At 62.8% G+C, this 55,266-nt stretch carries 54 protein-coding genes and 2 pseudogenes (1 of these 56 only partly in view); 32 read left to right on the forward strand and 24 right to left on the reverse strand.

All coding sequences use genetic code 11. The annotated features are described in order from the left end of the window. Window positions 1-102 (forward strand): annotated as a pseudogene (locus tag ACWGXF_RS19640) (allantoinase); the annotation flags it as partial. Between the two features lie 392 nt (window positions 103-494). Next, window positions 495-959, forward strand: coding sequence for a bacterioferritin (gene bfr, locus ACWGXF_RS19645; RefSeq protein WP_003063542.1), 465 nt, complete (start codon window positions 495-497; stop codon window positions 957-959). A 74-nt stretch (window positions 960-1,033) separates the two neighbouring features. Here bfr and ACWGXF_RS19650 read toward each other — a convergent pair whose 3' ends face one another. The 3 genes from ACWGXF_RS19650 to ACWGXF_RS19660 all read right to left on the reverse strand — a co-directional run bounded on the left by ACWGXF_RS19650 (window position 1,034) and on the right by ACWGXF_RS19660 (window position 2,695). Continuing rightward, entirely contained in the window at window positions 1,034-1,210 is a 177-nt protein-coding gene (locus ACWGXF_RS19650) for a hypothetical protein (RefSeq protein WP_338025520.1), read from the reverse strand. A 134-nt stretch (window positions 1,211-1,344) separates the two neighbouring features. Further along, window positions 1,345-2,025 (reverse strand): 7-cyano-7-deazaguanine/7-aminomethyl-7-deazaguanine transporter, encoded by a 681-nt coding sequence (locus ACWGXF_RS19655; RefSeq protein ID WP_202788997.1) that lies wholly within the window; start codon window positions 2,023-2,025, stop codon window positions 1,345-1,347. A gap of 247 nt (window positions 2,026-2,272) precedes the next feature. After that, on the reverse strand, window positions 2,273-2,695 hold the full coding sequence (locus ACWGXF_RS19660; RefSeq protein ID WP_452102382.1) for a hypothetical protein: 423 nt from the start codon (window positions 2,693-2,695) through the stop codon (window positions 2,273-2,275). A 140-nt stretch (window positions 2,696-2,835) separates the two neighbouring features. Between ACWGXF_RS19660 and ACWGXF_RS19665 the strand changes: the two genes are divergently transcribed. After that, complete coding sequence (locus ACWGXF_RS19665; protein WP_052263675.1) at window positions 2,836-3,675, forward strand: helix-turn-helix domain-containing protein; 840 nt, start codon at window positions 2,836-2,838, stop codon at window positions 3,673-3,675. Between the two features lie 162 nt (window positions 3,676-3,837). On the opposite strand, the gene ACWGXF_RS19670 is transcribed toward ACWGXF_RS19665, so the two are convergent. After that, complete coding sequence (locus tag ACWGXF_RS19670; RefSeq protein ID WP_012839244.1) at window positions 3,838-4,260, reverse strand: FCD domain-containing protein; 423 nt, start codon at window positions 4,258-4,260, stop codon at window positions 3,838-3,840. A 45-nt stretch (window positions 4,261-4,305) separates the two neighbouring features. Further along, window positions 4,306-4,563, reverse strand: a pseudogene (locus ACWGXF_RS19675) (GntR family transcriptional regulator); the annotation flags it as partial. An 88-nt stretch (window positions 4,564-4,651) separates the two neighbouring features. On the opposite strand from ACWGXF_RS19675, the gene ACWGXF_RS19680 reads away from it, so the two are divergent. The 8 genes from ACWGXF_RS19680 (at window position 4,652) to ACWGXF_RS19715 (ending at window position 12,063) form a co-directional block, all read left to right on the forward strand. Next, window positions 4,652-5,707 (forward strand): porin, encoded by a 1,056-nt coding sequence (locus ACWGXF_RS19680; RefSeq protein ID WP_452102383.1) that lies wholly within the window; start codon window positions 4,652-4,654, stop codon window positions 5,705-5,707. A 46-nt stretch (window positions 5,708-5,753) separates the two neighbouring features. Next, window positions 5,754-6,749, forward strand: a complete 996-nt coding sequence (locus ACWGXF_RS19685; RefSeq protein ID WP_054074668.1) for a Bug family tripartite tricarboxylate transporter substrate binding protein — start codon at window positions 5,754-5,756, stop codon at window positions 6,747-6,749. An 8-nt stretch (window positions 6,750-6,757) separates the two neighbouring features. Continuing rightward, complete coding sequence (locus tag ACWGXF_RS19690) at window positions 6,758-7,747, forward strand: NAD-dependent epimerase/dehydratase family protein (RefSeq protein ID WP_452102384.1); 990 nt, start codon at window positions 6,758-6,760, stop codon at window positions 7,745-7,747. Further along, on the forward strand, window positions 7,737-8,669 hold the full coding sequence (locus ACWGXF_RS19695; protein WP_164091579.1) for an alpha/beta hydrolase: 933 nt from the start codon (window positions 7,737-7,739) through the stop codon (window positions 8,667-8,669). Before ACWGXF_RS19690 ends, ACWGXF_RS19695 begins: the two co-directional genes overlap by 11 nt. After that, on the forward strand, window positions 8,666-9,043 hold the full coding sequence (locus tag ACWGXF_RS19700) for a RidA family protein (RefSeq protein ID WP_039050646.1): 378 nt from the start codon (window positions 8,666-8,668) through the stop codon (window positions 9,041-9,043). Before ACWGXF_RS19695 ends, ACWGXF_RS19700 begins: the two co-directional genes overlap by 4 nt. Before the next feature lie 57 nt (window positions 9,044-9,100). After that, window positions 9,101-10,540, forward strand: coding sequence for an FAD-binding oxidoreductase (locus ACWGXF_RS19705; RefSeq protein WP_452102385.1), 1,440 nt, complete (start codon window positions 9,101-9,103; stop codon window positions 10,538-10,540). Between the two features lie 27 nt (window positions 10,541-10,567). Next, window positions 10,568-11,578: a Bug family tripartite tricarboxylate transporter substrate binding protein gene (locus ACWGXF_RS19710; RefSeq protein ID WP_452102386.1), complete on the forward strand. Its 1,011-nt coding sequence runs from the start codon at window positions 10,568-10,570 to the stop codon at window positions 11,576-11,578. 314 nt (window positions 11,579-11,892) lie between these two features. Continuing rightward, entirely contained in the window at window positions 11,893-12,063 is a 171-nt protein-coding gene (locus ACWGXF_RS19715; RefSeq protein WP_167332967.1) for a hypothetical protein, read from the forward strand. Between the two features lie 39 nt (window positions 12,064-12,102). Here the strand turns inward: ACWGXF_RS19715 and acnB are convergent, their stop codons facing one another. The 5 genes from acnB to ACWGXF_RS19740 all read right to left on the reverse strand — a co-directional run bounded on the left by acnB (window position 12,103) and on the right by ACWGXF_RS19740 (window position 18,219). Then, window positions 12,103-14,688, reverse strand: coding sequence for a bifunctional aconitate hydratase 2/2-methylisocitrate dehydratase (gene acnB, locus ACWGXF_RS19720; RefSeq protein WP_452102387.1), 2,586 nt, complete (start codon window positions 14,686-14,688; stop codon window positions 12,103-12,105). A gap of 97 nt (window positions 14,689-14,785) precedes the next feature. Beyond that, window positions 14,786-15,358 (reverse strand): hypothetical protein, encoded by a 573-nt coding sequence (locus ACWGXF_RS19725; RefSeq protein WP_003063562.1) that lies wholly within the window; start codon window positions 15,356-15,358, stop codon window positions 14,786-14,788. Between the two features lie 31 nt (window positions 15,359-15,389). Further along, complete coding sequence (locus tag ACWGXF_RS19730) at window positions 15,390-16,394, reverse strand: HpcH/HpaI aldolase/citrate lyase family protein (RefSeq protein WP_039050648.1); 1,005 nt, start codon at window positions 16,392-16,394, stop codon at window positions 15,390-15,392. Further along, the gene (tam, locus tag ACWGXF_RS19735; protein ID WP_256630995.1) at window positions 16,391-17,215 is read right to left on the reverse strand and encodes a trans-aconitate 2-methyltransferase; all 825 of its coding nucleotides are present in this window, start codon (window positions 17,213-17,215) and stop codon (window positions 16,391-16,393) included. The genes ACWGXF_RS19730 and tam overlap by 4 nt, the downstream gene beginning before the upstream one ends. Window positions 17,216-17,229: 14 nt before the next feature. After that, complete coding sequence (locus tag ACWGXF_RS19740; protein ID WP_003063568.1) at window positions 17,230-18,219, reverse strand: malate dehydrogenase; 990 nt, start codon at window positions 18,217-18,219, stop codon at window positions 17,230-17,232. Between the two features lie 230 nt (window positions 18,220-18,449). Between ACWGXF_RS19740 and ACWGXF_RS19745 the strand changes: the two genes are divergently transcribed. The 8 genes from ACWGXF_RS19745 (at window position 18,450) to ACWGXF_RS19780 (ending at window position 25,089) form a co-directional block, all read left to right on the forward strand. Further along, window positions 18,450-19,241, forward strand: a complete 792-nt coding sequence (locus ACWGXF_RS19745) for a GntR family transcriptional regulator (RefSeq protein ID WP_012839254.1) — start codon at window positions 18,450-18,452, stop codon at window positions 19,239-19,241. 146 nt (window positions 19,242-19,387) lie between these two features. Then, window positions 19,388-19,813 carry a succinate dehydrogenase, cytochrome b556 subunit gene (gene sdhC, locus ACWGXF_RS19750; protein WP_003063573.1) on the forward strand — a complete coding sequence of 142 codons (426 nt, stop codon included), beginning with the start codon at window positions 19,388-19,390 and terminating at the stop codon, window positions 19,811-19,813. Window positions 19,814-19,854: 41 nt separating this feature from the next. Further along, window positions 19,855-20,220, forward strand: coding sequence for a succinate dehydrogenase, hydrophobic membrane anchor protein (gene sdhD / locus ACWGXF_RS19755; protein ID WP_003063575.1), 366 nt, complete (start codon window positions 19,855-19,857; stop codon window positions 20,218-20,220). A 33-nt stretch (window positions 20,221-20,253) separates the two neighbouring features. Next, window positions 20,254-22,059 carry a succinate dehydrogenase flavoprotein subunit gene (gene sdhA / locus ACWGXF_RS19760; RefSeq protein ID WP_003063577.1) on the forward strand — a complete coding sequence of 602 codons (1,806 nt, stop codon included), beginning with the start codon at window positions 20,254-20,256 and terminating at the stop codon, window positions 22,057-22,059. 27 nt (window positions 22,060-22,086) lie between these two features. Next, complete coding sequence (locus ACWGXF_RS19765) at window positions 22,087-22,791, forward strand: succinate dehydrogenase iron-sulfur subunit (protein WP_003053210.1); 705 nt, start codon at window positions 22,087-22,089, stop codon at window positions 22,789-22,791. Beyond that, window positions 22,791-23,084, forward strand: coding sequence for an FAD assembly factor SdhE (locus ACWGXF_RS19770; RefSeq protein WP_452102388.1), 294 nt, complete (start codon window positions 22,791-22,793; stop codon window positions 23,082-23,084). The genes ACWGXF_RS19765 and ACWGXF_RS19770 overlap by 1 nt, the downstream gene beginning before the upstream one ends. A 30-nt stretch (window positions 23,085-23,114) precedes the next feature. Next, window positions 23,115-24,425 (forward strand): citrate synthase, encoded by a 1,311-nt coding sequence (locus ACWGXF_RS19775; RefSeq protein WP_003063579.1) that lies wholly within the window; start codon window positions 23,115-23,117, stop codon window positions 24,423-24,425. A gap of 259 nt (window positions 24,426-24,684) precedes the next feature. Continuing rightward, a complete protein-coding gene (locus tag ACWGXF_RS19780) occupies window positions 24,685-25,089 on the forward strand; it encodes a nuclear transport factor 2 family protein (protein WP_452102389.1) in 405 nt (134 codons plus the stop codon). Between the two features lie 23 nt (window positions 25,090-25,112). Here ACWGXF_RS19780 and ACWGXF_RS19785 read toward each other — a convergent pair whose 3' ends face one another. Beyond that, the gene (locus ACWGXF_RS19785; protein ID WP_452102390.1) at window positions 25,113-26,108 is read right to left on the reverse strand and encodes a quinone oxidoreductase family protein; all 996 of its coding nucleotides are present in this window, start codon (window positions 26,106-26,108) and stop codon (window positions 25,113-25,115) included. A gap of 124 nt (window positions 26,109-26,232) precedes the next feature. Here ACWGXF_RS19785 and ACWGXF_RS19790 point away from each other — a divergent pair, with 124 nt between their 5' ends. From ACWGXF_RS19790 to ACWGXF_RS19800, 3 genes are all read left to right on the forward strand, one after another. Continuing rightward, the gene (locus ACWGXF_RS19790; RefSeq protein WP_452102391.1) at window positions 26,233-27,528 is read left to right on the forward strand and encodes a DEAD/DEAH box helicase; all 1,296 of its coding nucleotides are present in this window, start codon (window positions 26,233-26,235) and stop codon (window positions 27,526-27,528) included. Between the two features lie 625 nt (window positions 27,529-28,153). Next, entirely contained in the window at window positions 28,154-28,414 is a 261-nt protein-coding gene (locus ACWGXF_RS19795) for a hypothetical protein (protein ID WP_452102392.1), read from the forward strand. A 107-nt stretch (window positions 28,415-28,521) separates the two neighbouring features. Then, window positions 28,522-33,306, forward strand: a complete 4,785-nt coding sequence (locus ACWGXF_RS19800) for a DUF3320 domain-containing protein (protein WP_452102393.1) — start codon at window positions 28,522-28,524, stop codon at window positions 33,304-33,306. Window positions 33,307-33,314: 8 nt separating this feature from the next. Here the strand turns inward: ACWGXF_RS19800 and ACWGXF_RS19805 are convergent, their stop codons facing one another. Continuing rightward, a complete protein-coding gene (locus ACWGXF_RS19805) occupies window positions 33,315-33,824 on the reverse strand; it encodes a hypothetical protein (RefSeq protein WP_003063591.1) in 510 nt (169 codons plus the stop codon). A gap of 153 nt (window positions 33,825-33,977) precedes the next feature. Between ACWGXF_RS19805 and ACWGXF_RS19810 the strand changes: the two genes are divergently transcribed. Continuing rightward, window positions 33,978-34,433 (forward strand): helix-turn-helix domain-containing protein, encoded by a 456-nt coding sequence (locus ACWGXF_RS19810; protein WP_452102394.1) that lies wholly within the window; start codon window positions 33,978-33,980, stop codon window positions 34,431-34,433. A gap of 46 nt (window positions 34,434-34,479) precedes the next feature. On the opposite strand, the gene ACWGXF_RS19815 is transcribed toward ACWGXF_RS19810, so the two are convergent. Continuing rightward, window positions 34,480-35,502, reverse strand: a complete 1,023-nt coding sequence (locus ACWGXF_RS19815) for a GlxA family transcriptional regulator (RefSeq protein ID WP_003063594.1) — start codon at window positions 35,500-35,502, stop codon at window positions 34,480-34,482. 149 nt (window positions 35,503-35,651) lie between these two features. On the opposite strand from ACWGXF_RS19815, the gene ACWGXF_RS19820 reads away from it, so the two are divergent. The 3 genes from ACWGXF_RS19820 (at window position 35,652) to fghA (ending at window position 39,121) form a co-directional block, all read left to right on the forward strand. After that, window positions 35,652-36,467 carry a hypothetical protein gene (locus tag ACWGXF_RS19820; RefSeq protein ID WP_452102395.1) on the forward strand — a complete coding sequence of 272 codons (816 nt, stop codon included), beginning with the start codon at window positions 35,652-35,654 and terminating at the stop codon, window positions 36,465-36,467. 428 nt (window positions 36,468-36,895) lie between these two features. Further along, complete coding sequence (locus ACWGXF_RS19825; RefSeq protein ID WP_034380711.1) at window positions 36,896-38,017, forward strand: S-(hydroxymethyl)glutathione dehydrogenase/class III alcohol dehydrogenase; 1,122 nt, start codon at window positions 36,896-36,898, stop codon at window positions 38,015-38,017. 252 nt (window positions 38,018-38,269) lie between these two features. Beyond that, complete coding sequence (gene fghA, locus ACWGXF_RS19830) at window positions 38,270-39,121, forward strand: S-formylglutathione hydrolase (protein WP_012839265.1); 852 nt, start codon at window positions 38,270-38,272, stop codon at window positions 39,119-39,121. 108 nt (window positions 39,122-39,229) lie between these two features. Here fghA and ACWGXF_RS19835 read toward each other — a convergent pair whose 3' ends face one another. Continuing rightward, complete coding sequence (locus ACWGXF_RS19835; RefSeq protein WP_003063602.1) at window positions 39,230-39,505, reverse strand: VF530 family protein; 276 nt, start codon at window positions 39,503-39,505, stop codon at window positions 39,230-39,232. A gap of 229 nt (window positions 39,506-39,734) precedes the next feature. Here ACWGXF_RS19835 and ACWGXF_RS19840 point away from each other — a divergent pair, with 229 nt between their 5' ends. After that, on the forward strand, window positions 39,735-40,091 hold the full coding sequence (locus tag ACWGXF_RS19840) for a cupin domain-containing protein (protein WP_039050658.1): 357 nt from the start codon (window positions 39,735-39,737) through the stop codon (window positions 40,089-40,091). A gap of 54 nt (window positions 40,092-40,145) precedes the next feature. Here ACWGXF_RS19840 and ACWGXF_RS19845 read toward each other — a convergent pair whose 3' ends face one another. Both ACWGXF_RS19845 and ACWGXF_RS19850 read right to left on the reverse strand, forming a co-directional pair. Further along, a complete protein-coding gene (locus tag ACWGXF_RS19845; RefSeq protein WP_003063606.1) occupies window positions 40,146-40,445 on the reverse strand; it encodes a putative quinol monooxygenase in 300 nt (99 codons plus the stop codon). Window positions 40,446-40,588: 143 nt separating this feature from the next. Then, window positions 40,589-42,508, reverse strand: coding sequence for an FAD-binding monooxygenase (locus tag ACWGXF_RS19850; protein WP_452102396.1), 1,920 nt, complete (start codon window positions 42,506-42,508; stop codon window positions 40,589-40,591). Between the two features lie 136 nt (window positions 42,509-42,644). Between ACWGXF_RS19850 and ACWGXF_RS19855 the strand changes: the two genes are divergently transcribed. Beyond that, complete coding sequence (locus ACWGXF_RS19855; protein WP_034407124.1) at window positions 42,645-43,163, forward strand: MarR family winged helix-turn-helix transcriptional regulator; 519 nt, start codon at window positions 42,645-42,647, stop codon at window positions 43,161-43,163. A gap of 97 nt (window positions 43,164-43,260) precedes the next feature. Here ACWGXF_RS19855 and phnX read toward each other — a convergent pair whose 3' ends face one another. The 5 genes from phnX to phnD form a co-directional block, all read right to left on the reverse strand. Beyond that, complete coding sequence (phnX, locus tag ACWGXF_RS19860; RefSeq protein WP_452102397.1) at window positions 43,261-44,124, reverse strand: phosphonoacetaldehyde hydrolase; 864 nt, start codon at window positions 44,122-44,124, stop codon at window positions 43,261-43,263. 61 nt (window positions 44,125-44,185) lie between these two features. Then, window positions 44,186-45,274, reverse strand: coding sequence for an iron-containing alcohol dehydrogenase PsrA (gene psrA, locus ACWGXF_RS19865; RefSeq protein WP_041744616.1), 1,089 nt, complete (start codon window positions 45,272-45,274; stop codon window positions 44,186-44,188). Between the two features lie 119 nt (window positions 45,275-45,393). Then, window positions 45,394-46,230, reverse strand: a complete 837-nt coding sequence (gene phnE, locus ACWGXF_RS19870; RefSeq protein WP_003063616.1) for a phosphonate ABC transporter, permease protein PhnE — start codon at window positions 46,228-46,230, stop codon at window positions 45,394-45,396. Continuing rightward, window positions 46,227-47,072: a phosphonate ABC transporter ATP-binding protein gene (gene phnC, locus ACWGXF_RS19875; protein WP_452102398.1), complete on the reverse strand. Its 846-nt coding sequence runs from the start codon at window positions 47,070-47,072 to the stop codon at window positions 46,227-46,229. Before phnC ends, phnE begins: the two co-directional genes overlap by 4 nt. Then, window positions 47,069-47,944 carry a phosphonate ABC transporter substrate-binding protein gene (gene phnD, locus ACWGXF_RS19880; protein ID WP_057092829.1) on the reverse strand — a complete coding sequence of 292 codons (876 nt, stop codon included), beginning with the start codon at window positions 47,942-47,944 and terminating at the stop codon, window positions 47,069-47,071. Before phnD ends, phnC begins: the two co-directional genes overlap by 4 nt. 169 nt (window positions 47,945-48,113) lie before the next feature. On the opposite strand from phnD, the gene ACWGXF_RS19885 reads away from it, so the two are divergent. Continuing rightward, the gene (locus ACWGXF_RS19885; protein ID WP_003063623.1) at window positions 48,114-49,046 is read left to right on the forward strand and encodes a LysR substrate-binding domain-containing protein; all 933 of its coding nucleotides are present in this window, start codon (window positions 48,114-48,116) and stop codon (window positions 49,044-49,046) included. 152 nt (window positions 49,047-49,198) lie between these two features. Further along, window positions 49,199-50,179, forward strand: a complete 981-nt coding sequence (locus ACWGXF_RS19890) for a Bug family tripartite tricarboxylate transporter substrate binding protein (protein ID WP_012839276.1) — start codon at window positions 49,199-49,201, stop codon at window positions 50,177-50,179. A 119-nt stretch (window positions 50,180-50,298) separates the two neighbouring features. Here ACWGXF_RS19890 and ACWGXF_RS19895 read toward each other — a convergent pair whose 3' ends face one another. Beyond that, the gene (locus tag ACWGXF_RS19895; protein ID WP_256631004.1) at window positions 50,299-51,456 is read right to left on the reverse strand and encodes a PA0069 family radical SAM protein; all 1,158 of its coding nucleotides are present in this window, start codon (window positions 51,454-51,456) and stop codon (window positions 50,299-50,301) included. Between the two features lie 354 nt (window positions 51,457-51,810). On the opposite strand from ACWGXF_RS19895, the gene rnk reads away from it, so the two are divergent. Beyond that, window positions 51,811-52,218 (forward strand): nucleoside diphosphate kinase regulator, encoded by a 408-nt coding sequence (gene rnk, locus ACWGXF_RS19900; RefSeq protein ID WP_003063629.1) that lies wholly within the window; start codon window positions 51,811-51,813, stop codon window positions 52,216-52,218. 62 nt (window positions 52,219-52,280) lie between these two features. Here rnk and ACWGXF_RS19905 read toward each other — a convergent pair whose 3' ends face one another. Further along, on the reverse strand, window positions 52,281-53,453 hold the full coding sequence (locus tag ACWGXF_RS19905) for an acyltransferase family protein (protein ID WP_039050678.1): 1,173 nt from the start codon (window positions 53,451-53,453) through the stop codon (window positions 52,281-52,283). A gap of 251 nt (window positions 53,454-53,704) precedes the next feature. Here ACWGXF_RS19905 and ACWGXF_RS19910 point away from each other — a divergent pair, with 251 nt between their 5' ends. Next, complete coding sequence (locus ACWGXF_RS19910; protein WP_003053080.1) at window positions 53,705-54,289, forward strand: GbsR/MarR family transcriptional regulator; 585 nt, start codon at window positions 53,705-53,707, stop codon at window positions 54,287-54,289. 10 nt (window positions 54,290-54,299) lie between these two features. Here ACWGXF_RS19910 and ACWGXF_RS19915 read toward each other — a convergent pair whose 3' ends face one another. After that, window positions 54,300-55,266 carry the 3' portion of an HTH-type transcriptional regulator GntR gene (locus ACWGXF_RS19915; protein WP_054074651.1) on the reverse strand. Its footprint extends 107 nt past the window's final position, so only the last 967 of its 1,074 coding nucleotides appear in the window; the start codon falls outside the window, past its right edge; it ends in the stop codon at window positions 54,300-54,302.

Here is a 55,266-nt window from a genome sequence, read left to right on the forward strand (position 1 = left end):
GACCACATCCAGAAGCACGACAACGTGTGGGTGTGCCGCCGTATTGATTTGGCTCGTCACTGGGCCGAGCGTTTCCCCTGCACTGAAGCAGTCTCGGCCTGACCGTACGATCCGAGAACCCCAGGCGATTGAGGAAGGCGAGCTGGGCACTCGATTTTTCGAGGCATCATCGCAGCCAGTTGCAACTAGTGCGGCCCTGCATCCCTGCCCTGTGGGCAGGGGTAGCCTCTGCGGAGGCTTGCCAAGTGCGCCAAGTGCTGTCCCTGCTTTACCGCTGATCGGTCCATGCTGACCAAAAGTGCTGGGTGTTGTCACCATCCCTTGCGAGGAATCGAACGAACCCGGTCAGCCTCGATGCACACCAAGCAATGCGAATGCATCTGCTTACAGCCCGCATCCAGAGCGCGTGCGCTCGGGAATTGATAGCTGCCTTTGATTCCCGAAGCCAGTCGCGGGATACTTCAGGCTTCGAAAACTCACCGAGAACAACAACTATGCAAGGCCATCCCGAAGTCGTCGACTACCTCAAGGACCTGCTTCGCGGCGAGCTCGCGGCGCGCGACCAGTATTTCGCCCACTCGCGCATCTATGAAGACCAGGGGTTCGCCAAGCTCTTCACGCGCCTGGACCACGAGATGCAGGAAGAAACCCAGCACGCCGACGCACTGCTGCGCCGCATTCTGATGCTGGGCGGCCGCCCCGACATGCGCCCCAAGGAATTCACGCCCGGTGAGACCGTTCCCGAGATGTTGCGCAAGGACCTGGACACCGAATACGAAGTCCGTGCCGGCCTGCAGCAAGGCGTGGCGCTGTGCGAGCAGCACCGCGACTATGTGAGCCGCGACATCCTGCTGGCCCAGTTGCACGATACCGAGGAAGACCACGCCTACTGGCTGGAAAAGCAGCTGGGACTGATCGACAAGATCGGACTGCAGAACTATCTGCAAAGCCAGACCTGAGCCCTGCAACGCAGCGCGGAAAAATACCGAGGCCGTCCTTGATAGACGGCCTTTTTCATGGACTCGAGGCGGGCTCAGAAACCATAGTCATCACCAGTGGCGGCAAAGCGGCCTTCTGCCGGATTGTCGATCTTGCAAGGCTCGCCCGATCCCATCTTCTGAAACGAGGCTCCACCGAAATTCACGCCCTTGTGGCATCCCATTGACTCGTTGACAAACGACAAGTCAGAGCCCCCGGGCGACTCGGCCATCACCGGATGTCATACGGGACTGCCGCTCTTCGTCTCCAACCAGGCACAAGCTGCGGCTGCCAGCAGGACCTGGCGAAGCAGATGCACATGTCGGACAGGCCCCTGCACCCGGGCCTGCCCTGCACGCCGCATCCTCAGCGGATTGCCGTTGCGGGCGTGACCTGTACCTTCATGCTGCGCACAATGGCCGCCAGCACCACGCCATAGGCGGGAACAAACAGCAGCAGACTCACACCCAGCTTGATGACATAGTCGACCATGGCGATTTCCACCCAGTTGGCCGCCATGAAGGCATCGGAGCTATGCCAGAAGGCGATCGAGAAAAAGGCTGCCGTGTCCAGCACCTGGCCGAACACCGACGCGGCCGCCGGAGCCAGCCACCAGGAATGGCTTTTCTGGCGGATGCGGTCGAAGACCTGAATATCCAGCAACTGGCCCAGCACATAGGCGGCAAAACTGGCCAGTGCAATGCGGAACACAAAGCCGTTGAAGCTTTGCAGCGCTTCCCAGCCATTGAAGCGGCCCTCGTGGAACAGCACGCCCACCACATAGGACACCACCAGCGCGGGGAGCATGGCACGCATGATGACGCGTCGCGCCGCAGTCTTGCCGATCAGGCGTACGGTCAGATCGGTGGCCAGAAAGATGAACGGAAAGCTGAAGGCGCCCCAGGTGCTGTGAAAGCCCAGCAGCGTGATGGGCAGTTGCACCAAGTAGTTGCTGGCGATGACCAGCGCGATATGGAGCGCGACGAGAACGGAGAGGTAAAACGGCACGCGCGACGCTTGCGTCTGCACGGCATGAGCGGATGTCATGACAGTCCTTTTTGGTCGATGGGGGCGAGGGAACCCATGGTTGCGAAGAGTGCGCCAGCGCGGCGCAACCGTGAATTTTACGCGGTACGGAATTATCTCTGCCTCCCCCGGCCCGCTTATCCGCCAGGACACATGGCGGATATAAGAAAAAGCATAGCTTGTAGCGCCTGCCAATCCATGTTTTCAGTAGTGAATCAGCCTGCTTTCAATGAGTGACAGACGCTAGCCGCTATCTTTTTTGCTTCATTCAAAGCGCGAGATGCGCCTCCTGACGGGACTCATGGCGCGTGGCACGCAGCCCTGCCCACTGCAGATCGGCCAGGACCAGCACCACGACGGCCTGCGCCGCAACCCAGGCCAGACCCCAGGCACTGAGCGCCAGGCCGGAGCCAAACACCAGGACCGCGCAGCCCAGCGCCCAGCCCAGATTGCCAAGAGCCACCAGACCGATCAGCGTGCGCGGCAGGGGCTCGCGACGCGCCATCCAGGCTGCGGCCGATGCATAGGCCAGCAAGAAAAGACCTGTTGCCGTCAGCAGGAAAGGCGGCAGCCCCGTCAGATCGGCCAGCGGCCGCTGCAAGGCCAGTTGCAGCGCGCCCGTGGCGGCGCAGGAGGCCGCATCGGCCCACATCACAAGACGCAGAAACCGGGGAGAAGCAAAGAGGGACATGGAAGACTCCTGTTCTGAGAGCAAGTTCTTGCGGCCGGCCCTGTGCCGGCTGCTGGGGCCCATGATTGCCATCCGCTCGCACAGCGTCGATAACCTCGCAGGTCATGGCCTGCTGTCCGGCCTGCCACTACGATGCGGGCATGAACTCCAGCACCGCCCCCTCTTCTTTTCATGCCGCTCATATGCCGCCCGGCGCACGCGCGCCATTCGGCGAGCACCTGCGCCACTGGCGCCAGCACCGCCGGCTGAGCCAGCAGGGGCTGGCGCTGGAGGCCGAGATATCGACGCGTCACCTGAGCTATGTGGAAACAGGCCGTGCACAGCCCAGCCGCGAGATGGTGTTGCGGCTGGCCGAGCGCCTGTCGGTGCCGCTGCGCGAGCGCAATGCATTGCTGGTGGCTGCGGGCTTTGCCCCCATGTACCAGGCCCGTCCCCTGGACCACCCCGATCTGGCGGCCGCACGCCAGGCCGTGGAGCTGGTACTCAAGGGCCACGAGCCCAGCCCGGCCCTGGCCGTGGATAGACACTGGAACCTGGTGGCGGCCAATGCCGTCGTGCCGCTGCTGCTGGACGGCGTGGCGCCCTGGCTGCTGGAGCCACCCGTGAATGTGCTGCGCCTGAGCCTGCACCCCGAGGGACTGGGCCCACGCCTGGCCAACTCCGCGCAGTGGCGTGCCCATTTGCTGCACCGCCTGCAGCAGCAGATCGCCGCCACGGCAGACAGCGAGCTACAGGCACTACATGACGAAATCGCAGCCTATCCGTTCGCCGAGGACAAGGACTCCCCTCTGCCCAGCCCCATCGCCGTGCCCTTCGAATTGCACACCCATCTGGGCACACTGAGCTTCATCAGCACCATCACCATCTTCGGCACGCCCGTGGACGTGACGCTGCAGGAGCTGGCCGTCGAATCCTTCTTCCCGGCAGATGCCGAGACACAGCGGGCGCTGCAACGGCTGCGCCAAGCTTCCGCATCCTGAAGCTTACAGAGCCCTGCCAGCGTAGATGGCCACCCCCTTGACCACTTCCACGAACTCCTCAATCTGTTCGAAGTTCTGCAGAGATAGGCATCAGCTTCGCTATGGCATGCACACCCTCCCTCACTGACCTGCCACGCACGGCGAACGATGCCGATCTCACAACTACCACCCCATAGCGGTATTGACCGCCTGCTCGGTACCAAGCAAGTGCTGCTCCATCAATGCGACTAGCGCGTCTGCATCGCGGCGCAATGCCGCATCGAGCAAGGCCTGGTGCTCGGCCTGGACATTGCGCGCAACCAACGGCCCATGTAGTCGTATCTTGCGATAGCGCTCCGAGTGATCGACCAGTTGGTTCCAGAACTGCAGCAGCCATTCGGAGCCGCAGGCGCCCACCAGCGCCTCATGAAAGCGCCGGTGCTGCGACTCCCACTCGGAAGACATCGCTGCGGAGCCGCCGAGATCAGGCAGCGGCACATGCGCCAGCATGTGGAGCGACGCTATCACCTCGGCCTCCCATCGGGCATCGCCACGTCGAATGGACTCGACCAGGCACAGGCGCTCGATGTCGCGGCGGGTCTTCATCAGGTCTGCGAACTCCTGCGATGAAATCCCCCGCACCCGGGCACCGCGGTTTGACTCCGCCAACACCAGCCCTTCAGTACCCAGACGCACGAGCGCCTCGCGGATAGGCGTCAGCCCCAGGCCAAACCGCTCATCTAGGTCTGCAGCCCTCAGGCGCTGCCCAGGTGCCAACTCCCCGCGAAGAATCTCCGTTCTCAGGCGCTGGTAGGCGCGCTCCGTCCTTGAGCCGGCGTCGCTTTTTTCATCTGCTACTGCATTTTCCTGCATAGATGTACGAGAGCTTGTCCTTATATTAGATTTCATTAAACACCTTAAATTTCATGAAATTAAAAATATTTCATGAAATATGAGTCTCCATTATCCAGCCCCATCCAAGACACAGCAGAACACGATGTTCCCACTGCTGTCGCACGTATTCATGGCGTCGCTCACCGCCGGCCTGGCCTTGATTCCCAGCGCGCCCAGTATGGCTCAAAGCAGCTCCACGATTTACGGAGTCGTCGATCTCGGCTTCGTCCGCGAGAGCGGTGGCCCGAATGGCGCCAGCGCCAACATGCTGACCAGCGGCGTCGCCTCGGGCTCCCGGCTGGGTTTCAGAGGCAATGAAGACCTGGGAGGCGGGCTGTCGGCGTTCTATGCGCTTGAAATGGGCCTGCTCGCCGATACAGGCGGCTTGGCCCAGGGCGGCCTGGCATTCGGCCGCCAAGCCACAGTCGGCATCCATGGCAACTTCGGCTCCATCGCGCTGGGTCGCCAGTACACGCCCGTGGCGTTGATCCAGACCGAGACCGACCCATTCGTCACGGGCCTGGCGGGCGACTCCGCCAACCTCATCAGCGCGGGCGGTGCGAGCGGCAACAACCGCATGGACAACACGCTGCGCTATTCCTACAAGGCATCCAGCGGCCTGATGGCCGACGCGGTCTATGGGTTTGGCGAAGTCGCTGGCGACTCCAGTGCCAAGCGGCAGTACGGAGGCGCCCTCGGCTATGTGGCAGGCCCTGCCTATGCCAAGCTGGGCTACCACAACGTCAACGATGCGACCGGCAAGGCCGGCCGGCTGACCTTTCTCGGCGCGACCTATGACTTCGGATTCGCCATGGCCCACTTCAACTATGTGGTGAACAAGGGCTCGGCCGTCTTCGGCATCGTGAACCAGGATTCACGCGACATGCTGCTCGGCATCAGCGTGCCCTATGGGCTGGGCAAATTCATGGCCTCGTACATCCGCAAGGACGACCGCACGATCGCCAATTTCGACGCCAGCCAATGGGCCGTCGGCTACATGTACTTTCTGTCGAAGCGCACCACGCTCTACACCTCGATCGCACGGATAGACAACAACGCATCCGCAACGTCAAAAACAGGCTTCTACCGCGTGGGCAACGCCACGGAGCAGGGTCTGGGCTCCCGCGCCTTCAACTTCGGAATCCGGCACGCCTTCTAGGCCAGCTTCGTACCCCGGCATTGCAACCACCATAGGAACACCCACCATGAACCACCATCGCCGGCGCGCCCTCATCGCGGCCGCATGCACCACGGCCCTCGGCCTTCTGTCTGGCACCGCGCCATCGCACGCGGCCGACCGCTACCCGCACAAGCCCATCACCCTGGTGGTTGCCTATCCCGCGGGCGGCGACACCGACGTACTGGCCCGCCTGATCGGAGAAAAGCTGGGCACCCGACTGGGCCAGCCGGTGATCGTCGAGAACCGCACCGGCGCGGCTGGCACCATCGGCACCGCCTACGTCTCGAAGGCAGTCCCCGACGGCTATACCCTGCTGCTGGCGCCGAACACCATCACGATCACGCCCCACGTGCTCAAGGGCGTGGCGGGCGCCCAGGTCGACCCGGTGCGCGACCTCACCGCCATCTCGCAGTTGGGCAGCCAGTCGCTGTTCGTCGTGGCCACGGCAGCTTCGGGCGTGTCCTCCGTGAAGGAGCTGCTTGCCAGCGTGAAGGCCGGCAAGATCACCTCGTATGCCAGCCCCGGCAACGGCTCGCCCATGCACATCCTGGGCGAGCTGTTCGACAAGGCCACCGGCGTGAAGATCACCCAGGTTCCCTACCGCGGCAGCGTGCCCGCCGTGGCAGACCTCGTGGGCGGCCAACTGCCCATGATGTACACCACCCTGGGGCCGGTGGCCCAGTACATCAAGGCGGGCAAGCTGGTGCCGCTTGCGGTCGCGGACGCGAAGCGCTCGCCCTTCCTGCCCCAGGTGCCCACGCTCGCCGAGCTGGGCTATGCGGGCGCCGAGGTCGGCGCCTGGCAGGCACTGATGGGCCCCAAGGGCATGCCGCCGGATCTGGTCAGGCTGCTCAACCAGCACTGCGATGCGATCCTCAAGATGCCCGATGTGAGAGCGCGCATGGAGACGATTGCCCTGGCGCCCGTTGGCGGCGATGCAGCCGTGCTGGGCCAGGTGGTGCAGAACGACTACCAGCGCTACCGGCAGATCGTCAAGGAGTTCGGCATCCAGGCCAACTGAGGAACACCATGACAACACTTGTTACAGGCGCCGGCGTGATCGGCTGCCACACGGCCCGTCTGCTGGCGCAGCGCGGAGAATCCGTGCTCCTGGCCGACGTGGCTCCGGCCATCGCGGCCATCGCCACCATCGTCGACGATCCCCGGGTCCGCATCGAAGTCGCCGACGTCACGGATTTCGCCCGGCTGACCCGGCTTGTCGAAAGCCACGGCGTACGCCGTATCGTCCACACAGCGGCCCTGCTATCCACCGCCATCCGCCAGGACCCGGTCAAGGGCGTGGAAGTCAATGTCATGGGCACGGCTCACCTGCTCGAAATCGCCCGGCTGCACCGGCTGGAGAGAGTCGTCATCGCCAGCTCCACGACCGTCGGCTACCCCGTGTTCGGCGACTTCCTGGGCCACAGCCTGCCGGAGGACTTCAGCCTGAAATCGATCCGCCATCGCCCAGGCTCCATCTACGCGGCCACCAAGGTGGCGGCGGAACATCTGGCGCTGCTGTACCGCGACCTGTATGGCGTCGACACCATATCGCTGCGCTATGCCGCGGTGATCAGCGCCTGGAGCGGCCCCGGCACATCGGTGCCGGCGCGCGTGCTCTCATCGCTGGCCGGGCCCGCCGCCCGGGGCGAGGTCTCCGTCATCGACGACCCCTACCTCGTCTGGCAGGGAGGGGAGGAATTCATCGACGCGCGCGACTGCGCGCATGCCAACGTCACGGCCCTGGATGCCGAAGATCCGGCGCAGGGCATCTACCACATCGGCCTGGGCCGGCTGCACGGCTTCGAGGACTTCGTGGCCGGCGTGCGCCGCTGCCACCCCGCCTTGCGGGTGGACATGCGGGTCGCGCCGCAAGGTGGCTTTGCCGGCTTTGCACATGTGCGCCGTGCCTCGTCGGACATCTCCGCTGCGGCGCGCGAGCTGGCATGGCAGCCCACCCATGCGCTCGCCGACTCCATCGAACACTTCGCCCCCTTCTGTATCGCCAATGAAAATTGAATCCATGCAGGCTCAGCACCTTGCGGGCAACGGACGTCCGACCGATGCACAGTGGCTGCTGGCAGACCCCGATCACCAGATGCCATTGCCCTTTCCCCAGGCCGAGGCCTACGCGCGCCAGGTCATGGCCCTGGCCCGAGAGCTGCCGACCGACGGACTCGACGTGCGCCTTGGCGTCCCCTACGGTCGGCATCCGCTGCACCGGTACGACGTTTTCGGTCCGAAAAATGCCCAGGACGCACCAGTTCTGGTCTTCTGGCATGGCGGTGGCTGGACCAACGGCTACCGCGGCTACGTCAGCTTCATGGCGCCGCTGGTGGCGAAGCTGGGCTGCATCCTGATTGCTCCCTCCTACCGGCTTGCGCCACGGGACAGGCTGCCTGCGGCCTACGAAGACGGGCTTGCCGCGCTGCGCCATGTGTTCGACAACGCACCGTCCTTCGGCGGCTGCGCCCATCGCCTGCACCTCGCGGGGCACTCCGCCGGCGGCCATCTGGCGGCCCTGATCGCCCTGCGGCAGCCCGATGCCCGCAAGGCAGGCATACCGGCCGAAGTCGTCCGCGCCTGCCTGCCCATCAGCGGCATCATGGACCTGCACCATCCGGCCCCTGAAACCGGCAGCCTGGAGCAGCGTGTCTACACCATGGTCCTGCGCAAGCCCGACGACGATGCGGCCATGAGCCCCGTCCACTGGAGCGCGACCAGCACCGTGCCCATGCACCTGAGCTACGGTGAACACGACAGCGAGCGTGTGCAGCGCACCAACCAGGAGCTTGCGCACAGGCTGTCGCAGGTCGGCGCTCCGTGCTCGCTCTCCATCGAAGCGGGACAGGACCACTTTTCCACCCATACCGCCTTGAGCGCACCCCAGGCCTCCTGGTACCAGCGCCTGGCAAGCATCCTGGAGGCATCCGCACCATGAAGCACATAGTCGATATCGGCCTACCTTCCATCGGCCAGCCCTTCTCCTGGGCAGTGAAAGCCGGTGGCCTGCTGTTCACCACGCACGGCCCGGTGCGCAGCGACGGCACGCTCGACACCGGCCCCATCGAGCAGCAGGCCCGCCTGACGCTGGAAAACGTCCGCCGGGCCGTCGCGGCGGCCGGGGGCCGGATGAGCGATGTGGCCCAGGTGCTGATCTACATGACGGACGAGCGGGACATGCCGGTCATCGACCGCGTCTACCGCGAATTCTTCGAAGCACCCTACCCCAACCGCTCCAGCGTCGCCGTGCGAGGCCTGGTTGCGCCAGGCATGCGCGTGGAAATGGTGGTCTATGCGGCCATCGCCCCCTGAGCCCGCCAACGCCTGGCGCAAGCGCCGCGACAACACCCTCCACCAGGAAACACCGCCATGCCATCTGCAAGCAACGCCTCCTCAACCACTGCCAGAACAGACCAGCGACTGACATCCCTGGATGCCGCGCTGGCGCCGCACTCCGATGCGTCGCTGCTGGCCATCGGAGATGCCATACCGGCATACGCCGGCACCGACTGGCGTGGCAAGCGCGGCGCCGCTCCGCTTGCCGTACTGCGCCCGCGCACGCCGGAGCACCTTGCGGCAGCCATGCGGGCCACGCATGCGCTGGGGCTGCCGATCGCCGTGCAAGGCGGAATGACCGGCCTGGTGGATGGAGCATTGGCCCGACCCGGAGAGATCATCCTGTCGCTGGACAGGTTGAATGCCATCGAGGAAATCGATGCAGCCAGCCAGACCATGACCGTCCAGGCTGGCGTGAAGCTGCAGGAGGCCCAGGAAGCTGCGGCCGCTCGCGGCCTGCTGTTTCCCATCGACATCGGCAGCAAGGGCTCCTGCCACGTCGGAGGCATCGCCGCGACGAATGCGGGAGGCAACCGGGTCCTGCGCTACGGCATGGCACGCCAATCCATCATCGGCCTGGAAGCCGTGCTTGCGGATGGGCAGGTCATCAGCCATCTTGGCAAGGCACTCAAGGACAACGCCGGATACGACCTCAAGCACCTGTTCATCGGCAGCGAGGGAACGCTGGGCGTCATCACGCGGCTGGTGTTCGCTCTGCAGCCTCTGCCTACCACTCGCCAGACTGCCCTCGTCAGCGTCCAGAGCTTCGAGCAGATGGTGGAGCTGCTCAACCACTGCAGAAGGCGGCTGGGCGCGCGCCTGACAAGTTTCGAAGCGATGTGGCGCGACTTCTACGACATGGTGACGACGGAACTGCGCGTGGGAGGAACACCATTTGCTGAGCCTGGCGGCAATCTGGTGCTCATCGAAGCCATGGGCCAGGATGCCGAAGCCGACGAGCAATTGTTCATGGAGGCACTGGGTGAATTCCTTGAGTTGGCCGCTGGCTCGGACGCGGTGCTCGCCCGCTCGCAGCAAGATGCCCAGCGCCTCTGGAGCATCCGGGAGTCCTCTGGAGAAGCTGCGGCGGCAGTGGCACCGTTTGCTGGCTTCGACATCAGCCTGCCAATCACCGCGATGCCTGCATGGCTCGAAGACGTCCACTCGCAACTGCGCGCGCACGGCCTGCACCGCACGCAGACCTATGGGCATCTCGGCGATGGAAACCTGCACCTGGTCGTCGGCTATCCCGCGGACCAGCCGCAGATGAAACAGGAGATCGAAGACCTGGTGCATCGATCCGCAGGGCGGCTGGGCGGCTCCGTCTCGGGAGAACACGGTATCGGCATCTCGAAGAAGCCATACCTGGCCATCAGCCGGAGCCCCCAGGAAATCGAGTTGATGCGCGCACTCAAGCGCGCCCTTGACCCCGCCGGGCGGCTGAATGCTGGCCGCATCTTCGATCTGGAATGAATTCACCGCACACAGAGGAACCCGACCATGACACCTGCCCGCAACACCAGCATGCGACGTGCCGCCTGCGCGCTTCTTGCAAGCGCACTTGCCGCCACCCTTGCCCTGTCCAGCCCCATCGCGCTCGCGCGCGAAGGCAACAGGACGAAGCCCATCAAACTGCTCGTCGGATTCTCGCCGGGCGGCGGCACCGATGTCGTGGCCCGCTATCTGGCCGACAAGCTCAGGGAAGAACTGCACCGGTCCGTGATCGTGGAGAACCGGCCAGGCGCAGGAGGCCAGGTGGCAGCGCAAGCACTCAAGGCCGCGCCCAAGGATGGAAGCACCCTTTTCTTCACCAATGACCACACCATCTCCATCATTCCCCTGGTGATGAAGCAGCCGGGCTTCAATACCTCCAGGGACTTCACGCCGGTGGCTGGCGTAGCCATCTATGTCTCCGCGCTCTTCACTGGCGCCGGCACGCCCGTCAAAAGCTATGCCGAGTACATTCGCTGGGTTCACGACAAGCAAGCAGGCAAAGGCAGCGTGGGCATCCCTGCGCCAGCTTCGCTGCCTGAATTCATGAGCATCGCCATCGGCAGCAGGAACGCGCTGGACCTGACCCCAGTGCCCTACAAGGGCGCAGCCCCCATGCTCAGCGACATCATGGGCAACCAGATTCTGGCCGGCATCTCGTCGCTCAACGATGTGCTGGAATCGCAGAAGGCAGGCAAGATCAACGTTCTGGCGGTGTCCGGCAAAGAACGACACCCAGGCATGCCTGGCACCCCGACCTTTTCGGAACTCGGCGTCTCCGGCTTCGAGGAAAGCCCCTTCTATGCGGTCTACGCACCGCAAGGAACCTCGGCGGGCGACATAGCGGCATTCACCCAAGCCATGCAGAAGATTCTCGCCAGACCCGACGTGCAGGAGCGGCTGGCCAGCCTTGGCCTGATTCCGCAATACCTCGACGCCGAGCAGATGCGGCTGCGCGAGCAGGCCTACGCACAAACCTGGGGCCACCTCATCAAGGCCAGCGGATATCTGCCCCAATAGCCGCCCCTCATACCTCATCGCCTGGGCAGGAAGCTCCCATGGTCCCGGCCCAGACACCTGGCTCCGGCAAGGACACCTCCTTCCACAGGATCAGCTTCGTGCACCGGCTCGGCCACGGCCTTGCGGCTGCCCGAAAACGGCTTTAGTGCCACAACACCCGCCCCAAACACTGACGCCATATTGAAGTCGATTCAGGATGAAGGCTGAAACACAACCACCTATGTAGCGAACATTCGGGTCCTCGCGGCCATCATGGATTCACTTTCCGCCGAGGCGCGGATCGGCGTCTTGGTGCTGCTGCGAACATCGGCCCCATGCGCTCCTTCCTCGATATCACCGACGAGGACTTTCGCACCGTGGTCGATGTCAACCTGCTCGGTACCTTCATCTGCTGCGAGGAAGCCACACAGCGCATGAAGCCCAACGACCGTCTCACCGCTCGCAAGAAAGAAGCCCGCAGGACTTGCATCCTGCGGGCTTCTTAGCAAGACCCTTGAAGGCCTTGATTTCTGGTACCTAGACGCTTAGATCTTGGCGGCCACTTCAGCGTACTCGTCGATTTCGTTGAAGTTCATGTAGCGGTAGACGGAGGCCTTGTCGGCATCGATCACGCCCATTTCCTTCAGATACTCTTCCTTGGAAGGCAGGTAACCCAGACGCGAAGCGATGGCTGCCAGTTCGGCCGAGCCCAGATACACGTTGGTGTTCTTGCCCAGACGGTTGGGGAAGTTACGAGTGGAAGTCGAGATGACAGTCGCACCTTCACGCACTTGAGCCTGGTTACCCATGCACAGCGAGCAGCCGGGCATTTCTGTACGGGCACCGGCAGTGCCGAAGGCAGAGTAGTGACCTTCCTTGATCAGCTCGTCCTGGTCCATCTTGGTGGGAGGAGCCACCCACAGCTTGACGGGGATGTCGCGCTGGCCACCCAGCAGCTTGGCTGCGGCGCGGAAGTGACCGATGTTGGTCATGCAGGAACCGATGAAGGCTTCGTCGATCTTGGCACCGGCCACGTCAGACAGGGTCTTGGCATCATCAGGATCGTTCGGGCAGCAAACGATGGGTTCCTTGATGTCGGACATGTCGATTTCGATGACGTGAGCGTACTCAGCGTTCTTGTCGGCTTCCAGCAGGTCTGGCTTGGCCAGCCAAGCTTCGACCTTTTCGATACGGCGCTGCAGAGTCTTGGCGTCGGCGTAACCGTCAGCGATCATGTTCTTCATCAGAACGATGTTCGATGTCAGGTATTCCTTGATCGGCTCGGGGTTCAGCTTGATCGTGCAACCGGCGGCAGAGCGCTCGGCAGAAGCGTCGGACAGCTCAAACGCTTGTTCAACCTTCAGATCTGGCAGACCTTCGATTTCCAGGATGCGACCCGAGAACTCGTTGATCTTGCCGGCCTTGGCAACCGTCAGCAGACCTTGCTTGATGGCGTACAGAGGAATCGCGTGCACCAGATCGCGCAGGGTCACGCCGGGCTGCATTTCGCCCTTGAAGCGCACCAGCACGGATTCGGGCATGTCCAGAGGCATCACGCCGGTAGCGGCGCCGAAGGCCACCAGACCGGAGCCTGCGGGGAAGGAGATGCCGATGGGGAAACGGGTGTGCGAGTCGCCACCGGTACCCACGGTGTCGGGCAGCAGCAGGCGATTGAGCCAGCTGTGGATCACACCGTCACCAGGACGCAGGGCCACGCCGCCGCGGTTGCTGATGAAGTTGGGCAGTTCGCGGTGAGTCTTCACGTCCACGGGCTTGGGATAAGCCGCTGTGTGGCAGAAGGACTGCATCACCATATCGGCGGAGAAGCCCAGGCAGGCCAGATCCTTGAGTTCGTCGCGGGTCATTGGGCCGGTGGTGTCCTGCGAACCCACGGTGGTCATGCGAGGCTCGCAGTAGGTACCGGGGCGCACGCCCTGACCTTCGGGCAGACCGCAGGCACGGCCGACCATCTTCTGGGCCAGTGTGAAGCCAGCAGTGGAAGCGGCAGGAGCCTGGGGCAGGCGGAACTCGGTGGATGCGGGCAGACCCAGGGCTTCGCGAGCCTTGGCGGTCAGCGAACGGCCGATGATCAGGTTGATACGGCCACCGGCTTGCACTTCGTCCAGCAGCACGTCGGACTTGAGCTGGAAGTCAGCCACGGTTTCGCCGTTCTTGACGATCTTGCCGGCGTAGGGCAGCACGTCGATCACGTCGCCCATTTCCAGCTTGGAAACATCGACTTCAATGGGCAGAGCGCCGGAGTCTTCTTGCGTGTTGAAGAAGATGGGAGCGATCTTGCCGCCCAGCGTCACGCCACCAAAGCGCTTGTTGGGAACAAAGGGAATGTCCACGCCCGTGCCCCAGATGATGGAGTTGGTGGCGGACTTGCGCGAAGAACCGGTACCGACCACGTCACCCACGTAGGCAACCAGGTGGCCCTTCTTCTTCAGGTCTTCGATGAACTGCATGGGACCACGCTTGCCGTCTTCTTCGGGCTTGAACGCCGCGTCGGGACGCGTGTTCTTGAGCATGGCCAGGTAGTGCAGAGGAATGTCGGGACGGCTCCAGGCATCGGGAGCGGGCGACAGGTCGTCGGTATTGGTCTCGCCGGGCACCTTGAAGACGGTGACGGTGATCTTTTCCTCGACCTTGGGACGCGAAGTGAACCACTCGGCATCGGCCCAGCTTTGCATCACTTCCTTGGCCTTGGCATTGCCGGCCTTGGCCTTGTCGGCCACGTCGTTGAAGAAGTCGAACATCAGCAATGTCTTCTTCAGCGCGTCGGCAGCCACGCCAGCCACTTCGGCATCGTCCAGCAGCTCGATCAGAGGGTGAACGTTGTAGCCACCCACCATGGTGCCCAGCAGCTCGGTGGCCTTGGCCTTGGAGATGAGACCCACCTTCAGGTCGCCGTGAGCCACGGCAGCCAGGAAGGAAGCCTTGACCTTGGCTGCATCATCCACACCGGGCGGCACGCGATGGGTCAGCAGATCCATCAGGAATGCATCTTCACCGGCGGGTGGATTCTTGATCAGCTCGATCAGGTCTGCGACCTGCTTGGCATCCAGAGGCAGCGGGGGGATGCCCAGTGCGGCGCGTTCTGCCACATGGTCACGGTAGGCTTTCAACATGGGTTCTCTCCAATGGTTTTTTGAAAAAGGCTGCGCGTGGAGCGCGAATTACAGGACTGGCGCATGTGCGATACGCCAGTCCTCAGCCTCGCCAGACTTATTTGCTGTCCAGCAGGCTGGGAGGTGGGTTCTTGCGGATGGCTTCGGCCACTTGCTGCTGCTCGGGGCTCATGCACTCATCCGCCAGACGCTGGCCGGCCTTCTGGTTCATCAGCATGGACTTGTTGGCGATCTGCAGCCACACGGCACCGGCCGCCTTGTCTTCCAGGCGCACGGTGCCGGTGGAAGTCTTGACGGGAGACATGTGGTACTTGAAGCCACGGCCGTCCACGATGAAGTAACCGGGGTTGGCTGCGTCGGCGTTCACGTTCACATAGGCGCCCAGCTCACAGGCAATGCGGCCCTTGTGCACGCGCTCGGCCACGGCCAGCTCTTCCGTGCCCAGTGCGGCGGAAGCCGGGCCGGCGGCCACGACGGCGGCAGCACCCGCGCCACCTGCAGCTACGGCAGCGGCAGCCTTGCCCTTCTTGGAAGTAGTGGTGGCCTTCTTGGCGGCGGGAGCCTTCTTGGCGGCGGCCGCCTTGGCCTTGGGAGCGGTTTCTGCCACGGCAGAGTGGCTGATTGCGACCAGGGGAGCGGCAATCATCAAAGTGGCGATCAGGGTCTTCATAGGAATTAGCTCCTGCAGACTTGTTATGAGTTCAACGGATTGAGGCCGGGGCAAACCAGGGTTGAACTTCAACCGGCAAGACCTGCCCCGTCTGGTGAGCGCGCTCCAGCAACTGCCAAAAATAGCGGTAGCTCGCGCGGTCGTGTAGTACACCACCAAAACTGATGGGCGCCCAATTCTGCACCGCTGCAGAGGTAAGTATTTGTGCCGCCTGTAGAACTTCGTCCTCTGCTGGCGCAAATGCACGCAGAATCGGGCGAATCTGGTCAGGATGGATGCTCCACATGCGTGTGTAGCCAAGCTCACGCGAGGCTTTTTGCGCGCAAGCCTGCAAAGCTTCAGGATTCTTGAATTCCGTGACCACGCAGTGCGAGGGCACCTTGCCGTGGGCATGGCAGGCTGCCGCGATCTCGAGCTTGGCACGAACGACCAAGGGATGCTCGAACTGGCCCTGTGCCGTCATGGCGGAAGCCGGGATGGCGCCGCCATGGGCCGAGACAAAATCCATCAGCCCGAAGGAGATGCTTTGCACGGCCGGGTGCGCGGCAATGTCGAAGGCCTGCTGCACGGCAGCAGGAGACTCAATCAAGACATGTAGCGGCACACGCTTGTCTGTCGCGCGCTGCAGGGCTGCTTCGGCCTTGATGACGTCATCCACCGACTCCACCTTGGGAATCATGATGTGGCAGAGCTTATCTGCCGCGCCGCCGGCAATGATGTCCATGTCTGCCTGGAAATGTGCATGGTCCACCGCATGCACCCGGGCCGCCACGCGCGCGCCTTGAGCCGCTCCATTCGCCAGCTCGACCACCAGACGCGCATGCTCGGCCTCCTGGCCGACAGGAGCGCCATCCTCGCAGTCCAGCGTCACGTCGAACACGCAGGTGCCGAACTCCTGCATCATCTCTGCCTGCAGCTGCAGGCTTTTGCGCATGCGCGCTTCCACGCCGCTGTAGTGATCGCAGACGGGCAGACGCTGAGCGCCACCCTGAGCATCGAGCAGCACGGTGGCGGGATGAACCAGTTCTTTCGTCATGACTTGCGCTGAGCCACCATGAAAAGTCGGGGAAAAGCCAGCAGACGCTTGCCGTCGGCTCGCTCCGGATACGCCGCATCGATGCGGCTTTGATACTCGGTCAGGTACTCGGCTTGCAGCTCCCGAGGCAAACCTTCCACGAAAGGCTTGAGGCCCGTGCTGCTGAGCCACTGCACAATCGCTGCGGCCGAGTCCATGGGATGCTGATAGACGGTGTGCCACACATCGACGCTCGCAGCCTCATTGGCGGGAGCCGCCGGCTGAGGCGCTGCCAGCAGGTCGTAATACACCCCTATGGGCAAAATCTCGGTACGCACCTTGCTCGCGTCCCCGATATGCGCCGCAAACCGGGGCAGTTGGGCGACTTCGCGCATGTTTCGGTGCGAGGGTTCCTGACGGTTGTCAGGCATCTGCACGGCCAGCACGCCACCGGGCGCCAGCAAGGAAAACAGACGGGGAATCAGGCTCTCATGCTCGCCCACCCACTGGATGGAAGCATTCGCATAGATCAAATCAGGTGCTGGCTCACCTTCAGCAGGTGCCCAGGAGGCAATATCACCGGCCTCGAACCTGGCCTGCGGCAACTGCTTGCGCGCAGTCTCCAGCATGGCTTCGGAATTGTCGACACCGAGCACATCAGCGCCGGGGAAACGCTCAACCAGAAGTTCGGTGGAGTTGCCCGGCCCGCAGCCCAGATCCACGATGCGGAGGCTGCGAGCGGGTGAATGCAAGCTGGAAGGTACTCTTGCCAGCAGTTCTGCCGCAGGGCGCGTGCGCTCATTGGCAAAGCGCAGATACAGCGCGGGGTTCCAGTCTTGCATAGGTTTTGCGCTGATTACAGCAGGTGCTTGACGCCGTCCTGCTCGCCTTGCAGCTCAGCCAGAGTCTTGTTGATGCACTCTTGCGAGAAGGCGTCGATTTCCAGACCTTCGACGATCTTGTATTCGCCGTCAGCCGTGGTGGTCACGGGGAAACCGAACACGATACCGGCGGGGATGCCGTACTCGCCGTTGGAAGGCACGCCCATGGTGACCCATTCGCCGTTGGAGCCCAGGGCCCAGTCACGCATGTGATCGATGGCAGCGTTGGCAGCCGAAGCAGCCGACGACAGACCGCGAGCAGCGATGATGGCGGCGCCGCGCTTGCCCACGGTGGGCAGGAACACGTTGGCATTCCATTCCTGGTCGTTGATGGCTTCCTTCACGGACTTGCCGTCCACGGTGGCGAAGCGGTAGTCGGCGTACATGGTGGGCGAGTGGTTGCCCCACACGGTCAGCTTCTTGATGTCGCCAACCTTGAAGCCGCCCTTGGCAGCCAGCTGGGAAGCAGCGCGGTTGTGGTCCAGGCGCAGCATGGCGGTGAAGTTCTTCGCGGGCAGATCGGGAGCCGACTTCATGGCGATGTAGGCGTTGGTGTTGGCGGGGTTGCCGACCACCAGAACCTTGACATTGCGCGAAGCCACGGCATTCAGAGCCTTGCCCTGGGCGGTGAAGATCTGGGCGTTGGCAGCCAGGAGGTCGGCACGTTCCATGCCGGGGCCACGAGGACGGGCGCCCACCAGCAGAGCGTAGTCGGTGTCCTTGAAGGCGGTCATGGGGTCGGCGTGGGCTTCGATGCCGGCCAGCAGGGGGAAGGCGCAGTCTTCCAGCTCCATGATCACGCCCTTCAGAGCGTTTTGAGCCTTTTCATCGGGGATTTCCAGCAGTTGCAGAATAACGGGCTGATCTTTACCCAGCATTTCGCCGGAGGCGATGCGGAACAACAGGGCGTAACCGATTTGGCCAGCTGCGCCGGTAACGGCGACACGGACGGGCTTCTTGCTCATGGTGAAACTCCAAGATTGGAAAAAAGTGAGATGTTATGGGCGCCAGGTTGCACCAGCGTAACCACCAGTAGCGCAAGCTCCGCAAACATGCGGCAAGTGTACTGCCGAAATCAAAGCCCGGTCAATTTGTCTTATGTCTTATATAAGATATGATCTTCACTTAGCGACCAGAGTCAAATCGACTGTTTTTTGTGCATCGCATCGCGGAGGCGATACCTTCAAAACCAACTATGCCCAGCCCCCACAACACAGCCCCGGACAACAACGCCAGCCATAGCGGTGGTGCCGGCGTCTCCACCCCAGCCTTCAGCCCTCTGTACCAGCAGATCAAGGGCCTGATCCTGCAAAGTCTGGAAGCTGGCGAATGGCGCCCCGGAGAACTGATCCCCAGTGAAATGGAGCTGGCAGCCCGCTTCAAGGTCAGCCAGGGCACGGTGCGCAAGGCAATTGATGAGCTGGCTGCCGAAAACCTGGTCATGCGCCGCCAGGGCAAAGGCACGTTTGTGGCCACTCACGCTGCCCAGCAGGTGCAGTACCGCTTTCTGAATCTGCGCCCCGATGCTGGCGACCTGCAGGGCGAAGGCCGCGCAGAGCGCCACATCCTCGAGTGCCGCCGCCTGCGCGCGCCTGCCGAAGTGGCCCGCGCCCTGGCCCTGCGCACCGGCGACGCCGTGATGCATGTGCGCCGCACCCTGTCCTTTGCCGCAATCCCGACTATTTTGGAGGACATCTGGCTGCCTGGCAACGCCTTCAAGGGGCTGACTGCCGAACAGATGTCCAACTACCAGGGCCCCACTTACGCCATGTTCGAACTCGACTATGGCGTGCGCATGGTGCGGGCCGACGAGAAAATTCGCGCCGTTCTGCCGGATGCCGAGCAAGCCCAGTTGCTGAACATTCCCAGCACCACGCCGCTGCTCAGCGTGGAGCGAACTGCTTACACATACAACGATGTTCCCATGGAGTTACGACGCGGCCTGTACCGCACCGACACCCATCATTACCGCAATGCATTGAACTGAATCCCCCCGTAAAAGCGTTGATTGCAACAGAGCCCAATCATCTGCTATGCAAATTCGGCTAACGGATTCTGCTGCATTGCAATAGAATTTTGTGTCGCTTCGCACTAGCGATTACAACGCAGTTACATCCACGAAAGTACCCTGCCATGACAGAGCAAAAAGCAAAACAGCGGCCAGAGTTCCGCAATATCAACTTCTTCTCGGACCTACCGACCTATCGCCTGCCCCTGGCAGGCATTGTGTCCATTCTGCACCGCGTCAGCGGCCTGCTGATGGCGATCCTGCTGCCGTTCATCATCTGGATGTTCGACAACTCGATCTCGTCGGAAATTTCGTTTGATTCCTTCACGTCGGTATTCGCAGGTCCCTTTGGCTGGTTTGCCAAGCTCGTCTGCCTGGCACTGATCTGGGCCTATCTGCACCACTTCTGCGCAGGTGTCCGCCATCTGGTGATGGACGTGAACCACCACGCCGTGAACAAGCAGACCGGCAAGTCCACCGCCGCCGTCGTTCTGTGCATCAGCGTTGCCCTGACCGTGGTGCTTGGCGCCAAGCTGTTCGGCCTGTACTGATCAGCGCCCAGTCAATAACACCTCACGATAAGGAAACAACCATGTCCGTGAATTACGGCTCCAAGCGCACCGTTGTCGGTGCGCACTATGGCACCCGCGACTTTCTGGCTCAACGCTCTACCGCCGTCCTGATGGCGCTGTACACCGTTGTGCTGCTGGTGCGCTTTCTGACGGTCGGCGGCCCCGTGGGCTACGAGCAGTGGGCCGGCATTTTTGCTCCCCAGTGGATGAAGTTTCTGACCCTGGCCCTCTTCGTGGCTCTGGGCTGGCATGCCTGGATCGGCGTGCGTGACATCTGGATGGACTACGTCAAGCCCGTGGGCCTGCGCCTTGCACTGCAAGTGGTCACCATTGTCTGGCTGGTCGGCTGCATCGGCTGGGGCATCCAGGTTCTGTGGCGTCTCTGATTGAGACACAGTCTCCACGATTGAAGGTTAAGAATGAGCTACTCCAAAGCAAATATCACCAAGCGCAAGTTTGACGTCGTGATCGTCGGTGCCGGCGGCTCCGGCCTGCGCGCTGCGCTGGAACTGTCGCGCGCCGGTCTGTCCGTCGCCTCGCTGTCCAAGGTTTTCCCCACTCGCTCGCACACTGTGGCTGCCCAGGGCGGCGTGTCCGCTTCGCTGGGCAATATGAGCGAAGACAACTGGCACTATCACTTCTACGACACCATCAAGGGCTCCGACTGGCTGGGCGACCAGGACGCCATCGAGTTCATGTGCCGTGAAGCGCCAAACGTCGTGATCGAGCTCGAGCACTTCGGCATGCCTTTCGACCGCAATGCCGACGGCACCATCTACCAGCGTCCCTTCGGCGGCCACACCGCCAACTACGGCGAAAAGCCCGTGCAGCGCGCCTGCGCCGCTGCTGACCGTACCGGTCACGCCATGCTGCACACGCTGTACCAGCAGAACGTCAAGTCCAAGACCAACTTCTTCGTGGAGTGGATGGCACTGGACCTGATCCGCAACACCCAGGGCGATGTGGTCGGCGTGACCGCACTGGAACTGGAAACCGGCGATCTGTACGAACTGCACGCCAAGGCCGTGCTGCTGGCCACCGGTGGTGCCGGTCGCATCTTCCAGGCTTCGACCAATGCCTTCATCAACACCGGTGACGGCCTGGGCATGGCTGCTCGCGCCGGCATTCCTCTGCAGGACATGGAGTTCTGGCAGTTCCACCCCACCGGCGTGGCCGGTGCCGGCGTGCTGCTGACCGAAGGCTGCCGCGGCGAAGGCGCTATTCTTTTGAATAGCGAAGGCGAGCGCTTCATGGAGCGCTACGCTCCCACGCTGAAGGATCTGGCACCGCGTGACTTCGTGTCGCGTTCGATGGACCAGGAAATCAAGGAAGGTCGCGGCTGCGGTCCCAACAAGGACTACATCCTGATGAAGCTGGACCACCTGGGTGCAGAAACCATCCGCAAGCGTCTGCCTTCCGTGGAAGAAATCGGCCACAACTTCGCCAACGTGGACATCACCAAGGAACCCATTCCCGTGGTTCCCACCATCCACTACCAGATGGGCGGCATCCCGACCAACATCAACGGTCAGGTCGTGGTCTGGGACGGTCAGCAGAACAATGTGGTCAACGGCCTCTACGCCGTGGGCGAATGCTCGTGCGTGTCCGTGCACGGCGCCAACCGCCTGGGCACCAACTCGCTGCTGGACCTGCTGGTCTTCGGCAAGTCTGCCGGCAAGCACATCGTGGAATTCGTCAACGGCTTCGGCGCTCACCACGAAGTGCCCGCCGACGGCGCCGAGCGCACCCTGGCCCGCCTCAACCAGCTGCAAGACTCCAAGGACGGCACTTACGCCCAGGACGTCGCCGGCGAGATCCGTCAATCCATGCAGACTCATGCCGGCGTGTTCCGCACGCAAAAGAGCATGGACGAAGGCGTGGAAAAGATCAACGCGATCCGCGAGAAGGTCGGCTCCGTGACCCTGAAGGACAAGTCCATGGTGTGGAACACCGCTCGCATGGAAGCCCTGGAAGTGGACAACCTGATCGAAGTGGCACAAGCCACCATGACCTCGGCCGCAGCCCGCAAGGAATGCCGTGGCGCACACACCGTGTACGACTACGAGCACCCTGCCGACCACGCCGAATTCCCCCTGGGCCGCAACGACAAGGAATGGCTCAAGCACACACTGTGGGACAGCGCGACCAACAGCCTGACCTACAAGCCTGTGAACCTCAAGCCCCTGACCGTTGCCAGCGTTCCTCCCAAGGTCCGCACGTTCTAATTCAGCAGCCCACGAGAGAAGATCAAAATGAAGCGCACATTCAAAATCTACCGCTACGATCCGGACAAAGACGCCAAGCCCTACATGCAAACAGTGCAAGTGGAGCTGGACGGTCACGAGCGCATGCTGCTGGACGCCCTGGTCAAGCTCAAGGCCATGGATCCTTCCATCGCCTTCCGTCGCTCCTGCCGTGAAGGCGTGTGCGGCTCCGACGCCATGAACATCAACGGCAAGAACGGTCTGGCCTGCCTGACGAACATGAACACCCTCAAGGGCGACATCGTTCTCAAGCCCCTGCCCGGCCTGCCCGTCATCCGCGATCTGATCGTGGACATGACCCAGTTCTTCAAGCAGTACCACTCGATCAAGCCCTACCTGCAAAGCGATGTCTACGCATCGCCCAGCAAGGAACGCCTGCAGTCGCCCGAAGAGCGCGAAGAGCTCAACGGCCTGTACGAGTGCATTCTGTGCGCCAGCTGCTCCACCAGCTGCCCCTCGTTCTGGTGGAACCCCGACAAGTTCGTGGGCCCGGCCGGTCTGCTGCAGGCTTACCGCTTCATCGCGGACAGCCGCGACACAGCCACGGGCGAGCGCCTTGACAATCTGGAAGATCCTTACCGCCTCTTCCGCTGCCACACCATCATGAACTGCGTGGACGTGTGCCCCAAGCACCTGAACCCCACCGCAGCCATTGGCAAGATCAAGGAGCTGATGGTTCGTCGAACCGTCTGATGCTGATGACGAATACTCTGCTCGACGAACGTGAGCGCGACCTGCTGAGGTGGCGCAGCCGCCGTGGTCTGGTTGAGAACGATCTGTTCATCGAGAAGTTCTTCGCCACCTACGGAAGCCAGCTCACGCGGAGACACGCGACTGGCCTGTCTGCCTTGATGGATCTGGCAGACAACGACCTGATGGATCTTTTCTTGCGTCGCAAGGAACCTGAAGGACAACTCGATACCCAAGAAGTCAGGGAAGTGCTGGAGATGGTGCGCAAGCGCCAGCCCGGTAACTGTCCCCAGTAGGCTAGGCAAACTAGAGAAGGAAGTTTGGAAATGAAACTCGCTGACAACAAAGCAACGCTGTCTTTCAGCAATGGCGCTCCCAGTGTGGAAATGCCGGTGTACCAGGGCAATATCGGCCCGGATGTGATCGACATCCGCAAGCTCTATGCCCAGACTGGCATGTTCACGTATGACCCGGGCTTCCTCTCTACCGCCGCCTGCCAATCCGCCATCACCTACATCGATGGCGACAAGGGCGAGCTGCTGTACCGCGGCTACCCCATCGAACAACTGGCCAAGAACTGCAACTTCCTGGAAACCTGCTACCTGCTGCTGTACGGGGAACTGCCCAACGAGAAGGAAAAGGCCAACTTCGAAGAGCTGGTGACCAAGCACACCATGGTCAACGAGCAGATGCAGTTCTTCCTGCGCGGCTTCCGTCGTGACGCTCACCCCATGGCCGTGCTGACCGGTCTGGTGGGCGGCATGTCGGCCTTCTACCACGACAGCACCGACATCACCAACCCAGAGCACCGCAACATCGCTGCGATCCGCCTGATCGCCAAGATGCCTACGCTGGTCGCCATGGCATACAAGTACGGTATGGGCCAGCCCTACATGTACCCCAAGAACGACCTGTCGTATGCCGGCAACTTCATGCGCATGATGTTCGGCAACCCCTGTGAAGAGTACAAGGTCAACCCCGTGGTTGAGCGCGCTCTGGATCGCATCTTCATCCTGCACGCAGACCACGAGCAAAATGCCTCGACCTCCACCGTGCGTCTGTGCGGCTCTTCGGGCACCAACCCCTTCGCCGCCATCTCCGCTGGCGTGGCCTGTCTGTGGGGCCCTGCCCACGGCGGCGCCAACGAAGCCTGCCTGAACATGCTGGAAGGCATCCAGGCCAATGGCGGCATCGAAAAGGTCGGCGAGTTCATGGAACAAGTCAAGGACAAGACCAGCGGCGTGAAGCTGATGGGCTTTGGCCACCGCGTCTACAAGAACTACGACCCCCGCGCCAAGCTGATGCAGGAAACCTGCAACGAAATCCTGGCCGAACTGGGTCTGGAAAACGATCCCCTGTTCGCCCTGGCCAAGAAGCTGGAAAAGATTGCCCTGGAAGACGACTACTTCGTCCAGCGCAAGCTCTACCCCAACGTGGACTTCTACTCCGGCATCGTGCAGCGCGCCATCGGCATCCCCGTCAACCTGTTCACCGGCATCTTCGCTCTGGCCCGTACCGTGGGCTGGATCGCTCAGCTCAACGAACAAATGGCCGACCCCGAGTACAAGATCGGCCGTCCCCGCCAGTTGTTCACCGGCTCCGTGTCGCGCGACGTCAAGCCTATCGCTCAGCGTTGATCGGCACACCCAGGCCCGGATTTCCGGGTCTCAGGGTGGCAAAAAGCCCGCAGACTGCAAAGTCCGCGGGCTTTTTTACGTGCCCCCGATCTCAGCTTTGGCAAAACCATAGCTGGTTACGCAAGACACAGGTCGATTTCAAGTGTGAATCATCTCAGTATCCATTGATACAAAGCGCTAGCCGCTATAGAAATTTATGAGTCAGTCCACATCAGAAATGCGGAGCGAACCCGGAATCGGCTCTTCTATACTGGTCTTCATGCACGCAAAACGACAACGCAATCTGGAGCTGGCCCATGCCGTGCTCGACTGGAACCAGCGCCACCTGAACCGTCACACCACGCTGAGCCGCGAGCAGGTGGCCGAATGCTTTGCCGAGCAATTCGTGGTCGAGCCCAACGGCCGCCACTATGCAGCGGACCTCGAGAGCTATCGCGAGTTTCTCGCAGGCATGAAGCAGGACATGGAAGGCATTCGCTACGACATCCGGCACACCACGGCCGACGAAGACTCCGTGGTCTTTTCCATGGATGTCTGCATCACCAAGGCCGATGGCAGCGCCCAGCACTTTGTCGCCATGCTGCTCATGCGTTTTGACGAACACGAAAAAGTCAGCTTATGGCGCGAGGTCTATCTGCCACGCCCCCAGGCTAGCGCGCAATAAGACCGCACCGCAGACCACTCCCGTCAGGGCACGAGCAAAATCGGCTGCTGGGCGCCATGCGCCTCCAGTTGCCGGTGGGCCAGCGCGGCATCGGCCAGCGCAAACTCCTGCGGCTCGCCCATACGGAAATGCTTTTTGCGCAGCGCCTCGAACAGGCGCGCGGCCATGGCATCGCGCTCTCTGGGCTTTTTGACGAAGTGAAACACCATGGGCCGGCACACGCTGTTCGACTTCGCGGCCAGACGCGCAATCTCCAGCGGCGGCACCGGACCGGAAGACTGCCCGTACATCACCAGCTGGCCGCCGATGCCCAGACTGGCCAGCGAGGCATCGAAACTGTCCTTGCCCACGCCGTCATAAGTCACATCCACGCCTTCGCCGCCGGTCAACTGCTGCACACGCACAGCCACATCCTGGGCGCCCGCACCGCGATAGCGGATCACCTCCACGCAGCCGGCCTGGTCGGCCTTTTTTGCCGTGGCATCGCTGCCCGCCGTGCCGATCACCATGGCCCCCAGTTGCGTTGCCCACTGGCTCAGAATCTGCCCCATGCCGCCACCGGCAGCCTGGACCAGGATCCGCGATCCCTGGCCTACCCTGGCCACCCGATGCAGCAGCACATCGGCCGTCAGCCCGCGCAGCAGGCTGGATGCGACCAGTGCGTCGCTGAGGTCATCGGGCACGGCAATCAGCTCGTCGCCCGCAATCACGCGCTCGGCGGCGTAGATGGAATAGGCGGCAGAGACATAGCAGACCCGGTCGCCGGGTCTGAAGCGAGTCACGCCCTCTCCCACTTCGGCCACCACTCCCACGGCTTCGATGCCGGGCGTGCCCGGCAGCGCCAGCGTCTTGTAAAGCCCGGAGCGCACATAGATATCGTGAAAGTTCACGCCAATGCGCGTGTGTCGCACGCGCACCTGTCCAGCCGTCAGCGGCAGCGAAGCGACCGAGGCGATCTGCAGAACCTCGGGGCCTCCGTATTCCGTCATGACAATGGCTTGATGCGTGATCTGACTCATGGCTGATGCTCCTTGCGGGTTGTAATCCTGCGAATGTAGCCTGCGCCGCGCTTGTCCCTGCGCCTCGCTGCGACGCGGCAATTCCCGCACAATGCGCCTCCTGCACACCGCTATTGATTCTTCTATGTCTTTTGCCCCCCTAGGCCTGCGCGCCGAGCTTCTGGATGCCACACTCGATCTGGGTCTGCGCGACGCGACGCCGATTCAGACCGAGGCCATCCCCGCCGTGCTGGCCGGACGCGATCTCTGGGCCTGCGCGCCCACGGGCTCGGGCAAGACCATGGCCTATCTGCTGCCCCTGCTGCAGGCCTGGCTGGCGCAAAAGCGCAGCCACACCGGCTTTGTGCGGCCTCTGGCCACCCTGATTCTGGTGCCCACGCGCGAGCTGGCCCTCCAGGTTCATGAAAGCCTGAGCGACATCACGCGCCAGTTGCGTGAGCAACCACGTAGCCGCGTGGTCTATGGCGGTGTCTCCATCAACCCGCAGATGATGCAGCTGCGTGGCAGCGCCGACTTTCTGGTCGCCACGCCGGGCCGCCTGCTGGATCTGGTGGAGCACAATGCCGTGCGCCTGAACGCGGTGCAGCATCTGGTTCTGGACGAGGCGGATCGCCTGCTGGACCAGGGCTTTGCCGAAGAACTCAACCGCGTGCAGGCCCTGCTGCCCGGCAAACGGCAGACCCTGCTGTTTTCGGCCACCTTCCCGCAGAACGTGGAGGCGCTGGCCACCCGCCTGCTGCACGACCCCGTTCGGGTGCAGGTCGATGCCGACCAGGCCGCCGAGCATTCGGCCAGCCCCGAGAACATCAGCCAGCGCGCCATTGCCGTGGACGGGCCCCGCCGCACCCAGTTGATGCGCCATCTCGTCAAGCAAGGCGAGAACCAGCCCGAATGGGAACGAGCCCTGGTCTTTGTCGCCAAGCGCCACACCGCCGAAATGCTGGCCGACAAGCTCTACAAGGCGGGCATCTACGCCACCACCTTCCACGGCGATATGAGCCAGGGTGCGCGCAAGGACGTGCTCGACCAGTTCAAGGCCAAGCGCTGGCAACTACTCATCACCACCGACCTGGCCGCGCGCGGCATCGATATCGCACAGCTGCCCACGGTCATCAACTACGACCTGCCCCGCTCGCCCGCCGACTATATTCATAGAATTGGCCGCACGGGCCGTGCAGGGCATGCCGGTTGCGCCATCACTTTTGTAAGCCCCGCCGACACCGCACACTGGAAACTGATCTGCAAGCGCAATCAGCTGGAAATCGATCTGGAGCAAATCCAGGGCTTCGAGCCTACCGAAGCCGTACCGCCACCGCCGGTCGCGCAGGACGGCAACGGCGGCATCAAGGGCCGCAGACCCAGCAAGAAGGACAAGCTGCGCGCTGCTGCTGCGGCCGCAAAGCAGCAGCCAGCCGATTAAGCTGCCGCGCAAGGCCGAGAACTCCCTCGCCTCAGCTCATCAAAAAGGCCGCCTCTGCGGCCTTTTGTGCGTCTGACAGAGACCGCCTTCAACCTGGCCGGACGCAGCCGCTCCCTCTTCCTGCCGATTCTTTGACAGAGAAATCTCCAAATCCTCATAAGTCCAATTGAAGTTCAATTACTGATAGATAAGAACTATTCTTACATCAGCCACATCGATAGTCATAGACATTAGGAAACATGGTTTACATGATTTTTTTAAATAGAAATCGGTAAGCCAGGTCCCTTGGCAGCACTGCGAACGCGAGCCAAGGATGTCACTGACCTGTCTGCATGCGCCTGTGAAGCGATGCGGGGGGAACGGCAATGAAATCGTTGAAAGCACTGGCAGGGTTGACCATCGTCATTGCCTGCTCCGCAGTCCAGGCCGACGAAGCCGATCAGTCTGTCGAGACCACTCAGCCCGCGAGGTCAATCAGTCTGCCCAGGTCAGCCAGGCAGCGGGCGCATGGCATATCAATCTGCACACGGTCAGCCACCATTTCAGCGAACGGAAACATGGCAAAACATGGAACGAGGAAAACCTGGGCCTGGGCATCAGACGAGAGTTTTCCAGCAATTTCTCCGTGCAGGCCGGCTTCTATCGCAACAGCATCGACCGCTGGAGTACCTACGCCATAGGCGAGTACACGCCGCTGACTTTTGGCAATCTGCACTCTGGCGTTTATGCCGGTTTGCGCACCAACTACACAAGCCCCGTCATGGCGGCCGCCGGAGCCCTGGTGCGCTGGCAGGGTGAGCGCTACAGCGTTACAGTCCGCGCTGCACCCAAGACCTGCGGCCAATGCTCGGCTTTCATTGCGCTCGAGTTCGGCTGGAAACTGTGATCAATTTGTAAAACGGGTACGGAACCGCAGTGCGCACATTGCCAATCAGCATCATCAGCACCAGGGAGCGCGCTAAAGTGCCAGCTAACTGTGCTTTTTGATGCCCCATGCACGCAGACTCGAATTCCGCCCTCATCACCCGCCAGCTCGAAAAAAGCCGCCAGGCGCTGCTGGACCTCTCCACACGCAACCGGCTGCTGAGCCTGCCTCAGGCCGCCACGGCACGCGTGCTGCATTTTGCAGATGAACGCACGGACGAGGTCTATCGCCTGCTGGCGGGCGAAAGCAAAGCCATGAGCTTTGCGCCGGCAAAGGTCGAGGAGGAGCAAGCGGCCGCAGACCCTGCAGAGGCCCAGGAGACACAGACCACCCTCGCCCTGCCCCAGCCCGAAGAAAGCGTCGACGAGCAGCTCGATGCGCGCGGTGTGGCCCAGCGCCATCGTGACCTGAAATTGCAGACGCGCCTGTCCAGCGAGAAGCTGCAGCGCCGGCTGCTGGACATGTATTCCGATGCCCGCACCTTTATCGAGGAACAGGGCGTCAACATCTTGTTTCTGGCGCTGGGTCAGCTGCAATGGTTCGACCGCAATGCCCCCGACAAGCCGCGTTTTGCACCGCTGATTCTGCTGCCCGTGGCACTGGAGCGCAAAAGCGCGGCCGAGCGCTTCACCCTGTCCTGGTTGCAGGAAGATGCGGCGGAGAACCTGTCGCTGGCGGCCAAGCTCAAGGCCGACTTTGGCCTCGAGCTGCCCGAATTCAATGCCGGCGACGACTTCGACTCACACGCCTATCTGGCCGCGGTCGCCGCCATGGCTGCGGCCCAGCCCGGCTGGCAAGTGTTGCCCGACGCCATGACGCTGGGCTTCTTCAGCTTTGCCAAGTTCCTGATGTACCGCGATCTGGACACTGCGACCTGGCCGCCGGAAAAGCGGCTCGACCAGCAGGCGCTGATTGCCGCCGCGCTGCAGGACGGCTTCGAGGCACGCGAACATCTGTTCCCCGAAGACGCCGATGTGGACCAGTTGATCCCCGTGGACAGCCAGCGCCATGTGGTCGATGCGGACAGCTCGCAGTCACTGGCCATCGAAGCCGTGCGCCGCGGCGAGAACCTGGTCATTCAAGGTCCGCCGGGCACGGGCAAGTCCCAGACCATCACCAACGTGATTGCAGCGGCGATTGCCGACGGCAAGAAAGTGCTGTTCATCTCAGAGAAGATGGCCGCACTGGAGGTGGTCAACCGCCGCCTCAAATCCGTGGGCCTTGGGCCTGCCTGTCTGGAACTGCACAGCCACCATGCCAACAAGCGCAAGGTGCTGGAGGAACTCAAGGCCACGCGCGATCTGGGCAAACCGCGTGTGGAGCACCGCGAGCAAATCATCCATGAGCTGAGCAACGTGCAGCAGCAGCTCAACGCGCACAGCCGGACCATGCATCAGGCGCTGGCGCCCTGCACACTCACGCCCTATCAGATCCTGGGCCAGCTGGCGCGTCTGGATGCAGTGCAGATCGCGCATCTGCCCGATCTGCTGCAAGGCACACAGAACTGGTCACCCGAGGACTTTCATTCACGCCAGCAGATTGTCGAAGCACTGCGCCAGGCGGTGTCCAAGGTGAGCCCGGTGGCCGGGCACCCGTGGCGCGGCGTATGCCATCCGGCGCTGCTCAAGCTGGATGCGCAACGCTTCGCCCAGCAACTGCCGACGCTGCAAGCAATGCTGGCCCGGTTGCAGCAGGATGCTGAGCTGCTGGCGCAATCCCTGAGCGCGCCGGCGGCACAGACTCTGCAGACTCTGCATGAGCAGATCACTCTGGCGCAGCAGCTCGCCAGTGCACCGTCCATAGACCGGCAGGCCGTCGCCAACAGCATCTGGGATCAGGGCCTGGGCCAGCTGCACAAGCTGGTGGAATGCGGCACACGGTTCAGCCTGAAGGCACAGAACCTGGGCAGCAGCTTTGCCGAATCCGCCTGGACAGCGGACTGGAGTGCCCCACGCCAGAGCATCGCAGCATATGGCGACTCGCTGTTTCGCATTTTCAACAGCGGCTACCGCGCGGCGATTGCCAACCTCAAGGGCCAGCTGAAAACGACATTGCCGAGCTCACGGGCAGAGCGTCTGAACCTGCTCGACAGCCTGATCGAAGCCCAGCAACTGCGCCAGAACCTGGGCCAGCAGCAGACCCTGGGGGCAGATGCCTTTGGCAGCCTGTGGCTGGACGAGCAAAGCGACTGGGCGCAACTGCAGGCCGTGCTGGGCTGGATGGCCGGCCCCGACGGACAGGGCCGCAGTGCCGCCTTTCGCCAGCTCTATGCCCAGCTGCCATCGCCCGCACATTGCGCGGACCTGGCCGCCCGGGCCAGTGCCTCGCTGCAGGCATTCGAGGATGCTGCGCAAAGCTTGCTGGACGGCTACCGGCTCCAGACGCGGGAAGCCTTCGGCGCCGCCGATCTGGCCCGCATCCCGCTGGCCGACTTTGGCGAGCGCCTTGCACAATGGGTCGCCGAGCCCAACGCCTTGCTGGACTGGACCTCGTACCACGCCACCCGTGAGCAGGCGCGTGCGGCCGGCATGGCCGTCCTGGTGCAGCAGCTCGAGAATGAATCCATTGCACAAGGAGCCCTGCCCGCCATCTTCGAGCGCGCTTATTACGAAGCGCTGCTGCGTCAGGCCACCCAGGCTCACCCCGAGCTGGTCGCCTTCAACGGCGATCAGCACAGCCAGAAAGTGCGCCAGTTCCGGGCGCTGGATCTGGAGCGCATCGAACTCGCGCGCGCCCAGTCTGCACTCTCGCATTACGAGCAGGTGCCACGCAGCGCATCCGGCATGGGCCCGCTTGGCGTGCTCAATGGCGAGATTGCGCGCAAGCGCGGCCATATGCCGCTGCGCAAGCTGTTCAAGCTCGCAGGCGAAGCCGTCCAGGCCATCAAGCCCGTGTTCATGATGAGCCCGCTGTCCGTGGCCCAGTTTCTGGAACCTGCTGCGGTCGAGTTCGATCTGCTGGTGATTGACGAAGCCAGCCAGATCGAGCCCGTGGATGCGCTGGGCGCCATCGCCCGCTGCAAGCAGCTGGTGGTGGTGGGCGACGACCGCCAGCTGCCGCCCACGCGTTTTTTCTCGCGCATGACCAGCGAGCAGGACGAGTTCGACGACGAGGACGAAGACCAGCTCATCGCCGGAGCCGCCGATGTGGAGAGCATTCTGAGCCTGTGCCTGGCCAAGGGCATGCCCCAGCTCATGCTGCGCTGGCATTACCGCAGCCGCCACCAGTCGCTGATTGCGGTGTCCAACCAGCAGTTCTACAACAGCAGCCTTTACGTCGTGCCCAGCCCCTACACGGCCCGCTCGGGCATGGGGCTGCGCTTTCACCATCTGCCCGAAGGCCGCTTTGACAGCGGCGCCAGCCGCATCAACCGCATCGAGGCCCAGACCATTGCACGCGCCATCATGCAGCACGCACAGCAGTCGCCGCAGCTCAGCCTGGGCGTGGCCGCTTTCTCGCTGCAGCAAAAAGTCGCCATCCAGGACGAGCTGGAACTGCTGCGTCGCCAGCAGCCCGAGGCAGAGTCCTTTTTTGTCGCCCATCCCAACGAACCCTTCTTCATCAAGAACCTGGAAAACGTGCAGGGCGACGAGCGCGATGTGATCTTCATCTCGGTGGCCTATGCGCGCAACGCGCAGGGCTATCTGCCCATGCGCTTCGGCCCGGTGAGCGCCGATGGCGGCGAGCGCCGCCTGAACGTGCTGATCTCGCGCGCCAAGCAACGCTGCGAGGTGTTTTCGTCCATCACCGCCGACGATATCGATCTGGAACGCGGCAAGGGCAAGGGCGTGGCTGCGCTCAAGGTATTCCTGCAATACGCGGCCACCGGTCAGTTGGCCCTGGCCGGCATCAGCGGACGCGATCTGGAGTCGCCGCTCGAAGAAGATGTGTACGAAGCGCTGACGGCCCAGGGTCTGCAGGTGCAGACGCAGATCGGCATTGCGGGCTTCTTCATCGATCTGGCCGTGGTCGATCCAGAACAGCCGGGGCGCTATCTGCTCGGCATCGAGTGCGACGGCATGAGCTATCACCACAGCCGCTCTGCGCGCGACCGCGACCGCCTGCGCCAGTCCGTGCTGGAGAGCCAGGGCTGGACGCTGCTGCGCATCTGGGGATGCGACTGGTTCCGCCAGCCGCGTGCCCAGACCGAGCGCGTCCTGGCCGCCGTCGAAGCTGCCAGGCAGCGCAAACAGGCCGAACCAGTTCAGCCGGTAATGGCCACCCATCAGTCACAGACAGCCACAGAAGTCATAGAACGCGCAGCACGGTCCGATGCCGGAAGCGCCGAGACGGAATCGGCCGCCGGCCCTGACGACAGCCTCTACCAGGAAGCCCGCTTTGCCGTTCCCGCCGGAGAACTACACAACCAATCCACCGCAAAGCTGGCCCAGCTGATGCACCAGGCAGTGGAGCTGGAAGGACCGATTCATTTCGACGAACTGGTCACCCGCATGCGTACGCTTTGGGGCCTGCAACGCGCCGGCAGCCGCGTGCGCGATGCGCTGGAGCAGGCACGCCAATCGCTGCTGGCCGATGAGGCACTGGCCGCAGAGGGAGAGTTTCTCGACCTGCCGGGACGAGCGGTTCGGGTGCGCAATCGCGCAGAGGTAGGCTCGGCCAATCTGCGCCGCATCGATTGCCTGCCGCCAGCCGAGATCCGTGCAGCGATTGCCCTGGCCCTCAGGAGCAGCCTGGGCGGCCAGCGCGAGGAACTGCCCGCTGCTGTGGCCCGGCTGCTGGGCCTGAGCGCTGTCACCGCGCCGGTACGCGAGCTGGTGCTGACGCAGCTCGACGCGCTGCATGGCAGCGGCGCCGTGGCATTCAACGGAGCGTTGTATCGACTGCCGACCTGAGTCCTGAGTCAGTGGTCGTTGCTGACCTTGCGGTCCTCGCTCTTGGCCTCCTCCATGGCCTCGGGCTCCAGCTCCTCCGCCGAACGATTCAGGTGCACAAACACCCCCCAGCCGACCATGAGCATGCCGACGGCAATGACCAAGGCGGCGGAATACAGCAGCTTCTCGGGCTGCTCCTGGGCCTTGAAGGTGGCAACCAATCCCTCGACGGCCAGGGCGACCACCAGCACCACCATAAAGCGTGAGAGAAAGCGACGCACTCTTGTCGGGCCGCTGATATGGGCGTCGCGCACCACCTCTTCTTCAATCACGGTCTGGGAAATCTGCAGAGCCACCACGCCTGAGGCCAGAATGCCCAGCGCCTCCACCACATGCAGCGTGGCCTCCGGCTCCAGACCGGCAGCAATCACGGCCCAGGCCTTGGTGACCGCCATCCAGATCAGGCACAACGCCGCCAGGCCGAACAGCAGGGCAATCAGCGAATGGGTCAGGGTGTAGAGCCAGTGGACAAACTTCATGAGCAACTCCAGGACCGTGTTGACGATCCATCGCCGCCCATGCTTGCAGACTTGATCTGGCCGCTTCGTAGGACAGTCAAGAAAACTGCTGACTCAATGCAAAGAGCGCCCTGTTTGCCCTGAGCACTCCCCAAATCTGCCTACCATTGGCATATGCCTCGCCAGAACACCAGTCCCGCAGAGTTTCCGCCCGCCATTCTTTTGCAGATAATGCAGCTGGCCCAGCACATCGTGGCCCTGCGCAAGAGTCGGGGCGAAACACAGACGCAGTGGGCAGAGCGGCTGGGTATTTCCCAGCCCACCATGGCACGCATAGAGCGCGGCGACCCGGCCGTGGCCATGGCGACCTATGTGTCCTGCCTGTGGCAGCTCAATCCCGAGCTGGACCTGACCCGGTTGCTCGCCCCCAAGGCTCCAGCACTGGCACCCGCATCCCGCTCGGATGCCCCCTGCCTAGACAGGAAAAGAACTGCGGCGCCAAAGAGGGCCAAGTCCGCTGCCGAACCTGCCGTCGAGACCGCGAACCACGATGAGCAACAGGCGCAGATCGAGCGCAACTTTGCCGCCGCCAAGGCCGCTCTGGATTTCTTCAAGAGCCCTCTGTTCTGATCGGCTGGCCAAAACCGGCTGCTTCCGACAGGACGCCGCAAGCCCATCAGTCTCCGAACCGCTCCCGGTAAGCGACAGGTGTGATACCCAGCTTGCGCACGAACAGATGTCGCAGCGCCTGCTCCGAGCCCAACCCGACCTTGGCAGCCACGGTCTTGAGGGGCACAGAGCCCAGATTCTCCAACAGCTGCTTGGCCCGCTCCAGGCGAGCGTTTTCCACAAAGCTGCTGGGACTGCAGCCGGTCTCCTGCTGAAAGACGCGGCGAAAATTGCGCTCGCTCATCGCCGCCTTGCCCGCCAGCAGCGCCAGCGGCATGGGCTGGTCCAGGTGCTCCAGCACCCACTGCTGGGCGGCCTGCACTGCGCTGTGCTGCGTGGCCTGTGCGGCCAGGGATACGCTGAACTGCGACTGGCCGCCGGGGCGTTTGAGATACATGACCAGGTCGCGCGCCACCTGCAGTGCCAGCGCATGGCCGAAATCATGCTCCACCACCGCCAGTGCCAGATCAATGCCGGCAGTGACACCGGCCGAAGTCCAGAGCTGACGCATGCCGTCGCTGTCCTTGATTTCGTCGCACACATAGATCGCATCGGCATCCACCTGCACCCGCGGATAACGCTGGGCAAGCGCCCCGGCCACACTCCAGTGCGTGGCCGCGCGGCGATCATTGAGCAAACCGGCTGCTGCCAGAAAAAAACTGCCGCTGCACAGCGCGATCATGCGCCCGACCCCGGGAGCCACTCGCGCCACCCAGTCCACCAGCTCGGGCGAAGCCGCCAGCACTTGCTCGATATGGCGCGCCCCCACCAGCAGCACCGTGCACCCCGTGCCCTCGGCCTCGACCTGCGCCAGGGTATGGCTGGCCTGCAAGCCCATCAAGGTGTCCGAGGGCACCAGACCGGCCTGTGACGCCACCACCCGCACCACATATCCGTCAGGCAGGCCTTTGTGTCGCAGATGCACATTGGCATAGTCAAACACGGACATGGGGCCTATGGCCTCCAGCGCCTTGAAGCCGGGGTAGACAACCAGATCGACGCGGTGGGCGCCAGCGTGATGGTGTTCCATACAAAAATCAGAGCAGTTCAAGCATATACAACCAGCGCTGCAGGCACTTGCAGCGCACAAGCCTCGACTATACGCAAGCCCTCTCGGCAGCTAGTACAGGCAGTCGCATCCACTGCTAAAGTCCGGGGCTTCTGCCCCTTTTTCCACCCATGATTCCCGGACCTCTTTTTACCCTGCCCATGCTGCTGCTGCTCGCCCCCCTGGTGGCAGCCGGCCTGAGCCTGTGGCTGCTGCTGCGCGGGCTGTTCTGGTGGCTGCGCCATAGGCACACACCCGCCTCCGAGCGCCCGCCGTTCTGGCACTGGCCCGTCGTGGTGGTGGCCATATTGGCCCTGGCCGGCGATCTCTGGGGCCTGGTGCTGGCGCGCAAGCTGGTGCAGATTGAAGAGGCCGTGACGCTGCGGGCCCACTATCGCGAAAGCCGACAGCGCTTTGTGCTGCCCGAGGATTTCCGCTATGGGGAGCAGCTATTCCCCAAAGGCACCTTGATCAACCGCTACGACGCCTTTGACAACGGCGAGCGCCAGCGACCGCTTGGCCTGCGAGGACTGAGTGCGGCGCGCTTTACGCAACCGGTGCAAATTGCAGGTGCCTGGGTCAGCGCCATCGGCAACGGCGTGTTGGAGCTTGCCCGCGACCAGCGCCTCGGTCCGGTGTTCCACTTCGATCCCGACGTCAACCCGGGTTATGGCGCCTGGGTGGTCGACCCGAAGCGCTCCTATCTGGAATGCCGCAAGGGCGATATCGCCAGCCTGCATGTGCCCTTGATCGACTATGACATTCAGGCCGAGTTTCTGGTCGGCGCCCCCGACGGCCCCGAGGCGCGCTACCGTCCCAGTCAATGGGGCTTCATCGATTGCCAGGAGGGCAAGCCCGCCATTGAGGTGCAGCCGGCCTATGACGGCCCGGCACCACCAGACGCACACCTGCCGGTATGGGGGACGCTGATACCGAATGAGGATTGAGCTGGAGACGCTGTGCGCGCCAATACTCTGTGCTGCCCGCGATGATCCGACTCGGGTGTGACGACCGGATCCTCCCCGATCAATGCTGCAACGCATGCTGCCCGAACCGCCAGCAAGAACGCGGTCAAGTTGCTGATGATGTTCAAGGGCCCGCCAGCGGCAGGATGGACGCCGGCCATGCCGTCCCTATGATGGCGCCTCAGCCGGAGTGCAAAGCGGCTGATCAGGACTCATGGCATCGCCAGCCGGCGGAAGACGATCCCGCGAACCGTGTGACATTCGGCCAAAGAGCCGCCATCTGCGGCCACGAATTTCCATAGGGCGACGGGATCGCCTACATTCACACTTCACAACCGGTGCGCCCAGTCAGGCCTCGGCCCTGCCCCGGGCAGCCACCGCATCCTCAGCCTTCCAAGAAAGACCTGCCCATGAAATCCCGCGCCGCCGTAGCCTTCAAAGCCGGAGAACCCCTGCAAATCGTCGAGATCGACGTCGCGCCGCCCAAGGCCGGCGAGGTGCTGGTCAAGATCACCCATACCGGCGTCTGTCACACCGACGCCTTCACCCTGAGCGGTGACGACCCCGAAGGCATCTTCCCCGCCGTGCTGGGCCACGAAGGCGCGGGCATCGTGGTGGAAGTGGGCGAAGGCGTTACCAGCGTCCAGCCCGGCGATCATGTGATTCCGCTGTACACCGCCGAATGCGGCGAATGCCTGTTCTGCAAGAGCGGCAAGACCAATCTGTGCGTGGCCGTGCGCGCCACCCAGGGCAAGGGCGTGATGCCCGACGGCACGACGCGCTTCAGCTACAAGGGCGAGCCCATCTATCACTACATGGGCTGCTCGACCTTCAGCGAATACACCGTGGTTGCTGCCGTCTCGCTGGCCAAGGTCAACCCTGATGCCAACCCCGAGCAGGTCTGCCTGCTGGGCTGCGGCGTGACCACCGGTCTGGGCGCAGTCAAGAACACTGCCAAGGTGCAGGAAGGCGACACCGTGGCCGTGTTCGGCCTGGGCGGCATCGGCCTGGCCGTGATCCAGGGTGCCAAGCTGGCCAAGGCCGGCCGCATCATCGCCGTCGACACCAACCCCGGCAAGTTCGACCTGGCCAGGACCTTTGGCGCCACCGACTGCGTGAACCCCAAGGACTTCGACAAGCCCATCCAGCAAGTCATCGTCGAGATGACCGGCTGGGGCGTGGACCACAGCTTTGAATGCATAGGCAATGTGGACGTGATGCGCGCGGCGCTGGAATGCGCCCACCGCGGCTGGGGCCAGTCGGTCATCATCGGCGTGGCCGGTGCCGGTCAGGAGATCAAGACCCGCCCCTTCCAGCTGGTGACCGGCCGCAAGTGGCTGGGCACGGCCTTTGGCGGCGTCAAGGGCCGCAGCGAGCTGCCCGGCATGGTGGAAGACGCCATGGCCGGCAAGATTCAGCTCGAACCCTTCGTCACCCACACCATGGGCCTGGCCAAGATCAACGAAGCCTTCGAACTGATGCACGAAGGCAAGTCGATCCGCTCGGTGGTGAACTACGCTGACGCTTCGTAACCCCCTGAGGCGCTTCGCCTGGGCGGCCCCGCGCCTTCCCCCTTTCTCGCTTCGCGGAAGGGGGACGACACCCTCGGTGCGCGGCGGCGCTTCCTCGGTGTCTCATCGATGGGCCGCGCCAGTTTTGAAGAACCACCCAGCGCTTTTAATTTCATAGCTGCTTGCGCATGCTTTGATTCATATTTATATATAAAACAGCTGCAAACGCTTTATTGACGAGCGCAAGCAGCTTTTCTTTTAGGAGTGACTGCCATGGAACTCAAAAACGCCCACGCCTGCTTTGGCGGCGCTCAGCGCTATTACGAACACCATAGTTCCGAGATCGGCCTCGCCATGAAGTTCTCGGTCTATCTGCCGCCCAAGGCCGTGATGGGCGAGAAGGTGCCGGCCCTGCTCTATCTGGCGGGTCTGACCTGTACCGAGGAAACCTTCATGATCAAGGCCGGCGCCCAGCGCCTGGCCTCCGAACTCAATATCGCCCTGATCTGCCCCGATACCAGCCCGCGCGGCGCGGGTCTGGCGGGCGAGGCCGACAGCTGGGACTTTGGCGTGGGCGCCGGTTTTTACCTGGACGCAACCACCAAGCCCTGGGCGCTGCACTGGCGCATGGAAAGCTACATTCTCAATGACCTGCTGCCCCTGGTCGGCAGCAAGCTACCCGTGGACCTGCAGCATCTGGGCATCTTCGGCCACAGCATGGGCGGCCACGGCGCGCTGACCCTGGCATTGCGCCACCCCGGCCGGTTCAAGTCGGTCTCGGCCTTTGCACCGATTGCCAACCCGCTCAACTGCCCCTGGGGCCACAAGGCTTTCAGCGGCTATCTGGGTGAAGACAAGGCCGAATGGGCCAGGCATGACGCCAGCGAGCTGATGGGCGCGCAAGCCTCTGCCCCCTATCCCGCAGGCATCCTCATCGACCAGGGTCTGGCCGACAAGTTCCTGATCGAAAGGCAATTGCTGCCCGAAGCCTTCGAAGCCGCCTGCGCCAAGGCCGGTCAGCCGCTCACGCTGCGCCGGCATGCGGGCTACGACCATGGCTACTATTTCATCCAGAGCTTTGTCGACGACCATCTGCGCCACCATGCGCAGCAACTGGGCGCCTGATTCTTTGGAACGGGTTCGCGCGGCCGAGACTGCCCGGCCATAGCTGTCACCCCACACGGGCAAAAGCCGCCTGACGGCGGTTTCTTCTTGATGCGGTCCGGCGCCGGATCAGTCCTCGGAGCGCTCCGATCTTCTCGCGCGCCGCTGCTGCTCGCGCTCATCGGCACGCTGGGTCTGTACATACAGCTGCTCCACCTGTTCGCGCGCCCAGGGCGTCTTGCGCAGAAATTTCAGGCTCGAAGAGATGCTGGGATCCAGATTGAAGCAGCGCACGGGCACCCGGCGCCCCAGCTCGCGCCAGCCGTAGTAATCCACCAGATCGGTAACGATGCGCTCAAGCGTCAGCCCATGCAGCGGGTTGCGCGGTTGTTCTTGGGAAGTCATTTGCGCATTGTCAGGGAATCACCCTCCAGGCGTCTGCTCCGGGGACAAGTGCCAGGCTGTGCAGGCCGCAGCGCCTCTCCCCGCCCAGCAATGGACATGGAAAATGCGCCACGCCAATGACATGGGTTTGGCTTTCCTGTGCGCCAGCAAGAGATCACACTTTTGGCAACCGGCCTGAGCGAAGACAGGTTCGCTTCAACGGCCATGACGAGGCGCGAAGGAGCAAAGAATGTCCAAGCAACAGCAAGTCCCCGAAACCCGGGGGGTGGCCGTGCAAATGCTGGCCACGCTCGACCTGGGCCCCGAGATCGAAGGCATGGCGGGACGCCAGCTTCGCATGCGCCTGGTGACCATGGCGCCAGGCGGCGTCTTCGGCCCGGTTCACGACCACAAAGACCGACCCGGCATGGTCTACATCCTCGAAGGTTGCATCACCGACCATAGAAACGGCGTGGCCACCGACTATGGCCCGGGCGTGGGCTGGCCCGAAGACAGAAACACCACGCACTGGCTTGAAAACCGCTGCGCCGTGACGGCGGTGGAAATTTCGGTCGACATCATCAAGCTGCAGCAGGCTCCAGGCTAGGTGCCGTCAATCCAGGTGCCTTTAAGCGGCGGCCACAGCCGGGCGGCATACAGCTCAGGTGGCGCGCGGGGCCTGCACCTCGTAGAGCCGCAGATCCCGCTGTCCGATTCCCAGCTCCGGCCAGGCGGCACGCCAGGCCTGGATATGCGCGGAGGCGAAATGTGCATCCAGCGCCGCCTGATCCTCCCACAGCTCCTTCACATGGATCAGCCCCGGCACCAGCACATCCTCGGCATAGCCGTATTCGAGACAGCCCGGCTCGGCACGCGAGGCCTCCACCATGGCACGCATGGCGGGCCGGGCCAGGGCCAGGTTCTCGGACGGCAAACGCACGGTACCCACGATCAACAGCATGTCTTCTCCTCTTGAGCACAAGCAAACATCGTAGCAAGCAGCGCCCGCTCGCACCGCCCCGGACGCAAAAAGGGAGGGCCATGCCCTCCCTGAAACACCTTTCAGGCGTTGATGCTGCTCAGTAGCCCTTAGGTCACGGGCTCTCAGGCCCGCATGAAAGACTCGAAATAGGCACTCAATGCAGCGTGGTCGCCCAGAGGCAGAACCTGGGCCACATACTGGTCGGGACGCACCACCACCAGAGCGCCCTGCTGGCGGTCGATGCCGCGCAGCTCGAAGATGTCCTGACCGGCATTCTTCAGATCGGGGCTGAACACCTTTTCATAGTCGATCATTCCCAGCTGGCCCTTGGGGGGCAGCAGCAAGGCAGGCAGCGTCTCCAGTGCCACCTCGGTATAGGCCTGCGGGAAGACGGCACGCAGATCGAAGATGCTGTCGATATCCTGGCCGGATGGCGTGAAGCGGCGCAGCGGCGATGCGGCATCGCTCTCCAGGAAGCGACACAGCGCCAGCAGGCCGGACTCGGGCTGCGCCAGGTCGTTCTGACCTGCAAACGCATACAGGCGCCAGCGGCCATCAGCCTTGCCGCAGTGACCCAGCTGCAAGGGCTTGGCGTCGGAGACGCGCACCACCGGTGCGGAATGAAAACGCATGCCCACCGTGAAGCCGCTGGCCAGTGCCTGATGCGTGGCCTGCCCCGTCAGCAGCGAGGGCGCATAGTGCGTGCCCACGCCGGCCGTGAAGCGGCCGTGCTGCTCGAAATACTTCTGGAACTCCTTGGGGTCCACACCGCCCTGGCCGCCTTCCTTGGCCGGGTCGCTGAACATCTTGGCCCATTCGCGGTCGAAGTCGATTAGTTGCTGGGCCACGACCTGGCGCTCGGACGAATAGGTGTGCAGCAGCTCGGGCGCACATTGCTTGCGCAGCACGGCGGCCAGCTTCCAGCCCAGGTTGAAGCTGTCCTGCATGGAGAAATTCATGCCCTGACCGGCCTTGGGGCTGTGGGTGTGGCAGGCATCGCCGGCGATGAAGACGCGCGGCAGGGGCGAGTCCGGCGTGGCCACGGCATCGGTCACATCGTCATATTTGGCGCAGATGCGCTGGCCGATCTCGTACACCGACCACCAGGGCACGTTCTTGACTTCAAGCTTGTAGGGATGGAGCACGCGCTGGGCGGTTGCTATCAGTTGCTCCACCGTGATGTTGCGGCTGGCCACACGCTCGTCGGCATCGAGCTTGTCCATCTCCACATAAAAGCGCACCAGGTGACCGCCTTCGCGCGGGATGATGAGCACATTGCCCTGCTCGGACTGAATGGCCACCTTGTAGCGCACATCGGGGAAGTCCGTCACGGCCAGCACATCCATCACGCCCCAGGCCTGGTTGGCCGAGTCGCCGACCAGCTGACGGCCGATGGCGCGGCGCACATTGCTGCGCGCGCCGTCGCAGCCCACCACATAGCGGGCCTGCACGGTTTCGATCTGACCGGCATGGGCGGCGTCGCATCGCTCCAGCGTCACGGTGACCGGATAGTCGGCAGCGCCGTGGTCGACCTTCACATCCAGCACTCGGCGGGCGTAGTGCGGCTGCAGACGGCTGGGCGAGTTGCTCATGCGCTCCAGATAGTGGTCGTGCACGCGCGCCTGGTTCAGGATGACGTGAGGGAACTCGGACAGACCGTCTTCCGTATCCTGCACGCGGCCATGGCGGGCGATCCGGCCAGGCTGGGCAGGATCGGGCTTCCAGAAGGTGACGTCGTTGATCCAGCAGGCCTCCTTGAGTATGGAGTCGGCGAACTCGAAGGCCTCGAACATCTCCATGGTGCGGCAGGCAATGCCATCGGCCTGGCCCAGCTCCATGGGGCCTTCCTTTTGTTCCACGATGCAGGTTCGGATATCGGGGAAGGCCGCCAGTTGCGCGGCCAGCGTCAGGCCGGCAGGGCCGCAGCCCACGATCAGCACATCGACCTGCGAGGGCACGGTCTCGGTATGGGCAGGGGCCAGCGGCGAAGCTGGAGCGATCAAGGGGTTGCCAGGACGAAAACCGTTCAAATGAAACTGCATGGAGGCCTCAAGTTCTTCAAGTGCGCAGACGCCAGTGTCTGCCCAATCAGTCCGCACACAAATAGTATGTATGCATACCAAATGCATGCATCGTATTATTCGAAACTTGAAATGCCAACCCCACCTAGGGAAAACCATGATTAACTCTGCACTGCCAAACGTTGCCTCAGACAGCGCCAGCAGCCACCCCATCTTTCCACGCCTGGAGGTGGAAACCTTTCCCGGCCACGGCATACGCCGCCTGCAACAGGTGGCAGTGGCCGTGTTCAGCCAGGCCACCGAAGCCTGGGGCGTGACGCCTCTGCAATTTGCCGTGCTACAAAAACTGGTGCATCTGCCAGGCATAGACCAGCGCACGCTGAGCATGGAAGTGGGCTTTGACAAATCCACCATCGGCGGCGTGATCGACCGCCTGGAAGCACGCGGTCTGCTGTTGCGCCAGCACACGGCCAAGGATCGCCGCGTGCGTCTGCTGTCCCTGACGCCCGAGGGCCAGGCCCTGCTGGCGGATGCCGGCCCCTCCGTGCTGCAAGCCCAGCAGCAGATGCTGGACCCGCTGAGCGAGACCGAGCGCGAACTCTTCACACAGCTGATGCGCAAGGTCATCGAGCACCACGAGCAGCTCGATCCCGAGGCGCAGACACCCGCAGGCTGAGCCCCAACTGCATAAAAAAGCCCCGGGCCGTCAGGCCTGGGGCTTGGCTTATCAGGGCCGGGCTTGCGACCGGGTCTGCAAGCTCCAGAACCGAGTCCTAGAACGGCATTTTTCCGGCACGCATCTCGGCCGCGATCTGCACCAGCACGGCCGGCAGATCGGCCACGCTGCGCACCACGTAATGGGCACCGGCCTTTTTGAGCTTGGCTTCGGCCACGGCGACACGGGCCTCGACCTCTTGCTCGGGCGCCCTGGCAAACTCCTCCACGCTATAGCCGACCTCGTTGCCCGACAGGCTCAGGCCCACGGTCCACATGCCTGCGCGCAGACCCTCCTCGATGCCGGGCACGGTGTCGTCCACCTTGACGCAGGCACGCACATCGCCAATGCCCAGCGCCAGCACATTGGCCAGTGCCATGAAGGGCCCGGGGCGGCCACCGGCCTCCAGCTCGTCGCCGGCCACCACATAGTCGGGCTTGAGGCCTGCGCCTTCGGCCTGAGGCAGCAACTGGTTGAGCACTTCGCGCGGGTAACCCGAGCATGAGCCGACCTTGAGACCATGGTCCCGCAACCATTGCAGCGTCTGCACAGCGCCTGCTATGGGGGCCGAGAACTCGCCCACCTTGGCAATCTGCAGCGGCATGAAGCGCGCGTAGATGGCATCCACATCCTCGTTGGTCGGCGTCCGGCCAAAAGCGCTCTGCCATTGCGCGGCAATGCTTTCATCCTGCAGCAACTGGTGGATATGGTCCCATTTGGACAGGCCCATGGGGCCGCGTGCCTGCACCAGCGTGATGCTGATGCCGAAGCTGGCAAAGGCTTCGACAAAGATTTGCGTGGGTGCGAGCGAACCAAAGTCCACCAGCGTGCCGGCCCAGTCGAAGATGACGGCTTGCAGCGGTGACAGGTCGGCAGAGGGCTGGGACAGGACCAGGGTTTCGGCTTGAGCGATGGAGTTCATGATTTTTTTCAGTGGTGACTTCAACAGGATGGAAAGCGGGAACGTGATCGGGTTGCAGGACTCAGCTCAGAGAGCGTATGAAGTTGCGACCGCGCGGACCGCTCGCGGCTTTCTGCACCATGGCGCTCCAGGCCTCGGGCGGCACGCCGTAGTGGGCTGGATCGGTGGCAACGCCCAGCCCTTGCAGAATGCTGCGCAGACGCTCGACGGCCGCTGCAGGCGTGCCGGCATCAAAGATGGAGAGCAAGGCGGCATCGGCCACCGCATCTGCGCCCAGCGCCATCTCCAGCACCAGGGGCAAGCTGAACGAGCAGGCCAGGCCGTGCGGCACGCCATGCTGCAGCGTGATGTCGTAGGACAGCGAATGCGCGAGTGCGGTCTTGGTGTTGGAAAAAGCCAGGCCGGCCATCAGCGCGGCTTCGGCCATCTCGCTGCGCAGCTGTGGGTTATCCAGATCCTGCATCAGGGCGGGCAACGTGGCCAGGGTGCGGCGCGCCGACTGCACGGCCAGCGCCATGGAGACCGGGTTGCGGTTCACGTTCCAGATGGATTCCAGCGCATGCGACAGCGCATCCAGCCCCGAGGCCAGCGTGGCGCCGGCCGGCAGGCTGGTCATCAGCTCGGCATCGATGACCGCGGCCTCGGGCCAGGTGCAGGACTGGTGCAGCGAATACTTCTGGCCGGCGGCCTGATCCCAGATCGTGGCCCAGGGCGTGACTTCGCTGCCCGTGCCGGCAGTGGTGGGGATGGCGATCAGGGCCTTGTGCCCTCCCGCCCCCAACTGGCCACCCTGCTTGAGCAGCGCCAGCAGATCGGCAAAACGGCCGCCGGGCGTATGGCAGATCAAGGCCTTGGCCGAGTCGATGGCGCTGCCGCCCCCCAGGGCCACGATCACGGGCACCTCGGCATGGTCACGCTGCACCTGCTCGTACAGCGGCGCCAGCCACTGCACATCGGGATTGGGGGCAATGCTGTCGATCACGCCGCGAAGCTGCGCTCCCAGCAGCTGGCGCATGCGCTGCACCAGGCCCAGACTTTCGGCCTCGGGAAAGGTGACCAGCAGGCAGCTGCGCCCGGCCAGCAAGGCCGGCAGCTGATCGAGACTGTTGCGACCCACGCTGATATGCACGGGGTTGTGATAGGTCCACACGAGAAAGCCTTTTGACATTTTTTGAACGAAATCAGCCCTTGGCGCTTATGTACCAAGCGCTGATAGCTCATATTTTTGATGGTTCAAGCACTGCGGCACACACCGGCACCGCAGCGAGATCAGTGACGAGTGCCCTGCTGTATGCGGCTGCGCAGCCAGTTCGATGCCATGTCGGCGGCAATCACCATCACCGTGATGACAATGATGCAGGTCGCGGTCTCCTGGTAGCGGAACAGCTTGAGGCTGCTGACCAGCTCGAAGCCCAGACCGCCCGCGCCCACCATGCCCAGCACGGTGGCCGAACGCAGATTGACTTCGAAGCGGTAGAGCACCACGGCAATCCAGGCGGTGATGACCTGGGGCACCACGCCGAAGGCGATGATCTGCAGCTGGCTGGCACCGGCGCTGCGCAAGGCCTGCAGCGGGCCGTCGTCGATCTCCTCGATGGCTTCGGCAAAGAACTTGGCCAGCATGCCCATGCCGTGCAGGGCCAGGGCCAGCACGCCGGGGAAGGGGCCCAGGCCCACGGCCGAGACAAATACCAGCGCCAGAATCAGCTCGTTGATGCTGCGGATCACATTGAGAAACTGGCGCGTGATGCGACGCAGCCAGTGCCAGCCGTGCAGATTGCTGGCGGCAATGAAAGACAAAGGCAGGGCCAGAATCACGCTCAGCAACGTGCCCCAGATGGCGATCTGTATCGTCTCCAGCGCCGGTGCCCACAGGCGCGGCAGCATGCTCCAGTCCGGCGGCACCGAGCGTGATAGAAAGTCGCCAATCTGCGGCATGCCGCCCGCCAGCTCGCTCCAGCTCATCTGCGCGCCCGCAGCACTCCAGTGCAGCACCCAGCCGATGGCCAAGGCCATTGCGGCATAGCCCAGCCAGCCGCCAGTGCTTTCGGGGCGCCCCGCCGTCCATTGCCAACGATCGGTCTGTTTCAAGCTCTGGCTGTTCATTGCAGACCTCCTGCGGCAGTGGCTGGCGACATCGCCCCGGGCAGCCAGTTGCCGACTGCGGTGCTGCTGAGATGCAGCGCAGCGCCCTGGTCTGCCGCATGTCCGGCGGGCTGAGGCTCGCCGCTGTAGATGGCGTTGAGCGCAGCCTCGTCCAACATCGCCGGTACGCCGTCAAACACCATGCGCCCTTGCGACAGGCCGACGATGCGATCGCCAAACTCCCGGGCGTAATCAACCTGGTGCAGATTGCAGACCACGGCAATGCCCAGCTCGCGCGTGGCATCGCGCAGATACTGCAGCACGCTGCGCGCGGTCTTGGGATCCAGGCTGGCCACGGGCTCGTCGGCCAGAATCAGCTGCGGCTGCTGCGCCAAGGCACGGGCAATGCCCACGCGCTGCATCTGCCCGCCAGAGAGCGCTTCGGTGCGCTCATCGGCCTTGTGGGCCAGGCCCACACGCTGCAGGCAGGCATCGGCCAGTGCGATATCGCTTTGCTTGAACAACTGCAGCACCGAGGCCAGCGTGCCGACCTGACCCAGCCGCCCCGTGAGCACGTTCTTGCGCACCGACAGGCGCTGCACCAGGTTGTGGTGCTGAAAGACCATGGCCACATGGCGGGCCAACTCGCGGCGCGAGTGCCTGCGCATCAGGTCGATGCCGCCCACCTGCAGCTGGCCGCTGTCGGGCTGATTCAGCCCGTTCATGCAGCGCAACAAGGTGGACTTGCCGGCACCCGACAGACCTAACATCACCACGAACTCGCCGGCCTTCACATCCATGTCTATGCCATTCAGCACATGGTTGCTGCCATAGCTTTTGCGCAGATTGCGGATGCTGATCATTTCATCTTCCCGAGGTCCAGATTCAGCGCCTTGGCAGTCTGGCGCACCACGTCGTAGGCCTGATCGCTGGTGGGCGCAAAACCGTTGAGCTCGCCACGGTCGCCCCAGGGTAGGCCCTTGATCTCGGCCAGTGCCGCAGCCACTTTCTTCTTGGTGGCTTCGTCCAGATTCTTGCGCCAGGCCATGGGCGACTCGGGGATGTCCTTGGAGCGCCAGATGACCTGGAAATCCTCGGCCTTCACATGGCCCTTGGCCACCGCCGTCTGGAAGATGGGATCGGCCACGGCCGCCGCATCCACCTTGCCGTTGGCCACGGCCATGATGCTGGCGTCATGCGAGCCCGAGAAGATCACGCGGGAGAAATACTTGTCGGTATCGATGCCCTCGCCCTTGAGGCCGGCCTTGGGAAACAGATGGCCCGATGCCGAGCTGGGATCGACAAAGGCAAAGGTCTTGCCCTGCAACTGGGGCACGGTGCCCAGGCCCTTGTCCTTTTTGCTGATGATGATGCTGTTGTACGAGCTCTTGCCGGACTTCTTGGCCACGGGAATGGCAAAGGCCTCGGCATTTGCCAGCTGGCTGGCCAGCACATAGGAGAAGGGCCCGAAGTAGGCCACGTCGATCTTGCCCGAGCGCATGGCTTCGATCACGCCGTTGTAGTCGTTGGCCACAAAGGGCTTGATCTTCAGCCCGGTCTTGGCGGCCAGCTGGTCCATGACCTGCTGGCTGGCGCGCATCATGGCCTGGGCATCCTCGGAAGGGATCAGGCCCACGCGCAGCTCGGTGGGTTGCTGCGCCATGACGCCGGTGGTGGCGGCCAGGGCCAGGCTGGCGGCTGCGGCCTTCAACCAGGTGTTGCGGGTCATCGTCATGGATTTCATCCTTTGCAAGTGCGTCTGTAGAGTGCGGCTTGGCTGCCGCCATCGCACCGTCACTGCAGTGCGTTGACGCAAATATTAGGGACGACATATGACTGTCATGTGAAGGTTTCAGAATCAGTTTTGACAGCTTCCATAGATCAAACCTTGAGATGAAACCTGCATGAGCACCGCCCGATATCGAGCCTTTATCGCCGTGGCCCAGCAAGGCAGCCTGAGCGCGGCGGCCCGCGCCCTGGGCGTCAGCCAGCCCACGGTCTCCAGCCAGATCGCTACGCTGGAGCGGCAAAGCCAGATCGAGCTCTTCCATCGCCAGGGCTATCGCATGACGCTCACCGGCGCCGGCCACAAGCTCATGACGCTGGCACAGAAGCTGCTAGCACTGGAGGCTGAAACAGAATTCTTTTTGCGTGACTCGGGCCAGCTCAACCAGGGCGAGCTCAAGATCGGCGCCGTGGGGCCGTTTCACGTGATCGAGATGGTGGCGGCCTACAGCGCCCGCCATCCCGGCATGAAGCTGTCGATTCGCATGGGCAACTCGCAGCAGGTGCTGCACGATCTGGAGAACTACACCACCGATGTGGCGGTGCTAGCCGGTCTCTATGACAGGCCCGAGCTGCTGGTGCGCGAATACGCGCGTCACGCCATCATTCTGTTTGCCCATATCGACCATCCGCTGGCAAGGCGCGAGCAAGTCGAGTTGGGCGAGCTGCACGGCCTGCCGCTCTTGCTTCGTGAGCAAGGCTCGACCACGCGCACCGCTATCGAGAAAGCGCTGCAGGCAGCCGGCGTGAAGCCCCGCACCCAGCTGGAGATCGGCAGCCGCGAAGCCATACGCGAGGCCGTGGCGCGCGGCCTGGGCATCGGCGCCGTGTCCGAAGCCGAATTCATCGCCGACCCGCGCTTCAGGCCCGTGCGCATTGCCGGCGACCCGGCCAGCACCACCACCTATGTCTATTGCATGAAGGAGCGCAGCGAAAGTCTGCTGGTGCGCTCCTTCCTCAAGGCCATTGAAGGCAGCGCGGCTCCCAATCTGCCTGTACTACTGACCGCTCCAAAACCCTTGATCGCTCCAACGGCCAAGAAGCTGGCGTAATTCGTCAAACCCTCTGCTCCCCTTGCGCCGAGAATTTTTTGACAGTGCTGCCCGGGCACCTCGGCCAGAACTCTCTCGCCGGGACAGTGCGGCGGCCCGTTGCGCTGGCACAGCGGTGGCTGCCGGACAGTCAAAAAACAGAGGAGACAATGATGAAACAAACCATGCTCTGGAGGGCCGTTGCTCTGGCAACCGGCCTGAGCCTGAGTGCAGCGGCCATGGCGCAGCAAGCGCCCTGGCCCGTCAAGCCCATACGCCTGGTGGTCGGCGGCCCGGCCGGCGGCAATGCTGACTCGCTGGCACGCCTGTTGGCCGACGGCATGCAAAAGCAGCTGGGCAAGCCCGTGATTGTCGAATCCAAGCCCGGAGCGGCCGGCGTGCTGGCCGTCAACGACCTGCTCGCCAACGGCAAGGACGCCCACACCTTCTTGCTGATCCAGGGCGGCATAGTCAGCGAGACGCCGCTGGCCTACAAAGTCAGCTATCAGCCCTTCAAGGATCTGAAACCTCTGGCCCAGCTCAGCCGCAACGGTCTGGTGCTGATTGCCAACAAGGACTTCCCGGCCAGCAATCTGCAGCAACTCGGCGACTACGGCAAAAAGCAGGCCGACGGACTGGACTTTGCCTCGTATGCCACAGGCATGCGCGGCCATACCTCGGGCATGCTGCTGGGGCAGTTGCTCAATATCAAGATGAAGCACCTGGGCTACAAGGGCTCCCCTCCGGCACTCAGCGACCTGATGGGCGGCCATGTGCCGCTGATGATGGACGGGCTCACCACCGCCCTGCCGCTGATCAAGGCCGGCAAGGTCAAGCCGCTGGCCGTGAACTACCCTACGCGCATGGTCCAACTGCCCGATGTGCCCACTTTCAAGGAACTGGGCTACCCGCAACTGTCCGAAGTAAGCTGGTTCGGCGTCTGGTCGCGCCCGGATATCCCTGCCGATGTGCAGGCCAGGGTCAGAGAGATCGCGCTGCAGTATTTCAAGCAGCCCCAGGTCGAGGCCAGGCTCAGGGACATGGGCATGGAGTCGGGCACCGACGCGACCCCGGAAGCGCTGATGAACGAACTGCAGAAGGCCTATCAGCGCCAGCAGGCCTTGCTCAAGTCCATTGATTACCAAGCTCAGTAAACAGTTCAGGCGCCCAAAAGGCCGGAGTCATGCCAGATTCCGGCTTCTTGCAACCGGGTAGCTGCAGCTTGCTGCGTCGACCCGTTCCGAGTCGGCACGCAACGGACTGAGACGAAACATCAGAAAAGACTTTGCTGCGGCGACAGCAAGGAATGATGGTACTGATCGCAGTCCAGTTGCACGCGCTCACGATTCAGCCCAAGCTTGCGGCAGGCCAGTGCAAAGCGTTGCGCCAGCATATCGGCCCAGGCGCCCGTTCCCTTCATGCGCTGGCCAAACATGCTGTTGTAGACCTTGCCGTCGGCTCTGCCCGCTTCGCTGATCCCATGCAGATCCCGCACCCGCTCCATCACGCGTTGGGCACGCTCGGGATAGTGCAGCGTCAGCCATTCATTGAACAGCGGAGCCACTTCCCACGGCAGACGCAGCACTGCATAAAAAGCCTGTCTTGCACCGGCCTCGCTGGCTGCGGCCAGCACCTGCTCCATATCGTCGTTCAGGAACGGAATCTGCGGCGCCAGGCTGACGCCTACGGGTATACCTGCCTCGCTCAGGGTCCGAAGCATGCGCAGCCGCCGATGCGGTGCGGCGGCGCGTGGTTCCAGCTGCCGGGCCAGCTCGGGCTGCAAGGTGGTCAGCGTCACATAAACGGCCACCAGATGCTGCTGTGCCAGCGGCACCAGCAAATCAAGGTCGCGCTCGATGCCGCTGCCCTTGGTGACGATGGAAAACGGATGCCTGGCCTGCGCCAGGACCTCTATCACGCGGCGCGTCAACCCGACTTCGCGCTCCACAGGCTGGTAGCAGTCCGTGACCGAGCCGAGCATGATGGGGGCCGCCACATGGCTGGACCGGGATAACTCGGCGCGCAGCACCTCGGGCAGGTTCTGCTTGGCAATCAGCCGGGTTTCGAAATCAAGACCCGGCGAATAGCCCAGATAGCCATGCGTGGGCCGGGCATAGCAATAGATGCATCCGTGCTCGCATCCTCTATAGGGATTGAGCCCCAGATGAAAAGGCAGATCCGGCGATTCGTGGCGGCTCAGGGCTGATTTAGCCCGCTCCCACTCCAGATGGGTGCACCAGGTCTTGACCTCCTCACCCTCTTCGCTTCCTTCATCCTGTTCGGACTTGCCCCAGCCGTCATCGAAACCCTGGCGCAGCTCCCGTGCAAACCGGTGCGTGATCTGGCTGGCAGCCCCTCGCCCCTTGATGAGCCGCACCGGCACATCGGTCCGAATGGATTCCAGTCCAGAGGATGAGGAAAGTTTCTTCATAAAACAACTGTACATAAATACAGTTATTCATTGCAAGAAATGGGCACTGACCATGGCTGCATCCCGGTCAATACGGTGAGGGTTGATTGAGTCAGATCTGGATGAAAAATGACTGCGCCCACTGCTCTACAGGCTTAGCACGCTCCATTAACTAGAGCAAGTTCAAAGTCAATCCGCACTCAGTGAGTGCGAGATGGCTTGGCAGTTTGCGATTCAGCGCCGACAATCCCTTCAATGCACCAAGTTGGTGCCTTTCACTGAATGCCTTGGCCCGGACAACACCGTTGCCCGGGCTTTTGTCCGTTTGCGCAACGCCAAAGCGCCAACCACACCATCTCGCAAGGGAGTTACTACATGGAGCGCAAGCCCAATATCACTCTGTCCTCCTTGGACCTGGATCGCATTGAATCGCTGCTGGAAAAGAACAACAGCCAGTTCCCCGGCCGTGATGCACTGGAGGCGGAGCTGGACCGCGCGGATGTACTCGACCCCGCAGAAATACCCGCCAACGTGGTGACGATGAACTCCACCGTGCGCTTCACCATTCTCGAGATCGCCAAGACCAATACGCTGACACTGGTCTACCCCAAGGATATGGATGGCAGCGCCGACAAGGTCTCCATCTTTGCGCCGGTAGGCATCGCCCTGCTGGGCCTGTCAGTGGGCGATGAGTTCAAGATGCCCAGCCCTACCGGCCAGGTAACCGTGCGTGTGGATGCCATCGAGTTCCAGCCCGAAAGCGCGGGCGAGCTCCATCGCTGAACCGGCTCACCCAACAAAAAAGCAGCTCACCGGAGCTGCTTTTTTTGTTGCCTGGATCAGACTCAGCGCAAGCCGGCCAGCATGGTGGTCAGCAGACCCGCGCCGATCAGGCCTGCCTGCCAGCGCAGGGCCTGACTCCAGGACGAAACATGGCGCTCCACCAGTTGATACAGCGCGTAGCCGGCAGTCAGTGAAAGCACAAAGGCAAACGGGATGCCCACCACGGCGGCGGTGACCGAACCGTGCCAGAAATGGTTGACCACTGCGTTGACCAGCAGGCAGATGGAAAAGTGAATCAGAAATACCGAGTAGGAAATCTCTCCCAGGCGACGCAGCGGCGCAAAACCCTGCCAGCGGGCAATGACCTCGGTACGCATGCAAACGATCAGCAGCATCGCGGTCACGCCGGCGAGAAAAATGCGGTCACGCCACTCATAGACCAGTGCGCCGATGATCAGAGCCGCAATCAGCATGCCCCAGCTCCAGGCCGTCAGGCGCTTGTCTGCCGCCACCGCCCAGAAGGCCATCATGCCGATGCCATAGGCACCCATGAAATAAATCGCCCAGACATCCAGGTCTGCATCGAGATTGAAGCTCAGCAGCGAAGCTGCCGTCCCCACGACCACCAGCCCCTGCATGCCAGTCACAGCCCAGGGCCACCAGCGCTTCATGGCCGTATCGCCCCAGCGTTTCAGCGCCCATTGCTGCAGCCAGCGCACTCCGGCCAGCAGCAGCACGGTCGCGGCGAACAGCTGAAAGTCTATGGACACATACCAGACGCCAGCCGACAGTGACTCCTCGCCCACAATGCCCTGCAGCAGCAAGGCATGGGCCATGAGCTGCCATAGATCGGGGTCGGCGGACACGGACTCGTGATCGAACCAGGGACGAATCGCCGCAGACACCACGATCGTCACCACCAGTGCCACGGCATAAGGCACGACCAGACGCACAAAGCGCTTGCCAATCTTGGACCAGGGTGAATCAAACCGCGCCAGACCCATGGGAGCCAGGCTGGCTGCAGCCAGAAAACCGCCGATCACCAGAAAGATCTGCACGGCCATACGGGCGTACTCATAGAGCCAGTCCAGCAGGTCGGGCATGACAGGGTGAGCAACATCGGACATGGGGCCGTAGAAAGCCAGGTGATGCCAGACGATGGCAGCACAAGCCAGCCCCTTGGTACAGTCGATCAGGGCACTGCGGGAATGAGAGGAAATAGAACTTTGAACCATCAGATCACGGCCGCCCGCAGCCCATGGGCTGCCCGGCAGCAGGGTGAGTTTGCCCGGCAACAGGCAACGTAAAGAAGCCGACTTAAAACAGGATGGCGATTTTGCGCCGATTCCCAACAATTTGCTGACAGCGTTGCAAGTTTTACGAAACATATCTGCGCGGGCTTCATGCGCCAAGCATGAACAAAACCAGAGCGATTGCACTCCGGCTTGATTTCCCTGCCCCACTGAGAACCCCGGGCAAAGGCACAATGGAGGCCATGACGCAAGCCAAACCACTGTCGGAGCTGAGCCGACAATTTGTTTCGCATTTCGGCGAGATGGGCAGCCGCTGGGGCATCAATCGCACCGTGGGGCAGATCTATGCCCTGCTGTTCATTTCGCCCGAGCCGCTGAACGCAGACCAGATTGCCGACACGCTGGAATTCTCGCGCTCCAATGTGAGCATGGGGCTCAAGGAGCTGCAGGCCTGGCGGCTGGTTCAGTTGCGTCACCAGCCCGGCGACCGGCGCGAATACTTCCAGGCACCCGAGGATGTCTGGGAAATCTTCAAGCGACTGGCCGAAGAGCGCCGCCGCCGCGAGATCGAGCCCACGCAGTCCATGCTGCGTGCCGCCATGATGGAAGAAGCCAGTACCGACGAAGAACGTTACGCCCAGCAACGCATGCGCGATATGCACGAGCTCATCGACAAGCTGATGAGCTGGTTTGACGATGTTCAGCGTCTGTCTCCCGAGACCGCCATGCAGCTCATGGGCATGGGCTCCGCCGTGACCCGACTGCTGGACCTCAAAGACAAGATTACCGGGCGAGGCAAGTCAGGCTCGGAAGCCTGACGCCGACAACTCAGGTGCTGGCCCTGGGCACCAGCCTGAAGCCCAGATCCACGCTGGCCTCTCTGACGGTGTCCCCTGCCAGCAACTGCAGCAGCATGCTGGCAGCTTTTCTGCCCACTTCATCCCTGGGTGTATGGATGGTGGTCAGAGGCGGCACCATCTGATCACTGCCAGGCAGATCGTTGAACCCGGCGATCGCCACCTGCTCCGGCACCTTGACCCCCATGCGATTGGCCTCCAGCAATGCGCCTTGTGCAATGTCGTCATTGCAGAAAAAGATGGCATCCACCGTAGTCCGCGCCTTGAGAAGTGTCTCAAACTGCCTTGCACCCAGCGCCAGCGATGAACGCTCGGGATTGAGAATCTCCAGGCTCCGGTCATACAGGCCGGCCTGTTTGAGCACCTGCCGATAACCTTCCAGGCGCTGCATGACACGCGCGTCGAGCTGGGCTCCGCAAAATGCGATGCGTCTGTATCCCTTGTCCAGCAGATGACGGGTCATTTCAGCGCCAGCTGCAATCTGAGAAAAACCTACGCTGTAGCAATCGGGGCCCGTGCCGGGCTCGCGCAACTCCATGAGATGCACGCGCGGCACGGGATTGGCAGCCAATAATTTCCGCGACTCTTCGCTGTGATCAAACCCGGTCAGCAACAGCCCGGCAGGTCGCATGGGCAGATAGGCCCGCAGCAACTGCTCTTCCTCCGCAGGGTCGTAGTGGGTCACGCCGATCAGCATGTGATAGCCCTGGGCAAACAGCACCTTGTGCACAGCCTCCAGGACCTCCACAAACAAGGTGTTGGAGAGCATGGGTACCAGTACCAGCACCTGAGTGCTTTTTTGCGAGGCCAGTGCACGCGCTGCCAGATCGGGCACATAACCCAGAGAAGCCGCAACCTCGCGCACTTTGTCGACCAGGGCAGCAGCCACTCTACGCTCTCCGCGCAAGGCTCTGGAGACCGTCATCGGACTCACGCCC

The sequence above is a fragment of the Comamonas sp. HJ-2 genome (assembly GCF_053615495.1).

Excerpts from the sequence above, each read along its gene's own strand:
- bfr (WP_003063542.1), top strand. The coding sequence starts at position 495 with ATGCAAGGCCATCCCGAAGTCGTCGACTACCTCAAGGACCTGCTTCGC.
- ACWGXF_RS19650 (WP_338025520.1), bottom strand. The coding sequence starts at position 1,210 with ATGGCCGAGTCGCCCGGGGGCTCTGACTTGTCGTTTGTCAACGAGTCA.
- ACWGXF_RS19655 (WP_202788997.1), bottom strand. The coding sequence starts at position 2,025 with ATGACATCCGCTCATGCCGTGCAGACGCAAGCGTCGCGCGTGCCGTTT.
- ACWGXF_RS19660 (WP_452102382.1), bottom strand. The coding sequence starts at position 2,695 with ATGTCCCTCTTTGCTTCTCCCCGGTTTCTGCGTCTTGTGATGTGGGCC.
- ACWGXF_RS19665 (WP_052263675.1), top strand. The coding sequence starts at position 2,836 with ATGAACTCCAGCACCGCCCCCTCTTCTTTTCATGCCGCTCATATGCCG.
- ACWGXF_RS19670 (WP_012839244.1), bottom strand. The coding sequence starts at position 4,260 with ATGAAGACCCGCCGCGACATCGAGCGCCTGTGCCTGGTCGAGTCCATT.
- ACWGXF_RS19680 (WP_452102383.1), top strand. The coding sequence starts at position 4,652 with ATGTTCCCACTGCTGTCGCACGTATTCATGGCGTCGCTCACCGCCGGC.
- ACWGXF_RS19685 (WP_054074668.1), top strand. The coding sequence starts at position 5,754 with ATGAACCACCATCGCCGGCGCGCCCTCATCGCGGCCGCATGCACCACG.
- ACWGXF_RS19690 (WP_452102384.1), top strand. The coding sequence starts at position 6,758 with ATGACAACACTTGTTACAGGCGCCGGCGTGATCGGCTGCCACACGGCC.
- ACWGXF_RS19695 (WP_164091579.1), top strand. The coding sequence starts at position 7,737 with ATGAAAATTGAATCCATGCAGGCTCAGCACCTTGCGGGCAACGGACGT.
- ACWGXF_RS19700 (WP_039050646.1), top strand. The coding sequence starts at position 8,666 with ATGAAGCACATAGTCGATATCGGCCTACCTTCCATCGGCCAGCCCTTC.
- ACWGXF_RS19705 (WP_452102385.1), top strand. The coding sequence starts at position 9,101 with ATGCCATCTGCAAGCAACGCCTCCTCAACCACTGCCAGAACAGACCAG.
- ACWGXF_RS19710 (WP_452102386.1), top strand. The coding sequence starts at position 10,568 with ATGACACCTGCCCGCAACACCAGCATGCGACGTGCCGCCTGCGCGCTT.
- ACWGXF_RS19715 (WP_167332967.1), top strand. The coding sequence starts at position 11,893 with ATGCGCTCCTTCCTCGATATCACCGACGAGGACTTTCGCACCGTGGTC.
- acnB (WP_452102387.1), bottom strand. The coding sequence starts at position 14,688 with ATGTTGAAAGCCTACCGTGACCATGTGGCAGAACGCGCCGCACTGGGC.
- ACWGXF_RS19725 (WP_003063562.1), bottom strand. The coding sequence starts at position 15,358 with ATGAAGACCCTGATCGCCACTTTGATGATTGCCGCTCCCCTGGTCGCA.
- ACWGXF_RS19730 (WP_039050648.1), bottom strand. The coding sequence starts at position 16,394 with ATGACGAAAGAACTGGTTCATCCCGCCACCGTGCTGCTCGATGCTCAG.
- tam (WP_256630995.1), bottom strand. The coding sequence starts at position 17,215 with ATGCAAGACTGGAACCCCGCGCTGTATCTGCGCTTTGCCAATGAGCGC.
- ACWGXF_RS19740 (WP_003063568.1), bottom strand. The coding sequence starts at position 18,219 with ATGAGCAAGAAGCCCGTCCGTGTCGCCGTTACCGGCGCAGCTGGCCAA.
- ACWGXF_RS19745 (WP_012839254.1), top strand. The coding sequence starts at position 18,450 with ATGCCCAGCCCCCACAACACAGCCCCGGACAACAACGCCAGCCATAGC.
- sdhC (WP_003063573.1), top strand. The coding sequence starts at position 19,388 with ATGACAGAGCAAAAAGCAAAACAGCGGCCAGAGTTCCGCAATATCAAC.
- sdhD (WP_003063575.1), top strand. The coding sequence starts at position 19,855 with ATGTCCGTGAATTACGGCTCCAAGCGCACCGTTGTCGGTGCGCACTAT.
- sdhA (WP_003063577.1), top strand. The coding sequence starts at position 20,254 with ATGAGCTACTCCAAAGCAAATATCACCAAGCGCAAGTTTGACGTCGTG.
- ACWGXF_RS19765 (WP_003053210.1), top strand. The coding sequence starts at position 22,087 with ATGAAGCGCACATTCAAAATCTACCGCTACGATCCGGACAAAGACGCC.
- ACWGXF_RS19770 (WP_452102388.1), top strand. The coding sequence starts at position 22,791 with ATGCTGATGACGAATACTCTGCTCGACGAACGTGAGCGCGACCTGCTG.
- ACWGXF_RS19775 (WP_003063579.1), top strand. The coding sequence starts at position 23,115 with ATGAAACTCGCTGACAACAAAGCAACGCTGTCTTTCAGCAATGGCGCT.
- ACWGXF_RS19780 (WP_452102389.1), top strand. The coding sequence starts at position 24,685 with ATGCACGCAAAACGACAACGCAATCTGGAGCTGGCCCATGCCGTGCTC.
- ACWGXF_RS19785 (WP_452102390.1), bottom strand. The coding sequence starts at position 26,108 with ATGAGTCAGATCACGCATCAAGCCATTGTCATGACGGAATACGGAGGC.
- ACWGXF_RS19790 (WP_452102391.1), top strand. The coding sequence starts at position 26,233 with ATGTCTTTTGCCCCCCTAGGCCTGCGCGCCGAGCTTCTGGATGCCACA.
- ACWGXF_RS19800 (WP_452102393.1), top strand. The coding sequence starts at position 28,522 with ATGCACGCAGACTCGAATTCCGCCCTCATCACCCGCCAGCTCGAAAAA.
- ACWGXF_RS19805 (WP_003063591.1), bottom strand. The coding sequence starts at position 33,824 with ATGAAGTTTGTCCACTGGCTCTACACCCTGACCCATTCGCTGATTGCC.
- ACWGXF_RS19810 (WP_452102394.1), top strand. The coding sequence starts at position 33,978 with ATGCCTCGCCAGAACACCAGTCCCGCAGAGTTTCCGCCCGCCATTCTT.
- ACWGXF_RS19815 (WP_003063594.1), bottom strand. The coding sequence starts at position 35,502 with ATGGAACACCATCACGCTGGCGCCCACCGCGTCGATCTGGTTGTCTAC.
- ACWGXF_RS19820 (WP_452102395.1), top strand. The coding sequence starts at position 35,652 with ATGATTCCCGGACCTCTTTTTACCCTGCCCATGCTGCTGCTGCTCGCC.
- ACWGXF_RS19825 (WP_034380711.1), top strand. The coding sequence starts at position 36,896 with ATGAAATCCCGCGCCGCCGTAGCCTTCAAAGCCGGAGAACCCCTGCAA.
- fghA (WP_012839265.1), top strand. The coding sequence starts at position 38,270 with ATGGAACTCAAAAACGCCCACGCCTGCTTTGGCGGCGCTCAGCGCTAT.
- ACWGXF_RS19835 (WP_003063602.1), bottom strand. The coding sequence starts at position 39,505 with ATGACTTCCCAAGAACAACCGCGCAACCCGCTGCATGGGCTGACGCTT.
- ACWGXF_RS19840 (WP_039050658.1), top strand. The coding sequence starts at position 39,735 with ATGTCCAAGCAACAGCAAGTCCCCGAAACCCGGGGGGTGGCCGTGCAA.
- ACWGXF_RS19845 (WP_003063606.1), bottom strand. The coding sequence starts at position 40,445 with ATGCTGTTGATCGTGGGTACCGTGCGTTTGCCGTCCGAGAACCTGGCC.
- ACWGXF_RS19850 (WP_452102396.1), bottom strand. The coding sequence starts at position 42,508 with ATGCAGTTTCATTTGAACGGTTTTCGTCCTGGCAACCCCTTGATCGCT.
- ACWGXF_RS19855 (WP_034407124.1), top strand. The coding sequence starts at position 42,645 with ATGATTAACTCTGCACTGCCAAACGTTGCCTCAGACAGCGCCAGCAGC.
- phnX (WP_452102397.1), bottom strand. The coding sequence starts at position 44,124 with ATGAACTCCATCGCTCAAGCCGAAACCCTGGTCCTGTCCCAGCCCTCT.
- phnE (WP_003063616.1), bottom strand. The coding sequence starts at position 46,230 with ATGAACAGCCAGAGCTTGAAACAGACCGATCGTTGGCAATGGACGGCG.
- phnC (WP_452102398.1), bottom strand. The coding sequence starts at position 47,072 with ATGATCAGCATCCGCAATCTGCGCAAAAGCTATGGCAGCAACCATGTG.
- phnD (WP_057092829.1), bottom strand. The coding sequence starts at position 47,944 with ATGACGATGACCCGCAACACCTGGTTGAAGGCCGCAGCCGCCAGCCTG.
- ACWGXF_RS19885 (WP_003063623.1), top strand. The coding sequence starts at position 48,114 with ATGAGCACCGCCCGATATCGAGCCTTTATCGCCGTGGCCCAGCAAGGC.
- ACWGXF_RS19890 (WP_012839276.1), top strand. The coding sequence starts at position 49,199 with ATGAAACAAACCATGCTCTGGAGGGCCGTTGCTCTGGCAACCGGCCTG.
- ACWGXF_RS19895 (WP_256631004.1), bottom strand. The coding sequence starts at position 51,456 with ATGAAGAAACTTTCCTCATCCTCTGGACTGGAATCCATTCGGACCGAT.
- rnk (WP_003063629.1), top strand. The coding sequence starts at position 51,811 with ATGGAGCGCAAGCCCAATATCACTCTGTCCTCCTTGGACCTGGATCGC.
- ACWGXF_RS19905 (WP_039050678.1), bottom strand. The coding sequence starts at position 53,453 with ATGGTTCAAAGTTCTATTTCCTCTCATTCCCGCAGTGCCCTGATCGAC.
- ACWGXF_RS19910 (WP_003053080.1), top strand. The coding sequence starts at position 53,705 with ATGGAGGCCATGACGCAAGCCAAACCACTGTCGGAGCTGAGCCGACAA.